Annotated in this window: 58 protein-coding genes and 5 tRNA genes (2 of these 63 only partly in view); 40 read left to right on the top strand and 23 right to left on the bottom strand. The window is 73.5% G+C overall.

Annotated elements, in window-relative coordinates:
• Nucleotides 1-578: the 5' portion of a response regulator gene (locus IO39_RS22865; RefSeq protein WP_169789095.1), read on the bottom strand. The gene continues 97 nt to the left of window position 1, outside the view; 578 of the gene's 675 nt are visible here — the first part of the coding sequence; it begins with the start codon at nt 576-578; its stop codon lies beyond the left edge, outside the window.
• A gap of 249 nt (nt 579-827) precedes the next feature.
• Between IO39_RS22865 and vanY-N the strand changes: the two genes are divergently transcribed.
• Nucleotides 828-1409, top strand: coding sequence for a D,D-peptidase/D,D-carboxypeptidase VanY-N (gene vanY-N, locus IO39_RS22860; protein ID WP_043626722.1), 582 nt, complete (start codon nt 828-830; stop codon nt 1407-1409).
• Between the two features lie 54 nt (nt 1410-1463).
• Here vanY-N and IO39_RS22855 read toward each other — a convergent pair whose 3' ends face one another.
• Nucleotides 1464-2423 carry a GbsR/MarR family transcriptional regulator gene (locus IO39_RS22855; RefSeq protein ID WP_043626720.1) on the bottom strand — a complete coding sequence of 320 codons (960 nt, stop codon included), beginning with the start codon at nt 2421-2423 and terminating at the stop codon, nt 1464-1466.
• A 275-nt stretch (nt 2424-2698) separates the two neighbouring features.
• Nucleotides 2699-2932: a pentapeptide repeat-containing protein gene (locus IO39_RS22850; RefSeq protein ID WP_281200120.1), complete on the bottom strand. Its 234-nt coding sequence runs from the start codon at nt 2930-2932 to the stop codon at nt 2699-2701.
• Between the two features lie 680 nt (nt 2933-3612).
• Between IO39_RS22850 and IO39_RS58985 the strand changes: the two genes are divergently transcribed.
• The 4 genes from IO39_RS58985 to IO39_RS22830 all read left to right on the top strand — a co-directional run bounded on the left by IO39_RS58985 (nt 3613) and on the right by IO39_RS22830 (nt 7473).
• The gene (locus IO39_RS58985) at nt 3613-3747 is read left to right on the top strand and encodes a hypothetical protein (protein ID WP_281200119.1); all 135 of its coding nucleotides are present in this window, start codon (nt 3613-3615) and stop codon (nt 3745-3747) included.
• Entirely contained in the window at nt 3744-4886 is a 1143-nt protein-coding gene (locus IO39_RS22840) for a methyltransferase domain-containing protein (RefSeq protein ID WP_052423236.1), read from the top strand. Before IO39_RS58985 ends, IO39_RS22840 begins: the two co-directional genes overlap by 4 nt.
• 345 nt (nt 4887-5231) lie before the next feature.
• Nucleotides 5232-6884, top strand: a complete 1653-nt coding sequence (locus tag IO39_RS22835; RefSeq protein WP_052423235.1) for a serine hydrolase domain-containing protein — start codon at nt 5232-5234, stop codon at nt 6882-6884.
• Between the two features lie 244 nt (nt 6885-7128).
• Nucleotides 7129-7473, top strand: a complete 345-nt coding sequence (locus IO39_RS22830) for a Tn3 family transposase (RefSeq protein ID WP_245642149.1) — start codon at nt 7129-7131, stop codon at nt 7471-7473.
• A gap of 41 nt (nt 7474-7514) precedes the next feature.
• Here IO39_RS22830 and IO39_RS22825 read toward each other — a convergent pair whose 3' ends face one another.
• Both IO39_RS22825 and IO39_RS22820 read right to left on the bottom strand, forming a co-directional pair.
• Entirely contained in the window at nt 7515-7952 is a 438-nt protein-coding gene (locus IO39_RS22825; RefSeq protein ID WP_052423234.1) for an SDR family NAD(P)-dependent oxidoreductase, read from the bottom strand.
• Nucleotides 7949-8644 carry an SDR family oxidoreductase gene (locus IO39_RS22820; protein WP_211267117.1) on the bottom strand — a complete coding sequence of 232 codons (696 nt, stop codon included), beginning with the start codon at nt 8642-8644 and terminating at the stop codon, nt 7949-7951. The genes IO39_RS22825 and IO39_RS22820 overlap by 4 nt, the downstream gene beginning before the upstream one ends.
• An 83-nt stretch (nt 8645-8727) precedes the next feature.
• Between IO39_RS22820 and IO39_RS22815 the strand changes: the two genes are divergently transcribed.
• From IO39_RS22815 to IO39_RS22800, 4 genes are all read left to right on the top strand, one after another.
• A complete protein-coding gene (locus IO39_RS22815; protein WP_043626935.1) occupies nt 8728-9252 on the top strand; it encodes a TetR/AcrR family transcriptional regulator in 525 nt (174 codons plus the stop codon).
• A gap of 99 nt (nt 9253-9351) precedes the next feature.
• Nucleotides 9352-9534 carry a hypothetical protein gene (locus tag IO39_RS22810; RefSeq protein ID WP_052423231.1) on the top strand — a complete coding sequence of 61 codons (183 nt, stop codon included), beginning with the start codon at nt 9352-9354 and terminating at the stop codon, nt 9532-9534.
• A gap of 294 nt (nt 9535-9828) precedes the next feature.
• Nucleotides 9829-10149 carry a PadR family transcriptional regulator gene (locus IO39_RS22805; RefSeq protein WP_084773296.1) on the top strand — a complete coding sequence of 107 codons (321 nt, stop codon included), beginning with the start codon at nt 9829-9831 and terminating at the stop codon, nt 10147-10149.
• Entirely contained in the window at nt 10146-11042 is an 897-nt protein-coding gene (locus tag IO39_RS22800) for a hypothetical protein (protein ID WP_043626707.1), read from the top strand. Before IO39_RS22805 ends, IO39_RS22800 begins: the two co-directional genes overlap by 4 nt.
• Nucleotides 11043-11192: 150 nt before the next feature.
• Here the strand turns inward: IO39_RS22800 and ilvD are convergent, their stop codons facing one another.
• Nucleotides 11193-13040 (bottom strand): dihydroxy-acid dehydratase, encoded by a 1848-nt coding sequence (ilvD, locus tag IO39_RS22795; RefSeq protein ID WP_043626705.1) that lies wholly within the window; start codon nt 13038-13040, stop codon nt 11193-11195.
• 83 nt (nt 13041-13123) lie between these two features.
• On the opposite strand from ilvD, the gene IO39_RS22790 reads away from it, so the two are divergent.
• On the top strand, nt 13124-14011 hold the full coding sequence (locus IO39_RS22790) for a helix-turn-helix transcriptional regulator (RefSeq protein ID WP_084773294.1): 888 nt from the start codon (nt 13124-13126) through the stop codon (nt 14009-14011).
• On the opposite strand, the gene IO39_RS22785 is transcribed toward IO39_RS22790, so the two are convergent.
• Both IO39_RS22785 and IO39_RS22780 read right to left on the bottom strand, forming a co-directional pair.
• On the bottom strand, nt 13900-14445 hold the full coding sequence (locus IO39_RS22785; protein ID WP_211267116.1) for a hypothetical protein: 546 nt from the start codon (nt 14443-14445) through the stop codon (nt 13900-13902). The genes IO39_RS22790 and IO39_RS22785 overlap by 112 nt on opposite strands.
• Nucleotides 14446-14610: 165 nt before the next feature.
• Complete coding sequence (locus tag IO39_RS22780) at nt 14611-15690, bottom strand: helix-turn-helix transcriptional regulator (protein WP_043626702.1); 1080 nt, start codon at nt 15688-15690, stop codon at nt 14611-14613.
• Between the two features lie 192 nt (nt 15691-15882).
• Between IO39_RS22780 and IO39_RS22775 the strand changes: the two genes are divergently transcribed.
• On the top strand, nt 15883-17319 hold the full coding sequence (locus tag IO39_RS22775; RefSeq protein ID WP_043626700.1) for an FAD/NAD(P)-binding protein: 1437 nt from the start codon (nt 15883-15885) through the stop codon (nt 17317-17319).
• Nucleotides 17320-17346: 27 nt separating this feature from the next.
• On the opposite strand, the gene IO39_RS22770 is transcribed toward IO39_RS22775, so the two are convergent.
• Entirely contained in the window at nt 17347-18369 is a 1023-nt protein-coding gene (locus tag IO39_RS22770) for a zinc-dependent alcohol dehydrogenase family protein (RefSeq protein WP_043626926.1), read from the bottom strand.
• A gap of 573 nt (nt 18370-18942) precedes the next feature.
• On the opposite strand from IO39_RS22770, the gene IO39_RS22765 reads away from it, so the two are divergent.
• On the top strand, nt 18943-19188 hold the full coding sequence (locus IO39_RS22765) for a hypothetical protein (RefSeq protein WP_043626697.1): 246 nt from the start codon (nt 18943-18945) through the stop codon (nt 19186-19188).
• Nucleotides 19189-19477: 289 nt separating this feature from the next.
• Here the strand turns inward: IO39_RS22765 and IO39_RS22760 are convergent, their stop codons facing one another.
• Nucleotides 19478-20512, bottom strand: coding sequence for a PucR family transcriptional regulator (locus IO39_RS22760; RefSeq protein WP_043626694.1), 1035 nt, complete (start codon nt 20510-20512; stop codon nt 19478-19480).
• Nucleotides 20513-20607: 95 nt separating this feature from the next.
• Here IO39_RS22760 and IO39_RS22755 point away from each other — a divergent pair, with 95 nt between their 5' ends.
• The 3 genes from IO39_RS22755 (at nt 20608) to IO39_RS22745 (ending at nt 25168) form a co-directional block, all read left to right on the top strand.
• The gene (locus IO39_RS22755; RefSeq protein ID WP_157548772.1) at nt 20608-21504 is read left to right on the top strand and encodes an alpha/beta hydrolase; all 897 of its coding nucleotides are present in this window, start codon (nt 20608-20610) and stop codon (nt 21502-21504) included.
• A 107-nt stretch (nt 21505-21611) separates the two neighbouring features.
• Nucleotides 21612-23456 carry an ABC transporter ATP-binding protein gene (locus IO39_RS22750; RefSeq protein ID WP_245642147.1) on the top strand — a complete coding sequence of 615 codons (1845 nt, stop codon included), beginning with the start codon at nt 21612-21614 and terminating at the stop codon, nt 23454-23456.
• On the top strand, nt 23453-25168 hold the full coding sequence (locus tag IO39_RS22745) for an ABC transporter ATP-binding protein (protein ID WP_043626686.1): 1716 nt from the start codon (nt 23453-23455) through the stop codon (nt 25166-25168). Before IO39_RS22750 ends, IO39_RS22745 begins: the two co-directional genes overlap by 4 nt.
• On the opposite strand, the gene IO39_RS54670 is transcribed toward IO39_RS22745, so the two are convergent.
• Together IO39_RS54670 and IO39_RS22740 are read right to left on the bottom strand one after the other, a co-directional pair.
• The gene (locus IO39_RS54670; protein ID WP_157548770.1) at nt 25120-25284 is read right to left on the bottom strand and encodes a hypothetical protein; all 165 of its coding nucleotides are present in this window, start codon (nt 25282-25284) and stop codon (nt 25120-25122) included. The two genes, IO39_RS22745 and IO39_RS54670, sit on opposite strands and share 49 nt — an antisense overlap.
• Before the next feature lie 39 nt (nt 25285-25323).
• The gene (locus tag IO39_RS22740; protein ID WP_043626682.1) at nt 25324-25953 is read right to left on the bottom strand and encodes a LysE family translocator; all 630 of its coding nucleotides are present in this window, start codon (nt 25951-25953) and stop codon (nt 25324-25326) included.
• Nucleotides 25954-26065: 112 nt separating this feature from the next.
• On the opposite strand from IO39_RS22740, the gene IO39_RS22735 reads away from it, so the two are divergent.
• Both IO39_RS22735 and IO39_RS22730 read left to right on the top strand, forming a co-directional pair.
• On the top strand, nt 26066-26668 hold the full coding sequence (locus IO39_RS22735) for a PadR family transcriptional regulator (RefSeq protein WP_043626679.1): 603 nt from the start codon (nt 26066-26068) through the stop codon (nt 26666-26668).
• Between the two features lie 156 nt (nt 26669-26824).
• The gene (locus IO39_RS22730; RefSeq protein WP_043626676.1) at nt 26825-27733 is read left to right on the top strand and encodes an oxidoreductase; all 909 of its coding nucleotides are present in this window, start codon (nt 26825-26827) and stop codon (nt 27731-27733) included.
• Nucleotides 27734-27798: 65 nt separating this feature from the next.
• Here IO39_RS22730 and IO39_RS22725 read toward each other — a convergent pair whose 3' ends face one another.
• The 3 genes from IO39_RS22725 to IO39_RS22715 form a co-directional block, all read right to left on the bottom strand.
• Nucleotides 27799-28035 (bottom strand): hypothetical protein, encoded by a 237-nt coding sequence (locus IO39_RS22725; protein WP_043626675.1) that lies wholly within the window; start codon nt 28033-28035, stop codon nt 27799-27801.
• Nucleotides 28036-28116: 81 nt separating this feature from the next.
• Nucleotides 28117-29238 (bottom strand): acyltransferase family protein, encoded by a 1122-nt coding sequence (locus IO39_RS22720; protein ID WP_052423230.1) that lies wholly within the window; start codon nt 29236-29238, stop codon nt 28117-28119.
• Nucleotides 29228-30217, bottom strand: a complete 990-nt coding sequence (locus IO39_RS22715) for an alpha/beta hydrolase (protein ID WP_052423229.1) — start codon at nt 30215-30217, stop codon at nt 29228-29230. The genes IO39_RS22720 and IO39_RS22715 overlap by 11 nt, the downstream gene beginning before the upstream one ends.
• Nucleotides 30218-30326: 109 nt before the next feature.
• On the opposite strand from IO39_RS22715, the gene IO39_RS22710 reads away from it, so the two are divergent.
• Entirely contained in the window at nt 30327-31517 is a 1191-nt protein-coding gene (locus IO39_RS22710) for a sensor histidine kinase (protein ID WP_043626672.1), read from the top strand.
• Nucleotides 31514-32170 (top strand): response regulator, encoded by a 657-nt coding sequence (locus IO39_RS22705; RefSeq protein WP_043626668.1) that lies wholly within the window; start codon nt 31514-31516, stop codon nt 32168-32170. The genes IO39_RS22710 and IO39_RS22705 overlap by 4 nt, the downstream gene beginning before the upstream one ends.
• A gap of 26 nt (nt 32171-32196) precedes the next feature.
• Here the strand turns inward: IO39_RS22705 and IO39_RS57910 are convergent, their stop codons facing one another.
• Nucleotides 32197-33987, bottom strand: a complete 1791-nt coding sequence (locus IO39_RS57910) for a multicopper oxidase family protein (protein WP_245642146.1) — start codon at nt 33985-33987, stop codon at nt 32197-32199.
• On the bottom strand, nt 33974-34450 hold the full coding sequence (locus tag IO39_RS22695) for a hypothetical protein (protein WP_052423228.1): 477 nt from the start codon (nt 34448-34450) through the stop codon (nt 33974-33976). The genes IO39_RS57910 and IO39_RS22695 overlap by 14 nt, the downstream gene beginning before the upstream one ends.
• A gap of 107 nt (nt 34451-34557) precedes the next feature.
• Here IO39_RS22695 and IO39_RS22690 point away from each other — a divergent pair, with 107 nt between their 5' ends.
• Nucleotides 34558-35454: a LysR family transcriptional regulator gene (locus IO39_RS22690; RefSeq protein ID WP_245642144.1), complete on the top strand. Its 897-nt coding sequence runs from the start codon at nt 34558-34560 to the stop codon at nt 35452-35454.
• Between the two features lie 44 nt (nt 35455-35498).
• Here the strand turns inward: IO39_RS22690 and IO39_RS22685 are convergent, their stop codons facing one another.
• A complete protein-coding gene (locus IO39_RS22685; RefSeq protein WP_043626656.1) occupies nt 35499-36803 on the bottom strand; it encodes an MFS transporter in 1305 nt (434 codons plus the stop codon).
• A 261-nt stretch (nt 36804-37064) separates the two neighbouring features.
• Nucleotides 37065-37829 carry a MerR family transcriptional regulator gene (locus IO39_RS22680; RefSeq protein ID WP_043626653.1) on the bottom strand — a complete coding sequence of 255 codons (765 nt, stop codon included), beginning with the start codon at nt 37827-37829 and terminating at the stop codon, nt 37065-37067.
• 103 nt (nt 37830-37932) lie between these two features.
• Between IO39_RS22680 and IO39_RS22675 the strand changes: the two genes are divergently transcribed.
• Nucleotides 37933-38772 carry an alpha/beta fold hydrolase gene (locus IO39_RS22675; RefSeq protein ID WP_245642142.1) on the top strand — a complete coding sequence of 280 codons (840 nt, stop codon included), beginning with the start codon at nt 37933-37935 and terminating at the stop codon, nt 38770-38772.
• Nucleotides 38773-38776: 4 nt separating this feature from the next.
• The gene (locus IO39_RS22670) at nt 38777-39559 is read left to right on the top strand and encodes a MerR family transcriptional regulator (RefSeq protein ID WP_043626909.1); all 783 of its coding nucleotides are present in this window, start codon (nt 38777-38779) and stop codon (nt 39557-39559) included.
• A gap of 102 nt (nt 39560-39661) precedes the next feature.
• On the opposite strand, the gene IO39_RS22665 is transcribed toward IO39_RS22670, so the two are convergent.
• Complete coding sequence (locus IO39_RS22665; protein WP_043626650.1) at nt 39662-40252, bottom strand: TetR/AcrR family transcriptional regulator; 591 nt, start codon at nt 40250-40252, stop codon at nt 39662-39664.
• A gap of 143 nt (nt 40253-40395) precedes the next feature.
• On the opposite strand from IO39_RS22665, the gene IO39_RS22660 reads away from it, so the two are divergent.
• The 6 genes from IO39_RS22660 to IO39_RS22635 all read left to right on the top strand — a co-directional run bounded on the left by IO39_RS22660 (nt 40396) and on the right by IO39_RS22635 (nt 42015).
• Nucleotides 40396-41211: an SDR family NAD(P)-dependent oxidoreductase gene (locus IO39_RS22660; RefSeq protein WP_043626647.1), complete on the top strand. Its 816-nt coding sequence runs from the start codon at nt 40396-40398 to the stop codon at nt 41209-41211.
• A gap of 419 nt (nt 41212-41630) precedes the next feature.
• Nucleotides 41631-41701: transfer RNA gene (locus IO39_RS22655), tRNA-Ala, on the top strand.
• Nucleotides 41702-41705: 4 nt separating this feature from the next.
• Nucleotides 41706-41777, top strand: a tRNA-Gly gene (locus IO39_RS22650).
• Between the two features lie 5 nt (nt 41778-41782).
• Nucleotides 41783-41855: transfer RNA gene (locus tag IO39_RS22645), tRNA-Leu, on the top strand.
• 3 nt (nt 41856-41858) lie between these two features.
• Nucleotides 41859-41931: transfer RNA gene (locus IO39_RS22640), tRNA-Glu, on the top strand.
• 9 nt (nt 41932-41940) lie between these two features.
• Nucleotides 41941-42015, top strand: a tRNA-Arg gene (locus IO39_RS22635).
• Between the two features lie 103 nt (nt 42016-42118).
• Here IO39_RS22635 and IO39_RS22630 read toward each other — a convergent pair.
• Nucleotides 42119-42964: an MBL fold metallo-hydrolase gene (locus tag IO39_RS22630; protein ID WP_043626646.1), complete on the bottom strand. Its 846-nt coding sequence runs from the start codon at nt 42962-42964 to the stop codon at nt 42119-42121.
• A gap of 498 nt (nt 42965-43462) precedes the next feature.
• Here IO39_RS22630 and IO39_RS22625 point away from each other — a divergent pair, with 498 nt between their 5' ends.
• Nucleotides 43463-44281 (top strand): nitroreductase/quinone reductase family protein, encoded by an 819-nt coding sequence (locus tag IO39_RS22625; RefSeq protein WP_043626644.1) that lies wholly within the window; start codon nt 43463-43465, stop codon nt 44279-44281.
• Nucleotides 44282-44454: 173 nt separating this feature from the next.
• On the opposite strand, the gene IO39_RS22620 is transcribed toward IO39_RS22625, so the two are convergent.
• Nucleotides 44455-44904 carry a MarR family winged helix-turn-helix transcriptional regulator gene (locus IO39_RS22620; protein ID WP_043626641.1) on the bottom strand — a complete coding sequence of 150 codons (450 nt, stop codon included), beginning with the start codon at nt 44902-44904 and terminating at the stop codon, nt 44455-44457.
• A gap of 74 nt (nt 44905-44978) precedes the next feature.
• Between IO39_RS22620 and IO39_RS22615 the strand changes: the two genes are divergently transcribed.
• Entirely contained in the window at nt 44979-45512 is a 534-nt protein-coding gene (locus IO39_RS22615) for a GNAT family N-acetyltransferase (protein ID WP_052423226.1), read from the top strand.
• 316 nt (nt 45513-45828) lie between these two features.
• On the opposite strand, the gene IO39_RS22610 is transcribed toward IO39_RS22615, so the two are convergent.
• Entirely contained in the window at nt 45829-46611 is a 783-nt protein-coding gene (locus IO39_RS22610) for a DUF899 family protein (RefSeq protein WP_043626638.1), read from the bottom strand.
• A gap of 474 nt (nt 46612-47085) precedes the next feature.
• Here IO39_RS22610 and IO39_RS22605 point away from each other — a divergent pair, with 474 nt between their 5' ends.
• The 10 genes from IO39_RS22605 to IO39_RS22560 form a co-directional block, all read left to right on the top strand.
• Nucleotides 47086-47472, top strand: a complete 387-nt coding sequence (locus IO39_RS22605) for an SbtR family transcriptional regulator (protein WP_157548766.1) — start codon at nt 47086-47088, stop codon at nt 47470-47472.
• Between the two features lie 199 nt (nt 47473-47671).
• On the top strand, nt 47672-48781 hold the full coding sequence (locus IO39_RS22600) for a MerR family transcriptional regulator (protein WP_043626901.1): 1110 nt from the start codon (nt 47672-47674) through the stop codon (nt 48779-48781).
• Nucleotides 48778-50214 carry an MFS transporter gene (locus IO39_RS22595; RefSeq protein ID WP_052423224.1) on the top strand — a complete coding sequence of 479 codons (1437 nt, stop codon included), beginning with the start codon at nt 48778-48780 and terminating at the stop codon, nt 50212-50214. The genes IO39_RS22600 and IO39_RS22595 overlap by 4 nt, the downstream gene beginning before the upstream one ends.
• Before the next feature lie 75 nt (nt 50215-50289).
• Nucleotides 50290-50928, top strand: a complete 639-nt coding sequence (locus IO39_RS22590) for a TetR/AcrR family transcriptional regulator (RefSeq protein WP_043626634.1) — start codon at nt 50290-50292, stop codon at nt 50926-50928.
• A gap of 3 nt (nt 50929-50931) precedes the next feature.
• Nucleotides 50932-51231, top strand: a complete 300-nt coding sequence (locus IO39_RS22585; protein ID WP_043626630.1) for a DUF6204 family protein — start codon at nt 50932-50934, stop codon at nt 51229-51231.
• 67 nt (nt 51232-51298) lie between these two features.
• Nucleotides 51299-51877 carry an RNA polymerase sigma factor gene (locus tag IO39_RS22580; RefSeq protein WP_157548764.1) on the top strand — a complete coding sequence of 193 codons (579 nt, stop codon included), beginning with the start codon at nt 51299-51301 and terminating at the stop codon, nt 51875-51877.
• Nucleotides 51877-52770, top strand: coding sequence for a hypothetical protein (locus IO39_RS22575; RefSeq protein WP_043626625.1), 894 nt, complete (start codon nt 51877-51879; stop codon nt 52768-52770). The genes IO39_RS22580 and IO39_RS22575 overlap by 1 nt, the downstream gene beginning before the upstream one ends.
• Nucleotides 52771-52889: 119 nt before the next feature.
• A complete protein-coding gene (locus tag IO39_RS22570; RefSeq protein WP_043626623.1) occupies nt 52890-54266 on the top strand; it encodes a hypothetical protein in 1377 nt (458 codons plus the stop codon).
• Nucleotides 54263-54829, top strand: coding sequence for a helix-turn-helix domain-containing protein (locus IO39_RS22565; protein WP_043626621.1), 567 nt, complete (start codon nt 54263-54265; stop codon nt 54827-54829). The genes IO39_RS22570 and IO39_RS22565 overlap by 4 nt, the downstream gene beginning before the upstream one ends.
• Before the next feature lie 18 nt (nt 54830-54847).
• On the top strand, nt 54848-54851 hold the start of the coding sequence (locus IO39_RS22560; protein ID WP_043626619.1) for a GNAT family N-acetyltransferase. Its footprint extends 527 nt past the window's final position; 4 of the gene's 531 nt are visible here — the first part of the coding sequence; the start codon lies at nt 54848-54850; its stop codon lies off the right edge, out of view.

The following is a 54851-nucleotide window of genomic DNA, read 5'->3' as shown; positions in this document are numbered from 1 at the left end:
CACGCGTCCACCAGCCGCGAGTCGCCGAAGTAGCCCTGCTCCCAGACCGACTCCAGCAACTGCTGGCGGCTGTGCACGCGGCCCGGCGTGCCGGAGAGCTCCAGCAGCAGGCGCAGCTCGGTCGGGGCGAGGCTGACCGGCGCGCCGCGCTTGGTGACCACCAGCGCCGCCCGGTCGATGGTCAGGTCGCCGTGCCGCTCCAGCTCCGCCTGGTCCCGGCCGATCCGCCGGAGCACCGCGCGGATGCGCGCCTCCAGCACCCTGGGCTGCACCGGCTTGACCACGTAGTCGTCGGCGCCCGCCTCCAGCCCGGCCACCACGTCCATGTCGTCGCCGCGCGCGGTCAGCATGATGATCGGCACCTCGCCGGCGGCCCGGATGCGGCGGCAGACCTCGAACCCGTCGATGCCGGGCAGCATCAGGTCGAGCACCACCACGTCGGGCAGGTCGGCACGCAGCCGGTCCAGCCCCAGCTCGCCGGACTCCACGGCGCGAACCCGGTGCCCGTGCCGGGTCAGGGCCAGCTCAAGCCCCTCCCGCACGGCCGGGTCGTCCTCGATCAACAACACTCGCGACACGCCGCCGAGTTTCACCACACGCTCCGTACCTCGCCCGCCCGGGCGACTCCGTCCACTGTCGACCGGCCGTGTCCCCGCCTCGTCCGCGCCATGTCATGGTTGTGTCACAGTCGCGCCGACGCCGGCCCGGGCCGGGGAACGGTGACGGGCGGGGGATGGAGTCACCGTCGCGCCGACGGCGGCCAGCCGTCGAGAAACGATGACATGCGGCAGACGAGGCGCGCACATGCGGCGCCAATCGTAGTCGCCATGAGCGAACCACGCACGATCCCCCTGCGGCCCCGCGACCGGCTGTTCGCCGCGCTCACGCTGGTGCTCGCGGTGCTCCTGCTGCCTGTCGCGTTCGTCCGCCGGCCCGGCCGCGGCCGGGAGCTGGCCTGCGGCTGGGCGTTGCGGATGCGATTCCCGGCCGAGGACCTCACGGGACTCACCAACGGGGCCATGGCGGCGTTCACCGCGGCGCGCACCGACGCGCTGTGGCGGCACGGCCAGCTCATCGGCCTCACCTCCGGATACCGCGACCCCGCCGTGCAGCAGCGGTTGTTCGACGAGGAGGTGCGCCGCTCCGGCTCGCCGGCCTCGGCGCGGATGCTCGTGCTGCCGCCGGCGGAGTCCTGCCACGTGAAGGGCATCGCCCTGGACATACGGCCGCACGAGGGCGCGCGCTGGCTGGAGGAGCACGGCGCCCGCTACGACCTCTACCGCATCTACGACAACGAGTGGTGGCACTTCGAGTACCGCCCGGAGCGCAACGGCACGCCGCCGCCCCGGCTGCCCCACCCCGGCCTGGGCCACGCCGTCGGGAACGGGGACCAGCCGTGGCCGCCGTGAGCGGGGCCCGGCGGCCCGGGGCGCTGTCCGGGGCCGCGCGCTCCGGCCCGCACGTCAACGCCGAGCGCCCCGGGGCGGGGCGGCGCTCAGCGCGTCGCGTTGTGCAGGGCTCAGCCGGTCGGGTCTCGGCTCGACGGTGTACGCCTCGCGCCCGGCCCGCCGTACGGTGAGCGGATCGGAGAGGACCGGCCGGCGGCCGAACGTGTCCAGGGCGCCGGCCGCCCGCCGGACCGGCCAGCCCAGCGCCGTGGCCAGGTCGTCCACGGTGAGCGGCCGGGCGGCGTGCACGAGCGCGGCCAGCACCGTCAGCGCATCGCGCACGGCGGCGTCGGTGAGGCCGCTGCCGTTCATCTGGTCGCTGAGCCAGGTGAAGAACTCCGCCATCTGACCCAGCCGGGCGGCGGCGGGCGTGCCCGCGCCGAAGATCTCGACCCCGTGCCGCGCGGCCGCCGCGACCTCGGCGTGCGCCCCGGTGTCGGCCTTGAACGCCCGGAGCCAGACGTCGTCGTCGATGAGGTACCGCTCGCGGCGGCCGGCCTCCTGGGTGCGCCTGACCAGCTCCATCGACTCCAGGTAGCCGATGGCCTTCGACACCGACGCCGGGCTGACCTGGAGGCCGCGTACGAGCTCGGCGGAGGTCAGGCCGCCGGCGTCGGAGGTGAGCAGGCAGGCGAAGACGCGGGCGGGCATCCGGGGCAGGCCGGTGCCGGTCAGCAGCGTCGCGAACCGCTCCACGAAGGCGCGCACGGTCTCGCCCGCCCGCCCGTCGCCCGCCCGCCCATCGGTTCCCGGCTCCGGGGGCCGGGCCGGGCCGCGGCGGCCGGCGCGCCGCCCGGCGGCGTGCTGGGCGTGGTCGGCCAGGTAGCGGCCGGAGGCGCTGTTGCGCGCCACCTCGCGGCTGATCGTGGACGTGGGCCTGCCCAGCCGCCTGGCGATCTCGGCGTATCCGAGCCCTTCGTCCAGCCAGGCCGCGATCCGCCGCCGATCCTCGTGCGTCAGCCTGCCTCCGGGCATCGGGGTAGCCCTCCTGTCGGTACGGGTGCGCGCGTGCGTTCACCAACAGTACATTGCAACGGCGAACCGGCGCTGGTTGCATTTCCTCGCAACACTGTTGCAACGATTGTCGAGTAATCGCAGCCACAGCGTCCTTGCGTCAGGCAACAATGTTGACGGCTCTGAAACGCAACGTAGCCTTTTCCCACCCTGAAAGCAGAAGCGGCAGGAGGGGGAGACCCTCATGACAAGAGCGCTGGACGTGACCCGGACACGTGCCCGCGTCCAAGAGCTGCTCAGAACTTGGTAGCGGAGTCCACCGTGGCGTTCCTCTCGAACCATTCGCGGTCGGGGAGTCCTCTGGCTTCGCGCAAGTCGGCCCCGCGCAAGTCGGCCCCGCGCAGGTCGGCCCCGCGCAGGTCGGCCCCGCGCAGGTCGGCCCCGCGCAGGTCGGCCCCGCGCAGGTCGGCCTCGGTAAGGACGGCCCCACGCAGGTCAGCTCCCCCGAGTTGGGCGAGCGGAATGCGCACTTCGGCCAGATCCCAGCCAGCCCCATTCATATGCTTCGTCGTCGGGCGGATTACGGGTGAGTACGGTGAGTGCCGTCGCCACATCCGTCGCAGGCGGGGACGTCGGTGATCGTCTGATGGTCGCGAGGGGAATCCCGCGAAAGACGTTCCAACGCGTAGATCGCCCCCACCCGCACCTCCCGCTTCTTGGAACCGAGCTGCTCAACCGCCTTCGCGTACCGGTCCGTGATCTGACCCTGTTGAGCGGTCTCCAAGGTTCTGGCCGTGTAGATGAGGCCGCCGGCAGTGAACACCAGCCCGAAGGCGACGCCCCATGCGGTGAGGCGTTGCGCGGCTGCTCCGCGGCTGGCGCGATCGCCCGCATGGCCCTCGACACGACGCGGGCCGCGACGTCGAGAAGACGATCCTCGCAGCCGCCTGCCACGCCGAGGAGATCCACGTACGGCCGCACCGGGCCCGGCACGACGTCCACGCGCGCAATGAGACGCCTAACAGCGGCTCCAGGCCCAAGGCACAGGTGAACTTCCCGCGTGGGCACATTCGATCGCACGGCGGGTAAGGCCGCCGCCTCTAGGGACTTCGGTGAGAGTCGTCTTCCCGCGCGGTGCGAATGCTGCTGGCGCCCTTCCCTTGGCCGGTGCGTAGCCGTATGGTCACGCTGAGGAATTCAGGGAGGTTGCGTGGGGGACGAGAAGGACGGCGGCAAACACGAGGGTAAGCCCCACGAGTACCACAAGGTGAAGGCCGAAGTGGGCCCCGACCAAGGCGACGGGGTCGCCAAGGGCGGAGGAAAGCGCGAGGGCGACGGCAAGTGACCATCGACCACGCCGCCTGCCTCGACCAGCTCATCAAGGACGTGGAGGAGCGATGCGGCCCTCTCCTGGAGCCGGTCGAGCGGGCGCTGCGGGCCGTGCCACGCCATCTGTTCATCCCGGCCGTGGCACGCACCTCCACCGACACCGGCTTCAACCTCATCGACCGCGACGAGAACCCCGGCGCCTGGTGGGACACCGTCTACCAGGCGACGGAGCCGATCATCACCCAGGTCGACGACGGTGCCACCGACCTGCGGGACGGCTCCTGGAACCGGTTCAGCTCCTCCAACAGCGCCCCCGTCACGGTCGCCGACCTGCTCGAACTCCTCCTGCCCAAGCAGGGCGACCGCGTGCTGGAGATCGGCACGGGAACAGGCTGGACGGCCGCCCTCCTCTCGCACATGGCCGGTGCGAAGAACGTCACCACCGTCGAGGTGGACGCCGCGGTGTCCGAGCAGGCCGCCAAGAACCTGGCCGCCGCCGGCGTGCAACCTCACCTGGTCGTCGGTGACGGCACGGCCGGCTATCCGGAGCGGGCCCCGTTCGACAGGGTGCACGTGACGTGCAGCATCTACCAGGTTCCGTACGCGTGGGTGGAGCAGACCCGGCCGGGCGGGGTGATCGTCGCCCCTCTGGAGACGGGGTTCGGGCACGGCTGGGCGGTCAGGCTGGTCGTCATGCCGGACGGGACCGCGTCCGGCCGGTTCGGCGCCGGCGCCTCCTACATGCACCTGCGTTCCCAACGGCTCACCTACCAGCCGGAGCCGGACGTGGAGCCCGCCCGCGGCACCACCCACGTCAACCCGCGCACCATCGCCGAAGCACCTGCCGGAGCGTTGCTGGCCATGCGCGGCATGACCGGGCTGCACCTGCGCGTCGGTGAAGAAGACGGCATCCACCGGGTGTGGGTGCTCAACCCCGACAAGGCGGGCGAGCGGGCCATGACCTTGTGGGAGGACGGCCTCGACGAATACCCCGTCTTCCAGATCGGCGACCGGCCCGTCTGGGACGAGGTGGTGGACGCCTACTTCCGATGGGTGTCGTGGGGCGAGCCCGGCCAGCGGCGCTTCGGCATGACCGTCACCCGCGACGAAGGACAGCGGTTCTGGCTGGACAGCCCGGACTCGCCCCTGGTGTGAGGCGGCCGGCCTCATCCAGGCCGGGAGCTTCTCCAGCTTCGCCCCCCGGCCGCCCGCCTGCCCGCGCCGTGTGATCCAGCTACCGGTGCGACGATCCTCGCGGGTCAGCACGCCTTCCGGGCGTCGGGGCCGCCCTCCTGCCGGTACGGTCCGCACGTGCGTTCACCGGCAATACATTGCAACGGCCTATCGGCGTCGGTTGCATTTCTCCGCAATGCTGTTGCAACGATTGCGGAGAAACAGCAGTCAAAACGCGGTTATTCGAGACTCTTACGTTGACGATCCATAAAACGCAACGTAGCCTTTTCCCGCCCTGAAAGAATCCGGCAGGACGGGGAGACCCTCATGACAAGAGCGCTGGACGTGACCCGGACACGAGCCCACGTCGAAGAGCTGCTCGCGGAGTACCGCATTCCGAGCGCCGCGATCGGCGTGCTCGTCGACGGGGAGATCACCGACTTCGCGGCCGGCGTCAGCGACCTCGCCACCCGGGCGCCCGCGACGACCGGCACCATCTACCAGTGCGGCTCGGTCTCCAAGACCTGGACCGCCCTCGCCTTCATGCGCCTCGTCGACGAGGGGAAGGTCGCCCTCGACGAGCCGGTGCGGACCTACCTGCCCGGCTTCCGGGTCGCCGACCCCGAGGTCAGCGCCAGGGTCACCCCCCGCCACCTCCTCAACCACACCAACGGCATCGAGGAGAGCTACGGCGACCCGGGCGAGGGCGACGACGTCTACGAGCGCATGGTGGCCGGCATCGCCGGCGCGCGCCAGGTCCACCCGCTGGGCCGCACCCACGGCTACAGCGCGGCCCTCGGCTACGCCATCCTCGCCCGCGTCATGGAGGTGGTGGAGGGCGGGCGATGGGACGACATCATGCGCGATCGCCTGTTCGGCCCGCTGGGGCTGACCTCGACGAGCAGCCGGCACGAGCACGTCGACCGGAGCCGGGCCGCGACCGGATACCTGATCCGCTCCCTCGACGAGGGGCCGATCCCCTCACCGCTGACCCACCTGCCGCGCGCCTTCGGCCCCGGCGGCAACGTCAGCACGACCGCCCGAGAGCTGCTCACGATGGCGTACGTCTTCCTCAACGAGGGAACGGCGCCGAACGGGACCAGGATCGTCTCGCCCGGCACCATCCGCGAGATGACCGGGTCGAGGGTGCCCGTTCCCGAGCCGTACATGTTCGGACCGGAATGGGCGCTCGGCCTCATCGTGGGCGACTGGCACGGCGAGACCGTCTACGCCCACGACGGCAGCGCCGTCAGTCAGAGCGCCCGCCTGCGCATCCTGCCGGAGTCGGGCATCGCCATCTCGATGCTGGCCAACGCCGGGCCGCGCGACAGCTTCTACCGCAAGGTGTTCGACGAGATCCTGACCGGCCTCGGCGCGGTCACCATCCCCGGCCTGCCGGCGCCCGACCCGGCTCTGACCCTCGACCTGTCCAGGTACGAAGGCGTCTACGCACGCCCCGGCGTCCGCTACGAGGTGACGGCCGAGCACGGCAGGCTCCGCCTCGGATTCACCCTCAACCCCATGGAGGCCCAGCTTCTCGACAAGCCCGAACGGCTCGGCTACGAGCTGCTCCCCATCAGCGAGACGCACTTCCTGATGCCGTCGGACGACCCGCTGGAAGACCCCCAGACCGTCGCGATCCACGGCTTCGAGAACGGCGCCGCCCAGTATCTCCACCTCAACTGCCGAACGCACCCGAGAATCGACGAGGAGAGTGCCACCGTGCACGTCATGACCGTTTCCACCGTTTCCGACCACGACGGTTTCTGGGAGTCCCTGAAGCAGGCGTACGGCGGGCTGCCGCAGGGCGCCCGCTGGACGCTGGCGGTGTCGAGCGCCGACGGCGGCAAGGCCGTGAACGTCATCGTGCACGACTCGCTCGACGCCGTCCGAGCCCTCTTCGAGAGCCACACGTCCCCCTTCGCCACCACGGAGTACTTCGAAGCCGACGCCGCCAACGCCGTCGGCCTCCCGCTGTGACACGGATCGCCTCGGCCGCGTCCCGGCGGGCCCGGAGGTGCGCAGGACGCTCCTCGCTTCCGCCGGGCTCGGCGCCTGTGGCACAGTCCTGAGCGCGCCCCTGGACGAGCCGCACCGACCGGACAGGGCGATCTTGAAGGTGCCCGGGTGGCGGTTTGGCGACTTGGGGCGGGTGGGTGAGATCGCCGCTACGGTGAGCGAGGTGGATCGGGGGTTGAGGCCGGCTTCGGGGAGAAGGGCGGCGGTGGGTGACCTCGATCGAGCGGACGGTGGTCAAGGCCAGCGCGGCGTGATCGCCGACAACGACCCCATCGAGCAGGAGAAGGCGATGAAGTTCAACTCGCTGCTCAGCAACTGCGTGATCTGTCACAACACGCTCGACGTCGCCGACGTCGTCCGGCAACTGCAGGCCGAAGGCTGGAAGATCGAGCCCGAAGACCTGGCCGAGGTCTCTCCCTACCTGACCGAGCACATCATGCGCTTCGGCGAGTACTCCACCCACGAACTCGGCATCACCCCGGAAGCCTCCGAACCCCACCTGGACATCGACTTCACCAGGCTGCATGACGGGCCGGCCGCGGCGGCCTGACCCGGGGTTGACGGGGAAGGGGGTCGCCGGATTCCTCCCGCTCAGCTGAGGCGTTCCGCGATCAAGGAGTCGCTGAGGTCGCGGAGCCGGCGCCTGGCCGCCCTGTCGTGGGCCTGGTTGACCACGCGCCCCGTGATCGGCAACAGCCGGCGTGCCAGGTGGTAGCCGGCCAGGTAGTTGACCGCGAAGCGCAGCTCGATGCCGTCCGCGGACAGCTCGCGGCCGGTGCCGGGGGCGCCGCCGCCGACGCCCGCGTTGTTGACGAGCACGTCGATCGACTCATGGTTGCCAAGTACCTCGTCGGCCAGGCGGTCGACCTGACGCAACTCGGCCAGGTCGGCCACCACCCTGTCCGGGAAGTCGCGCAACTTGTCCGGGTCACGGCCGTGCGCGATGACCCGATCTCCGGCCTGCATGAGCCGGTTGGCCAGCTCCAGCCCGAGACCGGAGGTCGCACCGGTGACCAGGATCGTCCTCATGCCTTCAGCTTGCCCCCGCCGTCGACGGTGAGGACCGTGCCCGTGGTGAAGGCGTTGCCGACGACGAAGGCGATCGCGGAGGCGATGTCGGCCGGCTCGGCCACACGGTTGAGTGGCGAGGCGGCGGCGAAGCCCTTCATGGCCTCGGCCCGGGCCGCCTCGTCCAGCCAGCTCCACCACTCGGTGTCCACCACGCCCGGCGACACCGCGTTCACTCTGATCGGCGCCAGCTCCACGGCCAGGCCGGGGACGACGGCCTCGATCGCACCGTTGATCGCTGCCAGCCCGCTGGAGCCGGGGAAGGCCGCGCCTGCCGAGGCGGCGGCGACGAAGGTGATCGAGCCGCGCTCCGACAGTGCCGTCGCCGCTGCCTTCGCGGTCAGGAAGTGCGGGATCAGCTTGTCTTCAACGGCCTGGCGCAGCGCGTCCGCGGTGATCGCGGAGAGCGGCCCGGCGGCCTGGCCGCGCCCGCTGACATTGATCACCACGTTGTCAACCGGGCCGATCCGGTCGAAGAAGTCGCGTGTGGCCTGCTCATCCCTGGCGTCCACGACGTAACCCGCGCCAACGGTCTCCTTGGCTGCTCGCTCAACCCGCTCGGGAGTGCGCCCGGTGACGATCACTTCGTGGCCCTGCTCGCTCAGCAGCTTCGCGGTGGCCAGGCCGACGCCGGCGGTTCCGCCAATGATCACAGTACGCATTGTCAAGACCTTCTTTCGAGTCACCTTGCCTCGAAACTATAAATCGAGGCATTGTGTCTTGTAAAGTGGCGGCCATGGTGGGCAGACCGAGGAGCGAAACGTCCAGGCGTGCGATCCTGCGCGCGGCCCTGGATCTGTGCGAGCGCGACGGTTATCAGAACGTCACGTTGAAGGGCATCGCGCAGGCTGCGGGCACCGGCAGGCAGACCGTCTACCGCTGGTGGCGGACCAAGGCCGAGGTGATGATCGAAGCGCTGACCGTGTTCGTCGAGGCGCCCACGGGCAGCGAGGACCTGCGCACGTTCCTCCTTGAGACCTTCCGGCTGAGCGGTGGCGCGGCGGGCGGCGTGGTCGTGGGCCTGATGGCCGACGCGCAGAGCGACGAGGCGTTCGCCGTACGCATGCGCGGGTTCATCGACTCCCGCCGACGGGCGCTGCGTGCCGTGCTCGCCAGGACGCTTTCCGCGGACGTGGACCTGGAGCTGGCGGTCGACATGGTGTTCGGCGCGATGTGGTACCGATTGATGAACCGCCACGCGCCTGTCGACGAGTCGCTCGCCGACGATGTCACCGCGATGCTTGCCCGGCTGTCGTCGTGATGTGAACGAACGCCGCGCGACGTGGTTGGCCAAGCTCACCCAGGTGGGCAGGAACCGGCGACCGACTGGGCCACGGCTCGCCGGACGGAAGGCGCACGGGTGGGGCCTGCACGATTCCGCCATTCGGCGCTGACCCACCTGGGCGAGGCGGGCGCGAGCCTGCTGATGCTGATGGCCAAATCCCGGCATGAGAAGCCGGAGAACCTGCAGCGCTACTGCAAGCCCTCACCGGACGCCATCGCCGAGATCACCAGCCTGCTCGCCCCTCGGACCAGCGGCTGACCTGCCTCGACTAGCTCAACCAAGATCGCGATGGTGGGTTTTGGGCTTACCTTGGCTACACCCCAGGAACTCCGGCCCGGCGGCGAGGTGCTGCACGGGGACTCGCCGGGCCCGGCCGCGCGTGCTCGGCCACGCCGATGCCGGCGGGCGGCGATGCGCTGCGGGCACAGGCGGCCGAACGCCTCCGCCGAGCGAACGCCTCCGCCGAGCGAACGTCTAGCCCCGCCTGCTGAGTCCTCGGGCCGGATGCGTGCGCACCTTTCCATACTTCGACGGTCGATATATAGTCGGCTCATGATCGGCATGACGGAGGCGACCTACTTCATCCTCGTCGCCTTGATGGAAGAGCCGCTCCACGGATACGGGATCATCAAACGGGCCCGGACCCAGTCGCTCGGCGAGGTCGACCTCGCCGTCGGCACCCTGTACAGCGCGCTCGACCGGCTCTCGGAGGCAGGCTGGGTGCGGCTGGACCGCGAGGAGACCGTCAACGGGCGGCCCCGGCGCTACTACCGGATCACCGACGACGGCGCGCGCGCCGTCCGTGCCCAGGCGGCCCGGCTGCAGCGCGCCGCCGCACTCGTCCTGCGGCCGAGCGGGGTGACGAGCGCATGACCCACGTTCTCGAGCTGCGGTACCGCCGCCTCCTGCGCGCCTACCCCAAGGTGTACCGCGCCGAGCACGGCGAGGAGCTGATCGGCACGCTGATGGAGGCGGCCCGGCCCGGGGCGCGCCGGCCGTCGCTCCGCGAGACGCTGCATCTCCTCGCCGGCGGGTTCACCGTCCGCGTCCGGGCCACCCGCGCGTCCGGCGTGCCCCCGTGGGCCGACGGCCTGCATCTCGGCGCGCTGATCGTGGCAGGTGTCACCTTCGCACAGATTCCTGTCCTGCCGTACCTCAACTACAAGGTGTGGACAGCGCTCGGGATCGTCCTGATGGTGGCGCTCGTGCGGGGATGGATGCGGGTCGCGGCTCCCCTTGCGGCGTTCGCCGCGGTGTGGACGAGCTGGCCCATCGTCTGGGGAGGGTTCTACGTCCCGGCGCTCGACCTCGGCCCGCTGTACGGTGACCTCGCGCCGGTTGCGCCTTACTGGGTGGTCGCCGCCGCGTCGGCGGTGCTCGCCGTTCGACGGGCGGGGGCGGGCCGCGCGTCCGGGAAGGCCCGAGGGTGGGGCGCGACGATGCCCGCCCGGTCGCCACGGTGGCTGCTCGTCCCGCTGGCCGGCTGGGCGCTACAGCTCACGCAGGTGCCGGCGTACGAACCCGTCTGGGTCGTCTCGCGGGCCGGCGTCGAGGTGATGGCGCTGCTGCTGGTGCTGGCCGCAACGCTGGCTGCCAGGGACGGCCGCTGGGCGCTGGCGGCTGCCGTCTACCTGCTTCCCGGCCTGGTCTACCTGGCCGAGAATCTGCTTGTGACCGGCCCGCGCGGCTTCGTGTACTGGAGCGTGCTCACCGCTCTCGTCGTGACCTCCTTGGCCGCCGCTCGTCGGGTGCACGCCAAGGCGTGACCGCCGCCTTGTCCGCCGTTCCCGCGCCGTCACCGGTCCCGTCCGCGTGGTCGCCGGGGAAAGGACCGTGATCTGAGCCTGGAGATCACGGCTCCGGCGCGCGCCGCGGGCCGGAACGGGTGGGACCGCCCGGCCCCGGCGGGGCGAGGCTCACAGATCCGGGACCTCCCGTACGGCGCCCTTGTCGGCGGACTGGGCCGTGGCCGCGTAGGCGCGCAACGCGGTGGAGAGGGGACGGTCGCGGTGGCGGGGCCGGTAGCCGGCCTCCCGTTCCAGGCCGGCGCGCCGGGCCGCGAGCTCCGGCTCCGCGACCTCCAGCCGGAGCAGCCGGGCGGAGATGTCGACGGTGACGGCGTCGCCCTCCCGGACCAGGGCCAGCGGGCCGCCGGCGGCCGCCTCGGGGGAGACGTGGCCGACCGACAGGCCGGAGCTGCCGCCGGAGAAGCGGCCGTCGGTGACCACCGCGCACGAGGTGTCCAGGCCCCGCCCCTTGAGGTACGCCGTCGGGTACAGCATCTCCTGCATGCCGGGGCCGCCGCGGGGCCCCTCGTACCGGATGACCAGGACGGAACCCGGCGTGACGCGTCCGGACAGGATCGCCTCGGCCGCCTCCTCCTGCGACTCGGTCACCACCGCCCGCCCGGTGAAGCGCCGCATGCCCTCCGGGACGCCGGCGGACTTCACCACGGCCCCGTCCGGGGCGAGGTTGCCGCGCAGCACGGCCAGGCCCGCGTCCGGCGAGTACGCGTGCGCGGCGTCGCGGATGCAGCCGCCCTCGGCGTCGAGGTCGAGTGACTCCCAGCGGGCCGACTGGGAGAACGCCGCCGACGAGCGCGCCCCGCCGGGCGCGGCGTGGAACAGCTCGACCGCCTCACGGGAGGGGGAGGGGCCGCGGACGTCCCAGGCGCCCAGCCACTCCCCGAGGGAGCCGGCGTGCACGGCGTGCACGTCCTCGTGCAGCAGCCCGGCCCGGTGCAGCTCGCCGAGCAGGGCGGGCACGCCGCCGGCCCGGTGCACGTCCTCCATCAGGTACGCGCCGTTGGGCGCGACCTTGCACAGGCACGGCACCTGGCGGGAACGGGCCTCGATGTCGGCCAGCGTGTAGCCGAGCCCGGCCTCCCGGGCGGCGGCCAGCAGGTGCAGCACCGTGTTGGTGGAGCCGCCCATGGCCAGGTCCAGCGCCATCGCGTTGTCGAACGCGGCCCGGGAGGCGACGGACCTTGGCAGCACGCGGTCGTCGTCCTTGCCGTAGTGACGGGCGGCCAGCTCCATCACGGTACGCCCGGCCCGCTCGTACAGGCCGCGCCGGGCGGTGTGGGTGGCCAGGGTGGAGCCGTTGCCGGGCAGGGCCAGGCCGAGCGCCTCCAGCAGGCAGTTCATGGAGTTGGCGGTGAACATGCCGGAGCAGGAGCCGCAGGTGGGGCAGGCCGCCTCCTCGATCCGGCCCAGGTCGTCGTCGTCCACGGCCGGGTCGGCGGCGCCGGACATGGCGGAGATCAGCGTCAGGCCGGTACGGACCGTGCCGTCGGCCAGCACCGCCCGCCCGCCCTCCATGGGGCCGCCGGAGACGAACACGGTGGGGATGTTCAGCCGCAGCGCGGCCATCAGCATCCCCGGCGTGATCTTGTCGCAGTTGGAGACGCACACCAGGGCGTCGGCCCGGTGCGCCTGCACCATGTACTCGATGGAGTCGGCGATCAGCTCCCGCGACGGCAGCGAGTACAACATCCCCTCGTGGCCCATGGCGATGCCGTCGTCGATGGCGATCGTGTTGAACTCGCGCGCGATCCCGCCCGCCGCCGTCACCGCGTCGCAGACGATGCGTCCCACCGGCTGCAGATGCGTGTGACCGGGGACGAACTCGGCGAAACTGTTGGCCACCGCGACGACCGGCTTGACGCCGATGTCGGCCGCGGGCACGCCGGAGGCGCGCATCAGGGCACGGGCGCCGGCCATGTTCCGCCCGTGGGTGACCGTACGTGATCTCAGCTCTGGCATGCCGCCATGGTGGCGGCGCGCGGGCGTGCGGCGAAGACGCCCGTTGTGCTAGTACTCCCACTACCAGCAGTACGCTGGCCGGCATGAGCACGGCGGCCGAGCGGCGGGCGGAACTGGGCAGTTTCCTGCGCGCCAGGCGCGCGCACCTCGACCCCACGGCGGTGGGCCTGCCCCCGGCCGGGCCGCGCAGGCGGGGCGGGCTGCGCCGCGAGGAGGTCGCCACGCTCTCCGGAGTGAGCGCCACCTGGTACACGTGGCTGGAGCAGGGCCGCGACATCCAGCCCTCCCGCCAGGTCCTCGACGCCCTGGCCCGCACCCTGCGCGTGAGCGCGACCGAGCACGCCTACATGCTCTCCCTGGCGGGCTACACGCCGCTGCCCCCGGCCGCGGAGCCGGCCGGCCAGGCGGCGCCCGGCCACGTGCGGCGGCTGCTCGACGCGCTCGCCGGCTTCCCCGCCTACGCCATCGCCCCCGACTGGGCGATCACCGGCTGGAACGCCGCCTACGCCGCGCTCTACCCCAACGTCGCCACCGTCGCCCCGCCCGAGCGCAACCTGCTGTGGCTGGTCTTCACCGACCCCTACGTGCGCGACCTGCTGCCCGACTGGGAGACCACCAGCCGCCGCTTCCTGGCCGAGTTCCGCGCCGAGGCCGGGCCCCGCCTCGGCGACCTGGCCCGCTCCCCGATCGTCCAGCGCCTCCTGCGGACCAGCGGGCCGTTCCGCGCCGCCTGGCAGGACCACCGCATCGAGGGCTTCGCCTCCCGCCTGCGCGTCTTCCGCCACCCGGAGCAGGGCGTCCTGCGCTACGAGCACCACCGCCTGGCGCCCGCCGACCACCCTGGCCTGCACGTGGTGATCTACACCCCGGCCGGCGAGGACGATGAGCCTCCGCCCTTTCCGGGGCCACCGGCCACACCGGCGCCGGAGGCCGGGCCGTCCGGCCTGAGGTCGCCGACCGCGTCGGCGTAGTAGACCGAGCCGGCCAGGTGCTCGGCGATCGCGCGGATGCTCCAGCCCTCGCCCGGCGAGCGGTCGAGCTCGCCGGGCGAGAGCGCGTCCAGGCGCACGGCCCAGATCTGCGCCAGCCGGGTGAGCCTGCTGCGGGCCTCGTCCAGGTCCTGCTCGGTGAAGGGGGCCAGGTCCGCGGCGGTCGTGATCGCCGAAGCGTGCCAATGATCCGGGTACGGCACCCGCCCGGCCAGCCGCGCCTCCACCTCGGCGAGATGGTCGACCAGGTGGTCGGCGACCCGGCGGATCGCCTTGTGCGGCGTGTAGACGCGGCCGTCGATCGGCCTGGGCACGCCGTCCCAGAGCGTCCAGGTGGCGGCCAGGCCGAGCACGTGGCCGACCATCTCCGTCACCTGCGTGGCGGGATCTGTCACTCGCGTGGCGGAATCGTTCATGGCCCGACCGTAGGGCGGGGAGACTTGCCGGGCGGTCGAAGGATGCCCGCCGGGGCCGGGCCGGCGACCTCCCACCGGCCCTGGCGGACGGGGGCGTGGTCGGACAGCCGCGGGTCGGGCCGCATCGGGCGTACGGCGGCCAGGGCTCGTGACAACCGCCGGCTCTTATGGCCGGTTCGGCTCGGCGAACAGGTGGGCGACGAGCTCGCCCCGGCTGGAGATCCCCGCCTTGCCGAAGACGGCCTTGAGGTGGCCGCGGACGGTGTGGGGCGAGATGAACAGGGCCGTGGCGATCTCGGCGGTGGACAGGCCCCGCGCCACGAACCGGGCGACCTCGAACTCCCGGGGCGTCAGCCCGTACGCCTGGGCGACGATCACCGCGAGGTCGGCGGGAGGCGCGGGCTCGATGACGAGCGCCGTGGGGCCCGGCCGGCCGCCGGGGCCGCTCAGGCATGAGGCGTGGCAGGTCAGCCACCGCAGGTCGCGGGTCCGGATGCGGATCCTGGCGCTGCCGCGATCGTGGCCCCGGGCGACGGCCCGCGCCTGCAGGGTCGTGCCGACCAGCCAGATGGGCAGCCGCAGCCCGAGCGCCGTGGGCGTGGAGGGCCCGTCCGGCAGCAGTGCGAGATAGCGCCGGGCCTCCTCGTTGATCGACGTGGCCGTGCCGTGCTCGTCGAACAGCAGCAGGCCGGGCGCGCCCGCGCCGGGCCCGGCGGGCGAACCGGACGGGCGGGCGAACCGGCGCAGCCGGTCGGCCAGCGGCGCGGACAGGTCGGCGAGCAGCGCGATCTCGCGCGTGCCGAACGCCGGCCCCGCCCCCATGCGGAACAGGCTCACCGTGGCCCACGGCCGGTCGCCGATCCGCAGCACGGCCCGCAGCTCGTCGTCCACGCCCTGACCGCCGAGCAGGCGGCGGTAGCGGGCGCTGCGGGCGGGCAGGTCGCCGGTGGCCGCGCGCAGGCCGGCCACGGGGACGGCGGCGCGGGCCAGGTCACGGAACGGCAGGACGTTCTCCTCCAGCAGCTCGCTCTCCCAGTAGGCGGCGCATCCTTCGCCGGAGCCGAGGTTCTCCACCAGCATGGGCGCGGTGACCAGGCCCGTCTCGGGATCGGTGGCCGTCCACACCGCCGCGTCGAACGGGACGTGCCGCCGCAGCCCGGCCGAGGCGCGGCTGAAGAGCTCCAGCGGGTCGGCGGACCGTTCGGCGGCCGAGAGGATCTCGGCGGGGCGGTACGGGTGCGTCACGAGGGCTTCCTTCCGGCGCCGGGTCACGGACGAGAGTCGGACGCGGCCAGCCTGCCCGTTCTCCCTTCTTCCGCCAACCCCCCATTTGAGGGGGTCATTCCGCGCGGATCCCCCGCAGCCGGGGAATGGAGCGCGGCCCCGGCCGTCACGAGGATCGGCAGGGCCTGTTCGCGAACAAGGGGAGGAAACGTCATGCGGATCGCGATCATCGGAGGCGGCGCCGCCGCGGCCGGCCTGCTGGACTCACTGGCGGCCGGCGAGGCGGGGCCGGGGGAGGTCACGGTCTTCGAGCCGTCCGCGCATCTGTGGCGGGGCCGGCCGTACGCGCCGGACCTGGACAGCGTGCTGGTCAACGCCCCGCCCGCCATCATGTCGATCCGCCACGGGGACCCGGGGCACTACGCCGCCTGGCTGGGGCCCGAGCGGGCCGCCGCCCACCTGGACGGCCTGCTGGGACAGCCGCTGGTGCCGCGCGCGCTCTACGGGGACTACCTGGCCGACACCGCCGAGGCGGCCCTGGCCGCGCTGCGCGGGCGCGGGTGGCGGACGCGGGTCGTCGCCGCCCGGGTCGTCGCGGTGACCCGCTCCGGCGGGGACCCCGGGCCGGCGCTGCGCACCGAGGACGGGCGCGAGCATCCGGCCGACCAGGTGGTGCTGTGCGTGGGCGGGGGGACGCCGCAGGACCACTACGGCCTGGACGGCGCGCCGGGGTTCGTGGGCGATCCGTACCCGCTGGCGCGCACGCGCGGCCACATCCCGGCCGGGGCCCACGTCGCGGTGATCGGCAGCGGGCTGACCGCCGTGGACGTGGTGGTGTCGCTCGCCGCGGGCGGCCATGCCGGGCGGATCACGCTGGTGTCGCGGAGCGGCCTGCTGCCGCACGTCTGGCAGCGTCCCCTCGGCCACCGGCCCGTGCACGTGACGGCCGCGCGGGTGGCGGCGCTGTCCCGCGCGGACGGCGGCGTCACCCTCGCCGGCCTCGCCGGGCTGCTCCGCGCCGAGCTGGCCGAGGCGGGCGAGGACTTCGCGGACTTCACGGCCGAGCTGCTCGCGGCGGGCTCGGAGGAGCCCGTACGGCGGTTGCGCCGGCAACTGGACGCCGTCGGCGACCCGCGGATCGGGCGGCGGGTGCTCCAGGAGACCGCCCACACCGTCGGGCCGCACGCCTGGCGGCTGCTGCCCGAGCCCGACCGCGACCGGCTGCGCGGCCACTTCCGGCTGGCCACCAGCGTGGCCTCGCCCATGGTGCCGGTGAACGCCGCCGCCCTGCTGCGGCTGTTCGAGTCCGGGCAGCTCGCCATGGCGGCGGGCGTACGCAAGATCGAGGCCGTGGCGGGCGGGTTCCTGGTCCGGGGCGACGGTGGCGACCTGGCCGCCGACGTGGTCGTCAACGCGGTGAACCCGCCGCCCCAGGCGGTGCCCCGCGCGGCCGAGCCGCTGGTCACGTCCCTGCTGGCCGGCGGGATGGCCACGCTGCACCCGTCGGGCGGGCTGGTCCCGGCCGGCCCGCGCCTGCACGTGGTGGGCGACCTGGCCGGCGGCGGCCCGTTCATCACCTCGGGCATCCCCGGAGTCGCCGCCGCGGGCGCCCGCGCCGCCCGCGAGCTGTGGGCCGCGCACACCGGCTGACCGGCCGCGCGGGGCGGGCGGAGTCGCTCAGAGGGTCAGCAGGGTCTTGGTGGCGCGGCGCTCGTGCATGGCCCGGTAGCCCTCGGCGGCCTCCTGCAACGGCAGGGTGAGGTTGAACACCTTGCCGGGGTCGATCTCGCCGTCGAAGATGAGGTCGATCAGCTCGGGCAGGAACCGGCGCACCGGGGCCGGGCCGCCGAGCAGGCTGACCTGGGCGAGGAAGAGCTCCTCGCCGCTGAGCGCGACGTCGTGGTTGACGCCCACGAAGCCGACGTGGCCGCCGGGACGGGCGCAGCCGATGGCCTGCCGCATCGACTCCTGGGTGCCGACCGCCTCGACCACCGAGTGCGCGCCGAGCCCGCCGGTGAGGTCCTTGACCCGCGCCACGCCGTCGTCGCCGCGCTCGGCGACGATGTCGGTGGCGCCGAACTCCCGGGCCAGCCGCTGGCGTGCCTCGTGCCGGCTCATGGCGATGATCCGCTCCGCGCCGAGCCGCCCGGCGGCCAGCACGGCCAGCAGGCCGACCGCGCCGTCGCCGACCACCGCGACCGTCTTCCCGGGCCCGGCCTGCGCGGCCCACGCGCCGAACCAGCCGGTGCCCAGCACGTCGGAGGCGGCCAGCAGGCTCGGGATCAGCTCCGGCCCCGGCATGCCGGGGGTGGCCACGAGGGTGCCGTCGGCGTGCGGGATGCGGGCCCGTTGCGCCTGGGTGCCGACCTCGTTCATGAACACCCGGTTGACGCAGGAGGAGGGGAAGCCCGAGCGGCAGATCTCGCAGGTGCCGTCGGAGGCGACGAACGAGCCGACGACGAACTGGCCGGGCCTGACGTTCCTGACCTCGCCGCCGACCTCCTCGACGACGCCGACGTACTCGTGGCCCATCGGCATCGGCCGCTCGACGGGGTCCACCCCGCGGTAGGGCCACAGGTCGGAGCCGCAGATGCACGTCGCCGCCAGCCGGATCACGGCATCCGTCGGCGCGGTGATCCGCGGCTCGGCGAGCTCCTCCACCCGGACGTCGCCGGGGGCGTGCAGCACTACACCGCGCATGTCGTTCACTCCTCGATCGTCAGGTGATCTCGGCAGCCCGTTCGCCCGGCCGGTGCCGCGCAACGGGACGCGCCGCTCACCTTCCCGGAAAAACGCAGGTCAGACGGGGGTGAGGGCGACGTAGGCGAAAGACGCGGCGCGGGCCGGATGGCGGGGATGCCCCCTCCGGAGGGGCGAGCGCCCGCGTTGCCGCGCCGGAGACCGGCAAGACCAGGAGGGAAGGAGGTCTCCGTGCGAGAGCAGCCCTGGCGGGGACGGGCTTCACACGGCTCCTGCTGATAGATTCTGCATATGCTGAATAGGAACATAGCGGCGTCGAATCCAGGTTCGATGCTCTAGAAACGCAATCAGGACAAGCAGTTCAGCACATGCTGCTTCGCCGCAAACGAAGCCGGCCGACTGTGGCGGTTACGTTATGGTTGGGCCAGCTCTCACTGGGGCATACGCGGGAACGACGAAGGGGGGCAATATGCCTTCGAATCCGATCTACAAATGCGATACCTGTGCCGCCACCGGGACGAATTCCGGCAGCTGTAAGAGGCCGGGCTGTGACGGCACAATGAAAGAGCAATAGTGGTTTTCAAGCTGATGCGCTACTGCCAGCAGGACGGATGCGGGCTGCACACCTCCGACCCGGAAGCAGAAAAGTGCATCAGATGCGGCACGCCGCTTCCCCTCATGCCGACAGAGGAGGAGTACAAAGCTGCAATGCGAGAGGCCGCGCACAACCAGAACTTCAATCTCGACAAGTTCATTCGGGAATGGCGCGAGCTGCGCTCTGCGGTGCAGGGGGATGATACGGCCGGTCACCTGTCGTGAGCAGGGGCGGTCCCTCCGCCTTCCTTGAGGGGCCACCTGACCTGTCCACCCTCCACGCAGCGGGCCCGGCCGGTCGGGGCGAGGTGCCAGGTGGAGGGAGTGGAGAGGCCGGCGGAACGGCCGTGGGCCACCCGGAGGGCGAGCGTGAGCGAGTTCCGCCGGCGTCTCCACGGCCTGCCGGTGATCATCAGGTCCGCCGGCCCGGCTCGGCGTCATGGTGGACGGGCTGTCCCTGGCGGTCATCATCGCGCTGTCCGGCTGGAGCCGGGGCGGTGGGGCCCGGGGCCGCTCAGTCGGCGAGCAGCCGCCACGTGGTGAGGGCGAGCCTGGCCCGGGTCAGCCCGGCGGGCTCGGTGAGGTCGAGGCCCAGAGCCCTTCCGAGCTGGTCGAGCCGGCGGGCGACGCTGCTGTGGTGCAGGTGGAGCAGGTCGGCGGCGCGCCGCAGCGAGCCGGTCTCGCAGTAGGCGTCCAGGGTCTCCAGGTCCTCGGGGTCGGCGGCGACGCGGGTGATCGCGACCACGTCGGCGTTGTCCCGCGCGGCCTCCGGGGGCACCTGCGCGAGCAGCGCCATGGCGCCCAGGTCGTCGTAGTGGACGACCTGGCGGCGCGGGGTGGTGAAGCGCAGCGCGATGCGGGCCTGCTGCCAGGACCGGCCGGGGCAGGGGGCCGCGCCGATGCCCGCGTGGACGCCCTCCGGGAAGCGGGACCGGTCGACGCCGCCGGCCAGCAGCACGCCCAGGCCGGCGATCGGCGCCGCCTTCACCGGGCGGGCCGGGCAGATCAGGCCGCCGATCCGGTCGAGCGGCAGCTCCGAGCGCACGGCGACGACGCGCACCGGCAGGCCGGCCGGGAAACCCAGCAGGCGCAGCGCCCGCGCCCTGGCCGCCTCGTCGATGTCGGAGCTGATCGCCAGCTCGACGAGGGCGGGGTCGGCCATGGTGGTGCGGGCCGGGCCGTACCGTTCGACGACGCCCGCGGCGGCGATGGCCAGCCGGTCCAGCAGCAGCTCGTCGAGGGCGCCCGGCGGGCCGGGGCGCTCCAACCACACCGTGCCGATCTCCTCGTCGTCGAGGACGATCGGCAGCGTGGTGGACGCGGGCGCCGGCGGCGTGGCCGCCTCCCTGCCGTCGGGGGAGATGCGGATGACCCGTCCCGTGCCGTGCAGGCGGATGCCGGTCACGCACTCCGCCAGGTTCGCCGAGGCCCGGACGAGCGCCGGCAGGTCCACCCGCCGGCGCATCAGCGTGTCGTAGAACATGACGACCCGGATCGCGCCTCCCGCCTCCGAGTCCAGGTGGGACAGGCGTACCGCCAGGGCTTCCATGGTTCAAGGGTATGCGCCGATCGGTGCATGATCGGGGGGAGATGCCCGACAGTTGGCGGATGATCCGGAGGGCGGCGGCCACGAGGATGTCCGGCATGGATCCCGAACTTGAAGCGTTCATCCCGTTGTTTCCCCGCACCGAGCTGTCCGACCCGGCCGGTGCCCGCGAACACTACGCCAAGCTGGCGGTCGCGGTGCCCGCGCCGGACGTCTCGGGCATGGAGATCGAGGACCTCATGGTCCCCGCCGAGCGCGACGTGCCGGTCCGGATCTACCGGCCGCACCAGGCCCAGGGCGCGATCGTCTGGCTGCGCGGCGGCGGTTTCGTGATGGGCAACCTGGACACCGAGCACCCGTGGGCCGCCCGGCTCGCCGCTGACACCGGGGCCGTGGTCATCTCGGTGGACTACCGCCTGGCGCCCGAGCACCCGTTCCCGGCCGCGCTGGACGACGCGTACGCCGTGCTGACCTGGGTGGCGGCGAACGCGGCCGGGCTCGGGCTCGACCCGGAGCGGATCGCGGTCGGAGGGCACAGCGCCGGCGGCGGGATCGCGGCGGCGACGGCGTTGCGGGCGCGTGACGAGCAGGGGCCGGCGATCTGCTTCCAGCTGCTCAACCAGCCCGCGCTCGACGACCGGCAGGAGACGTGGTCGGCGCGCGCCTTCACCGACACGCCCTGGATGAACCGCGCCAAGGTCTCCCTGGCGTGGGGGCACTACCTGGACGGCAGGCCCGCCACGCCGTACGCCGCCCCGGCCCGCGCCACCGACCTGTCCGGCCTGCCGCCGGCCTACATCGCCACCGCCGAGTTGTGCCCCAACCGAGACGAGGACATCGCGTACGCGCTGCGCCTGCTGCAGGCCGGCGTGTCCGTGGAGCTGCACCAGTGGGCCGGCACCTTCCACGGGTCGCAGGCGATCCTGTCCGCCGAGGTGTCGCAGCGGCAGCTCGCCGAGCTCAGCGTGGTCCTGCGCCGCGCCCTGATCGGATGAGCCCGGCCGCTTCATCCGGCGCCGGAACCGCCACCGCGACCGAGGCCGCGGCGTCAACGGGCGTGGCGTCAGCGGACGTGGCGTCAACGGGCTTGGGGTCACCGGGCGTGGCGGGCCTGTTGCGCCCGCACGCGGGGAGTTTCGCCGCCGTCGTCGCCCTCCAGGTGATCGGCGGCATCGCGGGCCTGGCGCCGCTGCTGGCGGTCGCCGAGCTGGGCCGCACCCTGCTGGCGCCCGGCCCGGCCGACCACGCCCACGCCTGGGCCGTCGTGCTCGCCGGCGCGGCCGGCCTGCTGGTGCGGCTGCTGTTCACGGCCGCGTCGTCCGGCATCGGGCACCTCCTCGACGCCCGGGTGCAGCTGTCGTTGCGCCGGCTGCTGGCCGAGCGGCTGGGGCGGGTGCCGCTCGGCTGGTTCTCCCGGCGCGGGACCGGGGAGCTGGCCAAGGTCGTGGGACAGGACGTCAGCGCCGTGCACCCGCTCATCGCCCACTTCCCCGGCGAGCTGACCTCCGCGTTCGTGGTGCCGCTGGTCTCGCTGATCTACCTGTTCACCGTGGACTGGCGGCTCACGCTGATCACGATGATCCCGGTGGCGCTGGCGGTGGCGCTGGTCCCGCTGATGATGACCCCCCGGCGGCAGCGCGAGGAGAAGGAGCTCGACGCGGGCATGGGACGGATCTCCAGCGCCGCCGTCGAGTTCGTGCAGGGCATCGCGGTGGTCAAGGCGTTCGGCGGGGGCGAGCGCGCCCACCGCGCCTTCCGCACCGCCGCCGAGGACTTCGCCGGCACGATGAGCCGCTGGGTGCGCGGCCTGTCGAGCATCGCCGCCGGGATGCAACTGGCCCTGTCGCCGCCGTTCGTGCTGCTGGTCGTGCTGGCCGGCGGCGCGGCGCTGATCACGGACGGCTCCATGGCCGCGCCGGACCTGCTGCCCTTCCTGCTCCTGGGCCTGGGACTGACCGCCCCGGTGGCGGCGCTCGGGCACGGCTTCGACGACCTCCAGGCCGCCCGGCGCGCCCTCGGCCGGATCAGGGACGTGCTCGCGGTGCGCCCGCTGCCGGAGCCGGCCCGCCCGGCCGAGCCCCGGGGGCACCGGGTGGAGCTGCGCGGCGTCCACTTCGGCTACGAGGCAGACGGCGGGGCAGGCCACAAGGCAGACGGCGAGGCAGGCGGCGAGGCAGGCCACGGGGCCGATCACGAGGCCGGCCAGGCCCCCGGCCGCGAGGTGCTGCGCGGCATCGACCTGGTGCTGGAGCCCGGCACGATCACCGCCGTCGTCGGACCCTCGGGCAGCGGCAAGTCCACGCTGGTGCGGCTCCTGCCCAGGTTCTTCGACCCGACCCGCGGCTCGGTCCTGCTGGGTGGCGTGGACCTGCGCGAGCTGCGCAGCGCGGACCTGCACAGGAAGGTCTCCTTCGTCTTCCAGGACGTCCGCCTGCTGCGCGCGTCGGTCGCCGACAACATCGCGCTGGCGGTGCCGCACGCCGCCCCCGGCGACATCCGGCGCGTCGCCGCGCTGGTGAACCTGCACGACCGCATCCTCGAACTGCCGCACGGGTACGACACCGTGATCGGCGAGGACGTCAAGCTGTCCGGGGGAGAGGCGCAGCGGATCGCGATCGCCCGCGCGCTGCTCGCCGACACGCCCGTGCTGGTGCTCGACGAGGCCACGGCCTTCGCCGATCCGCGTACCGAGCAGGCGGTGCGCCGGGCCCTGGCGGCGCGGGCGGAGGACCGTACGGTGCTGGTCATCGCCCACCGGCTGGAGACCGTCGCCGACGCCGACACCGTCGTGATGCTGGAGGGCGGGGCCGTCGTCGAGCACGGCAGCCCCGCCGAACTGCTGGCGCGGAACGGGAGATTCGCCGCGTTCTGGCGCTCACACCACTCCGCGACCACCGAAGAGGCCGGCGCCGGCGACGGCGTGCGGCGAGGGGACGAGCTGCGATGATCCGAATGCTGCTGCGCCTGCTGGGCCCCGCCTACGCCCCGCCGCTGCGCCGCACCGTGGCCCTGATGACGGCGGCGGCCGTGGCCGAGGGGTTGTCCTACGCCCTGCTGGTCCCCGTGCTGCGGGCGCTGCTCGGCGGCACGCCCGCCGACGCCCGGCCCTGGCTGATCGCGTTCGGGGCCGCCGTCGCGGGCTACGCGGCGCTGCGTTACGGCAGCGACCTGGCCGGGTTCCGCGTCGGGACCGCGCTGCTGCGCGGCGTCTACCACCGGTTCGGCGACCATCTGGCCCGGCTTCCGCTCGGCTGGTTCACCGCCCGCCGCGTGGGAGAGGTGTCGGTGCTGGCCAGCGAGGGGGTCCTCCAGGCGATGGGCGCGGTGGCGCACCTGCTGGGGCCGCTCATCTCCGCCGGCGTGACCCCGCTGACGATCGTCGTCGTGCTGCTCGCGTTCGACCCGCTCATGGGGCTGGCCGCGCTGGCCGCCGTGCCGGTCGTGGCGCTGGTGCAGGTCTGGACGGGCCGCTCGACGGCCGCCGGGGACGCCGAGCGCGCCGAACGCGGCGACGAGGCCACGGCGCGAGTCGTCGAGTACCTCCAGGCCCAGCCGGTGCTGCGGGCCGGCGGGCGGACCGCGGAGCGCTTCGGCGCGCTCGACGACGCGCTGTCCGGGCTGCACCGGGCCGCCCGCCGCTCCGCGCTGTCGTCGCTGCCGGGCGTGCTGGGCCTGACGTTCACGGTGCAGGCGGTGTTCACCGCGCTGCTCGCCCTGGGCGCCTACCTGGCGCTCGGCGGGGACGCCGGCGCGGCGGAGGTGCTGGCGATCCTGGTGCTCGCCGCGCGCTGCGCCGACCCGCTGCTGTCGCTGGCGCATCTCGGCGGCTCGGCACGCGCCACCCGCCACATGCTGGCCAGGCTCGACGCGGTGCTGCGCACCGAGCCGCTGCCCGAGCCCGCCGAGCCCGTCCATCCGGCGGGCCACGGGCTGGAGTTCGACTCGGTCACCTTCCGGCAGGGCGGCCGCACGGTGATCGACGGGCTGTCGCTGTCGGTGCCGGAGGGGCGGCGGCTGGCCGTCGTGGGGCCGTCGGGCGCGGGCAAGAGCACCCTGCTGCAACTGATCGCGCGCTTCCACGACGTGGACGGGGGCGCGGTGCGCGTGGGCGGCGCGGACGTGCGCGCGATCGGCGCCGAGGCGCTGATGGCCCGGATCGCCATCGTCTTCCAGGACGTCTACCTCTTCGACGGCACGATCGAGGAGAACGTCCGCCTCGGCCGTCCCGGCGCGACCGAGGCCGAGGTCCGGGCGGCGGCCACCGCGGCCCGCCTGGACGAGGTCGTCGCCCGGCTGCCCGGCGGATGGGCGGCCAACGTCGGCGAGGGCGGCGCGCTGTTGTCGGGCGGCGAGCGCCAGCGGGTCTCGATCGCGCGGGCGCTGCTGAAGGACGCGCCCATCGTGCTGCTGGACGAGGTGACCTCCGCCCTGGACCCGATCAACGAGGCGGCCGTGCACGAGGGCATCGACCGCCTGATGGCGGGCCGGACGGTGGTGATGGTGGCGCACCGGCTGAAGACCGTGCGCCGCGCCGACCACATCGTCTTCCTGGACGGCGGCCGCGTCGTGGAAGCGGGCTCCCACGACGACCTGCTGCGCCGCCACGGCCGCTACGCCGAGTTCTGGAATCTGTCCCTGACCCCGTCCGGGCCCGAGTGAGACACCCGGGTGACGTCGTCGAGCAGCAGGTCGAGCAGGTCGGCCCGGCGCTCGGAGTCGTCGCCCACGGCCGGCAGCACGATGCTGCGGCCCAGGCGGGGGAGCCGGGCCTGCATGGCACGCGGCCCCGGCCATCCCCCGCCGGGGCCACGGGGTCAGCGTTCTGCGGCGAGGGTGATGCCGAGGCCGATGAAGAGGGTGCCGGTCGCGGCGTCGATGCGGCGGCGGACCGCCTGGCGGGCGCGCAGCCAGCCGCCGATCCGTCCCGCCAGCACGCCCACCGTCGCGTCGGCCAGGAACTCCAGGATGATCAGCACGGCGCCGAGGATGGCGAACTGCAACCAGACGGGCCCCGCGGCGGGATCGATGAAGTGGGGCAGGAAGGCCACCATGAACGTGAACGTCTGCGGGTTGGCCATGGCGGACACGACCCCGTTCAGGTAGGCGCGCCGTCCCGTCATCCCGCCGCCGCCCGGCTCACCGGCCTGCGCCTTCTTGCGGTTGCGCACCATCTGGACACCGAGATAGATCAGGTACGCGGCCCCCGCCAGCCGCAACACGGTGAACACGACGGGGAACGTGGTCAGCAGCACGGCGAGCCCGGCGGCGGCAGCGGCGACGTAGATCGCGTCGCCGGTGATCACGCCGAGCGTGGCCAGCAGCCCGGCGCGGGCGCCGCCGCGCAGGCCGCACCCCAGCACGAACAGCATGTCCGGCCCCGGGGTGACCAGGGCGACAACAGTGGTGGCCGTGAACACGGCGAGCAGATGTGGATCAATAGGCACCGGGCGATTGTGCCATCTCCGGCATCCCCCGCGTCCGGGGGTGCGCGGCGCACTATGGCGGCGGGCATGACGGTCTGCGCTAGGGTGCACAGTGCATGACGAAAGGGGAACCATGGCACGGCGTCCTGACCTGGTCGGCCTCACCGTGCTGGCCATGTTGTCGGTGCGCGCCGGCCACCCGTACGAGCTGCACCGCTTCATCGTCGACACGCACAAGGACTACGTGACGGGGCTGCCCAGGAGCCTCTACCACGCGGTCGAGCGGCTCGCGGGCGAGGAGCTGATCACGCCCGTCGAGACCAGCAGAGAGGGCCGCAGGCCGGAGCGCACGGTCTACGAGATCACCGACGAGGGCCGCCGCGAGCTGGCGACCCGGCTCCGCGCGCTGCTGGAGGATCCGGGGCAGGAGCGCCGCACGTTCACGGCGGCCGTCTCGCTGATCGGGGTCCTGCCGGTGCCGGCCGCGCTGCAGGCCCTGCGCACCAGGGCGGCGGCGCTCGAAGGGGCGCTGGCCGGGATGAGCGGGCACCTGAAGGCCATGAAGGACAGCGGCCTGCCCGACGCCCTGATGATCGAGGTCGACTACGAGCGGGCGCTGAGCGAGACCGAGCTGACCTGGGTGCGCGGGCTCATCGCGCGGCTGGAGTCGGGCGAGCTCGGCTGGCAGGGCACCCTCCGGCGCGAGCTGCTGGAGCAGGTGCTCGGCGAGCCGTGATATTCTGATCTTCACCGCTGAAGCCTTCTCGGCCGGGCCGCCGCCCGCCGGGGAGGCTTTTTTCATGCCCGGAAACGACCGGGCTCGACGCCGGCGGCGCCCTCTCCGCGCGCCGCCGTCCGTCACACACTCTCCACCTGACACGAGGAATTCAGCATGACCACATTCACCTGTACGGCGGCGTCGGCGGGCACCTGGCGGCTCGGCGACCTGACGGTCAACAGGATCGGGTTCGGCGCGATGCGCCTGACGGGCCGGGTCGCCTTCGGCTCCGGCGTCACGGGCGACCGCGAGCGCGCCGTCGGCGTGCTGCGCCGGGCGGTCGAGCTCGGGGTGAACCACATCGACACGGCCGCGTTCTACTTCTCGCCGCTGCTGTCGGCCAACGAGCTGATCAACCGGGCGCTGTCCCCGTACCCGGACGATCTGGTCATCGCCACGAAGGTGTGGGCGGGACGCGACCCGTCCGGCGAGTGGTGGTGGGCCGAGCCCGGGCAGCTGCGCGGCCAGGTCGAGGAGAACCTGCGCCAGCTCGGCCGCGAGCACCTCGACGTGGTGAACCTGCGCATCCCGAGGAGCGCGCGGGACGGCTCGATCGCCGAGCATTTCGGCGCGCTGGCCGAGCTGCGCGCGGCCGGGCTCGTCCGGCACCTCGGCGTCTCCAACGCCACCCCGGCGCAGCTGGCCGAGGCGCGGGCCGTCGCGCCGGTGGTCTGCGTGCAGAACGCCTTCGGCATCGGCGCGCCGGCGTCGGAGCGGGAGCTGCTGCGGATCTGCGGCGAGCAGGGCATCGCGTACGTGCCGTTCTTCGCGATCGCCGGCGCCGGCCGCGAGGCCGGGGCGGGCGCGGCCGAGGACGAGGCGGTCCTCGCCGTGGCCCGCGCCCACGGGGCCACCCCGGCCCAGGTCCGGCTGGCCTGGACGCTGGCACAGGGCCCGCACGTGCTGGCCATCCCGGGCACCGGCGACCCCGCCCACCTCGCCGAGAACGTGGCCGCCGGCGGGTTGCGGCTGTCGCCGGAGGAGCTGACCCTCCTCCAGGACGCGGGCATCCCCGCCCCCTGACCGCACGCCGCCCCCTGGCCACGCCCCTGAGCGCGCCGCCGGCCCCGGCCCCTCGGGGCCGGCGGTCACCAGGCGAATCCGCCGACGTAGCCGCCGCCCCGCCAGACCACCCTGTGGGGGTAGGCGCCGCCGGCCGCCGGGGTGAGGCCGACGCGGAGCAGCTCGTGCTCCGCGCCTCCGCACGGCCGGTTGCCGGCCACCCAGTCGCTCTCGTTGTCCTTGCCGGCCAGGAGATGCCGGCCCGACCGGTCCAGCGCCATCGAGACGATCTCGCCGCAGCTCAGGCTGAGCACCGTGGCCACCCGCCGTTCGCCGTCGTACAGGAGCAGCTGGCACAGCCGCTCCAGAGCCGTCGCCGCCCTGGTCCGGATCGCGGCCCGTCTCTAGATGGGCCGGCGCGCCTCCTGCCGTCGATATCCGTGGGCATGGAAGGCGGCTCGGCACATGAGCAGGACCAGCGCGAACGCCGGCAACCAGGCCAACCGGGCCGACAGCCAGGCCGGACCGTCCGGGACGGTGTGCAGACCCGGCAGGGTCCGGCCGGTGAGCAGACCGAGCGCGGTGACCGCGATCATGGCGGTCTGGTGCCACAGGAAGATCGTCATCGCGGAAAGGTTCGCCAGCGCCACGAACGCCCAGGCGGCGGGCCGCGACAGTACCCGGCGGAGCGGGCCGAGCAGCAGCAGCGCCGCCCCGCACTGGGCGAGACCGAAGGTGACGGCCGCGATCGTGGGTGGGGACTGGTTCGAGATCCGGGCACCCGGGACCCCCACCATGGAGGCCGGGTACCCGCCCCACAGCACGAGCGCGGCCGTGGCGGCGGTGCCGCCGAGCAGCAGCGCCCACCCGGTCGCGCGCGTGCGCAGGTGGCCGCGGGCCCAGGCCGCGCCCAGGCAGTACGGCACCAGCCAGCCCGCCGCCAGGTTGACCCAGCCGATCCAGGCGGGCCCGCCCAGGCCGAACCGGACCAGGTCGACGAAGGCGACCGTGGCCAGCGGCCACCCCGGGTGCAGCCGGGTGACCAGCGGGGTCAGCGCCGTCAAGGCGGCGAAGAGCAGCAGGAACCACAGCGGCGACCACACCAGCTTGGCCAGCGCGTTCACGGTCGCCGGATCCGCTCCGAGGGCGAGCATCACCGCCGCCGCCAGGCCCCAGAACGCCGCCACGGCGGCGACCGGCCGGAACAGCCGGGCCATCCGCGTGCCCAGCCATCGCCCGTAGGTGAGGTTCCCGCCCCGGGCGCAGGCGTGACTCCTGGCGGCCACCTGCCCGCCCACCAGGAAGAAGAGCGCCATGGTCTGCAGGATCCAGGAGGCGGGGGCGAGGTAGGGCATGTGCCGCAGCGGGCTGCTAACGCGTACGGTCCCGCTCTCGGCGACCAGCGCGGTCACCAGCCAGTGACCGAGCACCACGCCGCCGATGGCCATGGCTCGCAGCGCGTCGAGAGCACGGTCGCGGCCGGCCGGGGTTTCCGCCTCGACGTGCCGGGCGAGCTCAGAGAACACCGCGAGCCTCGGCAGCGGGCTGTCCGGAGACGATGCGGGCGATGTTCGCCAGCGACGGGGAGCCGGCTCGGAAATAGTCGCTGTGCCCGCCGTCGCCGGCCGGGAAGACGCGGGCGCCGAAGCCCGCGGAGATCGGGTCGGCGCCGAATCCGACGGTGACGAACGGCAGGCGGAGCCGCGTGTGCGGCACTTGGGCGACCCAGTCACGGCTTCCCCGGCCGGCCCAGACGGTCGCTGGGGTGCGCAACGCGCCGGCATCCTCGGCGGTGACGCCGGGGCTGCCGATCAGCACGATGCCGGCGACGTCCAGCCCCGGCGCGGCCCGGCCGCAGACCACGCTGCCGTAGGAGTGGCAGATCAGGGTGATCCGGGCCGCGGCCTTGAGCGCGGCCAGCTCCCGTACGAAGGCGCGCAACGCCGGCGCGGCCTCGTCGGCGCGGCCGGCGGTGAGCGCCGCCAGGCTGACCGTGCGGGGGGTGCGGTAGCCGAGCCAGGCGATGACCGCGGACCGGCCGCCGAGCGCCTGGCTCAGTCGCAGCGCGCCTGCGCGCAGGAGCCCGTACTTGTCCAGGTGGGTGTCGCCGCCGGGAACCAGCACGGCGATGCGCCCGGCCGCCGCCAGGTCGCCGAAGACCTCGACGGCACGGCCGCCGTCACGGCCGTCGAAGGACAGCAACCGGCGCGCGGGATCGGCCATGGCGCGCAGCATCGCGGCCCGCCGCCGGTGGCCGTGGCCGGCGGCCATCCGCTCGGCGGCCACGACATCGCCACGGACGGCGGCGTAGCGTTCGGCCAAGGCCGCAGGGGTCGCCACCCGTGGCGGGGACCCGGTGGCGGGGACGGGAGCGGGGACGGCCGCTGGACGCGCCGTCCCCGTCACCGGCACCGCCACCGCAGCGGCGATGGAGGCGGCCAGCAGGCAGCGGCGCAGACGGGACACATTGACGTGGATCACCCGATCGACGGTGTCGCAGGCCATGCCTGCGACACATCGGACCGCCGTCGGCATTCACGGTGGTACCGGTAGCCCCTGGTCGTACACCCGTGGTCCGATGCCGGGTTTCGGACGCGCCGTTACGATTTCGGTCATGCACGTGACACCGCCCCTGCCACCGCTGAAACGGATCCCACCCGGCGCGTGGACGGTCATCGCCTGGTGGGCGGGCCTGGTGTTCACCTTCCTCATCCGCATCAGGCTCCCCGGCGAGTCCGGCCCCGCCAAGCTGGCCGGGCCGTTCTTCTTCCAATGGGACGGACTGGCATACCTGGCGGTGGCCACCGTGCTGGCACACGGCGCCGGTGTCCTGCAGCGCCGGCGACCGCTGCCGGCGCTGGGGCTGCTGCTCGCCGCCGCAGTCCTCGCGTGTGTGCCGCTGGGTGTGGGCGAGATTCCCTTGGCGCAGTTCCTGGCGGTCGATGCCGCTCTGTACTTCATCGCGGCCGAACACGCGCGCCGGACCGGGATCATCGCCCTGCTGGGCGCGCTCACCGTGCTCGCCGGCTATCTGACCACCCGGCTGCTGCTCGGCTGGCCCACCGGCACCTCGGCGGAGCTGGCGGTGGCCATGACGGCGGTCATCGCCTGGCTGGTCGGCCACTCGATACGCCAGGCTCGCGAGCACGCCGACACGCTGGTCGCCACGGCCACCGCCCAGGCCGTCGCCGACGAGCGCCTGCGCATCTCGCGGGAGCTGCACGACACGGTCGCCCACAGCATCGGCGTCATCGCCCTGCAGGCCGGCGCCGCCCGCCGGATCATCGACACCCAGCCGGGCCGGGCGGGCCAGGCTCTCGGAGACATCGAGACGGTCGGGCAGGAGACGCTGTCCGGTTTGCGTCGCATGCTCGGCGTCATGCGTCACGGCGAGCAGAGTCAGCCCTTCGATTCGCCGCCCGGCCTGTCGGACCTCGACAAGCTCGTGGCGACGACGGCGGATGCCGGTGTCCACGTCGAGGTGCGCCGGCTGGGCGAACGACGCCCGCTGCCGGCGGAGATCGACGTCTCGGCCTACCGCATCATCCAGGAAGCGATCACCAACGTGGTGCGCCACGCCGGCACGAGCCGGTGCCGGGTGTCGATCGACTACCGGGACGACGAGCTGGCCGTCGAGGTCCTCGACGAGGGACGCGGCCCCCGCCACACGCCAGAGGGCGGTTATGGCCTGGTCGGGATGCGGGAGAGAGTCAACCTCCTGAGGGGCGGCTTCTCCGCCGGACCGTGCGCCGAGGGCGGCTTCCGGGTCACGGCCCGCCTGCCCCTGACCGCCGAAGCGCGATGACCGTCCGCGTCGTCCTGGCCGACGACCAGCCGCTGATCCGCGCCGCCCTGCAGATGGTCATAACCGACGCCGCCGACCTCGAACTCGTCGGAGAGGCCGCGACCGGGCTGCAGGCCGTCCGGCTGGCCGAGGAACTGGACCCCGATGTCGTGGTGATGGACATTCGCATGCCCGTCATGGACGGCATCGAGGCCACCCGGCTGATCGCCCAGGGCCCCAGCCGGGCCCACGTCATCGTCTTGACCACGTTCGACGAGGACGACTACGTCTACGGCGCGCTCCGCGCGGGCGCGTCCGGATTCCTCGTCAAGGACATGGCCCTGGACGACATCCTCACCGCTGTCCGGGTCGTGGCCGCCGGCGACGCCCTGATCGCGCCGGGCGTCACCCGGCGGCTGATCGAGGCGTTCGCCGATCGCCCCGCGCCCGATCCCGCACCGCGGGAGCTGGCGGGCGTCACGGAGCGCGAACGCGAGGTCCTCACCCTGATCGCGCGCGGCCTGACCAATACGGAAATAGCCGCCGACCTGGTCATCAGCGTCGCCACCGTCAAGGCGTATGTGGGCCGGCTGCTGAGCAAGCTCGATGCGCGCGACCGGGTTCAGCTCGTCATCCTCGCCTACGAGGCGGGCCTGGTGTCACCGTCGAGGTGATCGAATGGCAAGCAGTCGAAGCGGCGTCAGACGATTTCGAGGTTGGCCATCATGCCCATGTCCTCGTGCTCGGCGTTGTGGCAGTGGAAGAGGTAACGGCCGCGGTAGCCGTCGAAGCGGGTGATGATCTCCGCCGACTCGCCCGGCCGCAGGGAGACGGTGTCCTTCAGGCCCGCGTCGTGCGGCAGCGGCGGGCGGCCGCCGCGCGAGAGCACCCGGAAGCCGGCCAGGTGCAGGTGGACGGGATGGTGCACGTCCGCGACCAGCCGCCACACCTCGACGTCGCCCAGCCGGGCGGTGACATCGGTGCGGGCCGGGTCGAACGGCAGCCCGCCGATCAGCCAGCCGTGGCCGCCGCGCATCCGCCCGGCGCGGAAGGAGAAGTCGCGCACCCGCACGGCGTCCGACCGGCGCCAGTCCGGCAGGTCGGTGGAGAGGGTACGCGGCACGCGGCTGTCGTCGGCGGCCCGGCGCGCGACGCGGAAGGCCATCACGTCCCGCGTACGGCCGGAGCCCAGCCGGTTGACCAGCCTGACGAGGCCGCCCACGGGCACGCCGGAGAAGTCGACGATCACGTCGTACCGTTCGGCGGGGGCGATCGGCAGCAGCCGGTGGGTGACCGGCGCGGCGAGCAGCCCCTGGTCGGCGCCGATCTGCACCAGGTCGAGCCGGCGCCCGTCGTCGGTGATCGCCTCCAGCTCGTAGTGACGGGCGTTGGAGGCGTTGAGCACGCGCAGCCGGTAACGGGCCGCGTCGGCCTCGTGCACGGGCCAGGGGGCGCCGTTGACCAGGATCACGTCTCCGAGGACCCCGGCGATGTACGGCTCCCGCACGCCCGGCCGGTCGCGCAGGGCGGGGTCGAGCGCGGGATAGTCGAGCGTGCCGTCGGCGGCGAAGGCGCGGTCGGTGATCAGGAGCGGCAGCTCGCGCGGGCCGGCGGGCAGGCCGAGGTCATCCTCGGCGTCGTCGCGGACGATGTGCAGCCCGGCCAGGCCGCGCCAGATCGCGGGGGCGGTGAAGTCCATGCGGTGGTCGTGGTACCACAGCAGCGCCGGCCGCTGGTCCAGCGGGAAGGTGTAGTCGCGGGTCAGCCTGGTCACCACGGCGCGCGGGTCGTGCATGACGTGCCCGGAAGGCGTGCCGTGCCCGGAAGGCGTGCTCTGTCCCGGGGGAGTGCCGTGCCCGGGGTGCGTGCCGTTCGCGTGCGGGCCCTGGTGCGGGTTTCGCGCCGGGTGGGCGCCGGGGCCCGCGGGCGTGACCGCCTGGGGCCAGCCCTCGGGCAGCACCAGGTCGGTCGGGTAGCCGTCGGAGTCGGCCGGGGTCCGTCCGCCGTGGAGGTGCACGACGGTCGGCACGGGCAACGCGTTGCGGTGCGTCACGGTGACCGGCCGGCCGCGCCGGGACTCGATCGTCGGGCCGGGGAAGGCGCCCTCGTACGTCCACAGCGGCGTCCTGATCCCGGGCAGGATCTCGGCGCTCGCCTCGCGCTGGGTGATCTCGTACCGGTCGGCGCCGCCCGAGGTGGCGACCGGCCGCAGCACGGCGGGGATCGGCAGCGGCACCTGGAAAGGCGGCGGCAGCGGCACGGCGCTGCGCAGCTCCGCGCCGGTGAAGGACGGGCGGCGGGCCAGCGCCGCCGAGGCCGACAGCCCGGTGGTGGCCATCAGGCCGAGCGCCCCGCCGATGCCCAGCAGCCGCCGCCTGCTCATTCCCGGCCGCTCGCGCCCCTCGTCCTGCCGGAGCCCCTCGTCACGCCCGCGCGCCTCGTCACGCTCAGGCCGCTGGTCAGGCTCGGGCACTGCGTCAGGCTCGGGCATCGCGGGCCTCCCGCCGCAGGAGGGGCCGGCGCCAGACGGCGACGAACTGGACGACGAGCGCGGCGATGGTCATCACGCCCAGCGGGACGTGCAGCCACAACGCCCCGTCCAGGCCGGCGAAGTACTGCACCGTCTCGGCCGCCACCACCCCCGCCGTGGCCACGAACGGCCCGGCCCGGCGCAGCCGGACCCAGACCGCGACGGCCACGATCGCCTGCGCGTACCCGATGGAGCTGGCCACGTCGGCGCCGAGCCCGTGCCAGCGCAGGCCGTCGAAGTCGCCGCTCAGATAGACCCCGGCGAACACCGGCTGGGCGACGATCGCCGCCAGGTGCGCGCTGACGACGGCCTGGAAGACCCGCCCGATCGGCCCGGTACGGCGCGCGGCGGCGGACGGGGAACGGCCCTGCTCCTCCGGCCGCGCCGGCTTCCCGCCGCCGGCGCCCTGAACGGGGGTGAGCATGAGAATCCTCCTCACAGTGAGGTCGATGGACGAACGCTCCCGACGGTATGCCTCGTGAGCTATCTTGTCTAAGATCAATATCGCTATGACGTTATGCTCCGGGAGGCATGATGGAGCTGAACTCGCTCAGGCAGTTCCTGGTGGTGGCCCGGCTGGAGCACCTCAGCCGGGCGGCCGACGAGCTGCGCGTCGCCCAGCCGTCGCTGAGCCGTACCATCGCCCGGCTGGAGAGCGAGCTGGGCGCGCCGCTGTTCGACCGCAGCGGGCGGCTCCGGCTGAACGACGCGGGCCGGCTCTTCCGCGACCACGTCGACCGTGCCCTCGGCGAGCTCGAAGCCGGGCGGCGCGCCGTCGCCGCGACCGCGAGCGGGGGAGCCGGCACCGTGCGGCTGGCGTCGGAGACCTTCCTCACGCTCACCGGGCCGCTGGCGGCGTACAAGCGCGCCCATCCGGCCGTCGAGATCCAGCTCCACTGGTCGCCCGCCGAGGACATGGCCCGCCGCCTGCGGGCCCAGGACGTCGATCTCTGCGTCACCTCGCAGCCGATCCACGCGGCGGGGCTGGAGTCGGCGCGGTTGTTCGAGGAGGCGGTGGGGGTGGCCATGCGGCTCGATCACCCGCTCGCGGGGCGCGCGTCCGTGAGCGTGGACGACCTCGCCGATCAGCCCTTCATCACCGCCCGCAAGGGGCACTGGATCCGCCGGCTGCTCGACCGGCTCTTCGCCGCGCGCGACCAGGCGCCGAGGATCGTCTGCGAGAGCGACGAGCCGAGCGCGATCGCGGAGCTGATCGGCGCGGGGCTCGGCATCGGCCTGGTGCCCGCCTTCGCCCTCCGGGGCGCCCCGCCGGGCGCCGCGCCGGGCGGCGTCGCCTGGCTGCCCGTGGACAGCCCCGACTGCCGCCGTACGGTCACCCTGCACTGGAGCGCCGACGGCCACCTGCCGACGGCCGCCCGCCTGATGCGCGCCACGATCACCGGCTGGGACTGGAGCCCGGGCGCCTGACGCCCGCTCGCCATGGGAGAGGCGGGCGGGCGTGGCGTCGTCGTTCAGACGCCGCCGGGCGTGGACGTGCGGCCCGTCGTGCCCTCGGCCTCCGCCTCGGGCAGAGGCCCGGCATCGGGGTCGCGCCCGGCGTGAGCGCGGGCGGCGGCGATGGTGGCCCGGCCGGAGGGCACGCGGGTGGCGATCGCGATCACCGCGATGGCGGCCAGCCCGGCGGCGATGAGTATGACCTGCACGCTGACCACGTCGGCCAGTGGGCCGAACACCGCCATCCCGATCGGGGTCGCCATCGCCATCACGATGCCGACGTAGCTGAACACGCGCCCGTGCATGGCCGGCTCGACGGTCTCCTGGATCAGCGTCATGAACGGCGTCGAGAACGGCGGCACCAGCAGCCCGAACACGAACATGAAACCGAAGAACACCCACAGGTTGCCGCTCAGGCCGAGCGCCACGGTGACCAGCCCGAAGCCGTAGACGGCGACCAGGATCAGGCCGATCGGGCTGCGCCTGGCCAGCACCGTGGACATCAGCACGCCGCCGAGCATCATGCCGAGGCTGAAGGCGATCTCCAGAGTCGCCAGCATCCACTCCTCGCTGCCGAAGGTACGCGCGACCAGCAGCGGCGTGACGAACGAGGGCGCCACGGTGAGCAGGAAGATGACCGCGTACACGATGAGCAGCCAGCGCACGATCGCGTGGGTGCGGATGTAGCGCATGCCCTCGGCCAGGTCCTGCCGGTAGGAGGTGGTGGACTCGGCCACCCGCTCCAGCGTCGGCACGGCGACCAGGGCCAGCAGGCCGATCCCGATCACGGCGGTGACCACGTCGAGGAAGAAGACGGGGACGAGCCCGTACGCGTTGAAGATGACGGCGGCGGCGGCGGGGGCGAGCAGGGCCATCGCCGACTGGATGGTCTGGAAGATCCCGTTGACGCGCATGAGCTGCTCGCCGGGCACGATCTGCGGGATCATCGCCTGCACGGCGGGCGTCTGCACGCCCGCGCCCAGCGAGCGCACCGCCACGGCCAGCAGGACGATCCACAGGTCCTCTACGCCGTTGGCCATCAGCACCGCGAGCAGCAGCGTCGCCCCGGCGATGATGGCGTCGGCGGCCATGACCAGCACCCGGCGGTTCATCCGGTCGGCGAGCACGCCCCCGAAGATCGACATCAGGCCCTGCGGCAGGAACGCGGCCACCGCGTAGAGGGCGATCGCCAGCCCGGACCGGGTCTCCAGCGTCACCCACCACATCACGGCGTACTGGACGATCATCGAGCCGAACAGCGACACGGTCTGCCCGGTCAGGAAGAAGGCGACGTTGCGCCGCCATCGGGTGGTCGCGGTCATCCGGTGCCGCCTCCGCTCGCGGTGCGGGTCGCGTCGTGGACCCGGTCGCCCGGCGCGGACTCGTCGCGGGCGCGGGCACGAGTGCCGGCCTGCTGGCTCACGAGCGCTCAACTCCGATCATATGAGCGATACAGGGGGATCTGGGGGCCAAGGCACTCTACCGACCAAGAGCTAGGGCACCAAGCCAATAAACGCCACCCGTGCGAACACGGACGAACACGGACGAACACGGACGAACACGGACGACGGTGCGTGCCGCGGTCAGCGCAGGCGGGCGGCGATGAGCCGGATCGCCCGGCGTACGACCTCGGCCTGCGCGGGGCTCAGCCCGTCGAGGAAGGAGTCGAGCTGCCGCAGGTCCAGCTCGCGCGCGTCGGGCCCGAACTCGCGGAGCAGGTGCTCCACGCTGTAGTCCGCCAGCAGCTCGGCCAGCGGCCCGACGCGGGGGTCGGCGGGGTCGGCCTCGGCCAGCTCGTCCATCCTGCGGTAGAACTCGCGCCCGGTGGCCAGGGCCGCGGGATCGGCGGCCAGCGCGTCGAGCAGGCCGAAGGCGCTCTGCCGGTCGGGCCCGGTGGACAGGCCGTCCATCAGCAGGAGCAGGTCGCGGTCCCAGGCCGCCGCCTTGGACGCGGGCGCCTGCACCTGGCGCAGGACGGCCAGCAGGTCGGGGGAGGCGGTGTCGTCGGGGCCGAGCATCCCGTCCTCGGCCCGCCGCAGGATCTCGGCCAGGCGGGCCCGCCGCTGCCGGATCTCCCGCTCCTGAGCGGCCAGGTCGGCGTCGATCTCGGCGAGGATCTCGGGCAGCTCCCTGGACCGGTCGGCGGCGATGACGTCGCGGGCCTCGTCCAGGCTCAGGCCGAGCGCGACCAGGCGGCGCACGCGGGCCAGGGCGACGGCGTCGCGCATGCCGTATTCGCGGTAGCCGTTGGCCAGGCGCGGCGGCTCCGGCAGCACGCCCTGGTGGTGGTAGTGGCGCACGGTCCGGGTGGACACCCCGAGCAGCGCGGCCAGCTCTCCGATCCGCATGCCACCCAGTAAAGACCTTGACGCGGCGTCAACGTCAAATCGGCGGGCGCCGCCGCCGTCCGGCTTGACCCTGACGCAACGGCAACCTTCCAGCATGGCGCCCATGAACACGACACCGACCCGCGAGCCGGCGGGCGACCTGCGGCACTTCACGATCTCCCACGACGGCGTCACGATCCCGGTGTGCCGGGGTGGACAGGGGCGGCCGCTCGTCCTGTGCCCCGGGCTGCACACGACCCAGGCCGGCCTGCACGAGCTGGCCGCCCTGCTGCGCCGCGACCACGACGTGGTGACCTTCGACCTCAGGGGCCACGGCCTCGCCTCGCCCGCCGGCCGGTACTCCTTCGAGGCGTTCCGCGGCGATCTGACCGCCGTGCTGGCCGACCCCGGACGCCTCGGCCTGGACGCGGCGCCCCTCCTCGTGGGCTACTCGCTGGGCGCGGACCTGGCCGTGCACCACGCCGCCGAGCATCCCGGCACGGTCGCCGGGCTCGTCCTCATCGACGGGGCCAACCCGGTGCCGGAGCCGTTCGTCACCGAGGACCTCCTGCCGGGGTTCCGCGCGATGTGGGAGGAGCAGGCCAGGCGGCAGGAGGCCGAGCGGGGCACCGCGCGGCAGGTGCTGCTCACCGCGCAGGACGTTCTCGAGCTGAACGTCGAGATCGACGCGGTCCGGGCGCGGATCCTCGCCCGGTACCGGGAGATCGACCTGCCCATCACCATGATCATGTCCACTTCGATGGCCGGCGAAGGCGGCGACGGGCCCGCGGCCCGGTTCAACGACAACTGGCGGGCGGGCGTGGCGCGGCTGGTCCGCGAGCAGCCGCGGATCGCCGCACACTGGATCGAGGCCGACCACGGGCTGGTCTTCACCCATGCCCCCGACGTCGCCCGGATCATCCGGGGTGCGGCGGGCGGCCACGGCGGACGTCTGGCAGGCTGATGCGATGCTGACCATTGGCGAGCTGGCGTCATACGCCGGGGTGACGGTGCGGGCGGTGCGGCACTACCACGCCAAGGGGCTGCTGCCCGAGCCGGCGCGTGACCACTCCGGCTATCGCCGCTACGACGCCGCCGCCGTGGTCGAACTGATCAGGATCCGCACCCTCGCCGAGGCCGGAGTGCCGCTGGCGCGGGTGCGGGAGCTGCTGCGCGCCGACGAGAAGGAGTTCGCCGCGGCGATCGCCGACATCGACAGGCGGCTGCGGGCGGAGATCCGGCGGCGGCAGCGGCACCGCGAGCGGATCGCCCGTCTCGCCGCCGGGGACGGCCTGGCGCTGCCTGCGGAGGTGGTCGACTATCTCGACCGGCTGCGGGCGCTCGGCATCGACGAGCGGATCGTCCGGGCCGAACGCGACGGCTGGATCCCGCTGGCCGCGCACTCGCCGGAGCGGGTGCCCGAGTGGATGGCGCGCAAGCGGGAGCAGCTCGCCGACCCGCGGCTCGTCGGCTTCTACCGCACGCTGGGCCGGGCCCTCGACCGGACGGACGATCCCGGGCTGGAGGGGCTGGCCGACGAGCTGGCCGCGTACATCAGCGGGCTGGCCGAGGAGAGGGGCGAGGACTACGTCGACGACACCGACATCGAGCCGGCGCTGGCCGAGCTGATGGACCGGCTGGCGTTCGGCACGGTGCCGGCGGCCCGGCGGCTGATCGAGCTGCTGGAGCGGCGCGGCTGGACCGGGTGGACCAAGCTCGAACGCGTGGAGCCCGCACCCCGCTACGAATGACGGTGGGCCGGGGAACCGCGCCGGGCCGGGCGCCGGCCGGAGGCGGCCGGCGCCGGATCGGCGCCGGACTGGGGCGGGGTCAGGGCCGGGCCGGGGCCGGGGTCAGGGGCGGTGTGCCCTGAGCCAGAGGTCCACGAGGGCGTCGGCGTAGTCGGCGGTGAGCGGGCCCGAGCGGTGCAGCCAGCGCTGGTAGAGGGGCGCGTACAGCAGCTCCAGGGCCAGGTCGAGGTCGGCGTCGGCGGCGATCTGGCCGGCCCGCTGCGCGCTGCGCAGCCGGGCCTTCTTGGCCTCGTCGACCGGGTCGGCCAGCCGCTCGCGGTACTGCGCCGCCAGGTCGGGATCGTTGATGATCTCCGTGTTGAGCGCCCTGATCGGCGCCTCGAACGCCGGATCGGCGAACTCCGCCGCCGTCGCCCGCATCACGACCTTGAGATCGGTCTCGATGTCGCCGGTGTCGGGCAGGGCCATGCCCGCGTCGGGCGTCTCGCTGAGGGCCAGGAACGCGTCGAACACCACCGCGCCCTTGGACCGCCACCAGCGGTAGATCGTCTGCTTGCCCACGCCCGCCCGCGCGGCGATGGCCTCGATGGTCAGCTTGCCGTATCCCACCTCGGAGACCAGCTCCCTGGCCGCGGCAAGGATGGCCTGGCGGGAGCGCTCGCTGCGGCGGGCCGGGTCGGGTCGCTTCGGCATGCGGGTCAGTGTAGCAGACAGACGAGACGAGACGTTCCGTCTTGACAGGTGGTGGCGGCGGGGTCCAGAGTGAGGGCACTTGCAGCGAGACGCTTCGTCTCGTCTCGTCGCTGCCCGTCAACCGAGAAACAGGGAGAGAACCCTTGACCCGAGTATGGTTCATCACCGGTGCGTCCCGGGGCCTGGGGCGGGCCTTCACCGAGGCGGCGCTGGCCGCGGGGGACCGGGTCGTGGCGGCGGCCCGCAACGTGGAGCCGCTGGCGGAGCTGGAGCGCGAGCACCCCGGCGCGCTCGTGCGGCTCGCGCTCGACGTGTCCGACCGCGCCGCCGTGCGGGAGGGCGTGGACCGCGCCGCGGCCGCGTTCGGCAGGCTCGACGTCGTGGTCAACAACGCCGGGACGCTGCTGTACGGCATGGTCGAGGAGGCCACGGAAGAGCAGCTCAGAGCCCATTTCGACGTCAACTTCTTCGGCGCCGTCTGGGTCTCCCAGGCCGTGATCCCGCACCTGCGCGCCCAGGGCTCCGGCCACCTCCTCCAGGTCACGTCGATGGGCGCGGGCGGCGGCTTCGCCTCGACCGGCATGTACGCCGCGGGCAAGGCGGCGCTCGACTCCGTCAGCGAGGCCCTGGCCATGGAGGTCGAGCCGTTCGGCATCAAGGTCACCATCCTGCAGATGGGCGGCTACGACACCGGCCTGTTCACCACCGGCACCACGGCGACCGAGCCCGACCCCCGCTACGCGCCCCTGCGCGCCAAGCTGGCCGAGATGTGGGGCGAGGACGCCGGCCCCGATCCGAGCACCGCCGCGCCCGTCATCATGGAGCTGGTCGGCCTGGCCGACCCGCCCCGGCGGCTGATCGTCGGCAGCGTCTCCTACGACCTGGTGCGGCAGATGGAGGCGGCCCGCGCCGAGCAGTACGCCGCCTGGGAAAGCCTCAGCCGAATGGCGCCGGGCTGAACCGCCGCAAGGCGCCGGACCGAACCGCGGCGCGCAACCGGCCGAACGACGCCTGGCGCAACCGCCGAATGGCGCCTGGCGCAACCGCCGAATGGTGCTGGGGCGCGAATGCGAATAAATGAGTGGCCCGGCCGCCGCGCCGCCCATTATCGTCGAGGACAACGAGAAAGCGCGGGGCGGGACCCGCCCCGCGCAAACCGAGGAAAGGCCAGACATGCGCATCGCAGCCGCCGCCCACGAGCCCGAACGGCGTCACCGCCGCCGTCTCGCGGTGCTCGGCCGCGCCCTGCTCGGGCGGGCTTCCGGATAATCCCCGCAACGGATTCCCGGAGGCCGCCAGGTGCACACCAGGCGGCCTTTCCCTTTCCCGCCCGAAATTCCGGGCCCCGCTTTTCGACAACTCCACAGCGGAACACCATGGGCTGATGGTGAAAAGGCATCACACCTGCCTTGCAAGCAGGAGTTCGGGTTTCGAGATCCCGTCGGTCCACGCCGCCGCAGAGGCCGAATCGGCAAGGCAGCCGGCTTCCACCCGGCAGGACGGGGTTCGAATCCCCGCTGCGGCTCTCAGGCGTCCGTGGCCCAATGGCAGAGGCACCGGCCTAAGGAGCCGGACGGTGCGGGTTCGAATCCCGCCGGACGTACGCGCCCCGTTGGTCCAGCGGTCAGGACGCCCGGCTTTCACCCGGGAAATCGCCGGTTCGAGTCCGGTACGGGGTACTTCATCGCGGCCTCATAGCTCAATGGAGAGAGCGCCGGCCTACGAAGCCGGGTCTGTTGCAGGTTCGAATCCTGCTGGGGCCACTTTTCGCCGCGGAAATGCCGTGCCCGACCGGGGACCACGGCTGCCCGCGCACGTTCGGCACAGGCCGTCGTGTGCCGGTCGCGGCCCTTCGGGCGGGCGCGATCACACCGAGACGAACGGCTCCGTCAGATGCGGCGTCGCCAGGTACAGCCTGGTGGCGGTCTCGCGGCCGAACATGCGCTTCCTCGAGTGCCTGGCCGCCTCGGGGTCGAGCTCGTGCGCGTAGGCGAGGTCGGGGTGGAGCAGCTGGAGCGCGTGCACCAGGAGGTCGCCGGTGACGAGCGCCAGCTCCCGCCCGTCGGCGACCAGCACGCTCTGGTGCCCGGGCGTGTGACCGGGCGTGGCGACCGCGCGCCCGGCACGCAGCGGTGTGTCCCCGTCGAGGAGCCGGAGCCGGCCGGCCGCCTGGAGCGGATCGGTCAGGGTCGCGCGGAGCCGCGGGTTGAGCGCGTCGAGGGCGTCGAACTCGGCCCGCTGGAGCAGGTATTCGGCGTTCGGGAAGTAGGGACGGCGCTCGCCGGGCGAGGCGTCGCCGCCCGCCGACGGGACGGCCGCCTCGGTCACGACCGCCCATCCGACGTGGTCGGTGTGCAGATGCGTGAGCACCACGGTGTCGACCTCGGCCGGGTCGATGCCCGCGGCGGCGAGCGAAGCGGGGAGCACGCCGGGCACGGGCGCCCACGAGGCGGCCGGGCTGTCCGCGGGGCCGATCCCGGCGTCCACCACGGTGACGCCCCTGTCGCCGCGGATCGCGTACGCGCGGAACTGCAGCCGCCAGCGGCCCTCCGCGTCGACCGCGCCCGGGTCGTAGCGGTCGGCCTCGGCCCACTGGGCGGCCGTGGCCTCGGGGAACGCCTCGGCACGCGGGGAGAAGAACGGCCCCTCGCCGTCGGCGAGGGCGATGATCTCGGTCGAGCCGAGCCGGAGGCGGGGGACGCTGAGGGGCATGACCGCGATCCTGCCATGCCATGTCCGCAGGTGATGACACGTCCCCCACCGGCTCCTGAACGCGTCGCGCTCGCGACCCCGGCCGGCCTCCAGCTCTTGCACGCGCTCTTCCAGTTGCCGGATCCGCTGCGCGCCTTCGTCGCTCGTCCCCTCGCATGGTCAGGTGCCCCCGGCATTCGGGCTGACCAGCTCCTCACCGCGCAGGGCGCGCGCGGATGGCGGCGTTCGGGAGGCCGATCAAGCCGACTTGACAGGGTCGGCGGGATGTGTGCGTAATGATCGCCGCGTCGCGTGTCGCCGGCCGGGGAGACGGCGGGGGCATGGAGGCGCCGGATCAAAGGGGATGACGCCATGGCCACTCACACCATCGGTCGTGCCTGAGCACACCGGGCCCGCGCGTCCTCCCATGCCCGCGCTGGTGTCGTAGACACCCGCGCGCCGGCATGCCCGCGCGGGTCGTCCCATGTCATCGACACCCGCAAGGAGATTGATCACCGCATGCCCATGGACTTCAACCAGCAGGTCATCGACGAGTTCCGCGCCAGCAAAGGGCAGGTCGGCGGCCCCTTCGAGGGGGGCAGGCTGCTCCTGCTGACCACCGTCGGCGCCCGGACGGGAACCCCGCGCACGACGCCGATGGGCTACCTGCCCGACGGCGACCGCCTCCTCGTCATCGCCTCGGCCGGCGGCTCTCCCCGGCATCCGGCCTGGTTCCACAACCTGCGCGCCAACCCGCAGGTGACGGTCGAGGACGGCATCATGACGTACCAGGCCAAGGCCGTCGTCCTCGAAGGCGAGGAGCGCGACCGCCTGTTCGCCCGCGCGGTCGAGGTGGACCCGGGCTGGGCCGCGTACGAGAAGAGGTCGGGCCGCACCCTGCCGGTCGTGGCGCTGGAGCCGATCGACGCCGGGCCGCCCTCCGGCCGCCTCGGCGACGCGCTGATCACCATCCACGACGCCTTCCGCAAGGAGCTGGCCCTGATCCGCCGCGAGGTCGCCGCCTCGGGGCCGCGCCTGGCCGCCCAGCTCCGGGTCAACTGCCTGACCATGTGCCAGGGGCTGCACACACACCACTCGCGCGAGGACGGCTTCATGTTCCCCTCGCTGGAGAACCGCCACCCCGAGCTGGCCCCCGTGATGGCACGGCTGCGCGCCGAGCACGAGGTGATCGCGCGGCTGCTCGGCGAGCTCCAGGACCTCCTGGCCGCCGACGACGTCGCCCCGCCGGACCTGCTCGCTGAGGTGAACCGGCTCACCGGGGAGCTGGAGGCCCATCTGGACTATGAGGAAGAGCAGCTCGTCCCGCTGTTGAACTGATCTTCCCTGGGTGTCTCTGTGGCAGAAGGGACAGGTGGGACGTATGCTGATAGTGCGTCCGGGCCCGGCGCCACAGAGATCCCACCGCCCGCAGTTGCGTGCGCTGACCACTCTCCTCACCTTGCCCACCACCGGAGTCGGCCGGCCGCCGCACGTGCGGACAGCCGATCAGGTCAGTGAGGTCGTGCGCCGCGCAGGCGGTCCGCGTGGTCCTGCTGGTTCTTCAGGGCGAGTGACAGGAACCTCTCGATCACCGACAGCTCCGCCAGGCTGAACCTGCCCAGCTCCACGCGGGCGTCGTCGAGGACGGGCCCCCAGATCTCGGCGCTCACCTGCTCGGCCCGCTCGGTCAGATGAACCAGGACGCGGCGCCGGTCGGCGGAGTCGCGGCTGCGCCGGGCGAGGCCGGCCTGCTCCAAGCGGTCGATGACGGTGGTCATGGCGCCTCCGGTGAGCCCCGCGGCCGTCGCCAGCTCGCTGGCCGTCAGGGGCCCGCGCGCGCTCAACCGGCTCAGGCACCGCAGATCGGTGCGGTTGATCCCGAGGCGGCGGGCGGCGCGCTCGTCCATGACGTCGGTCGCGTCCTGCAGATCCTGCACAGCCTTGGTGACGGCTTCGATCAAGGTTTGCTTTGACAATCTAACCCTTAGAAATCTAAAGTTTTCTTCGCCCGCATCCTACCCTCAGGAAGGCGAGTATGTCGGACGATCAACACCTCACCTTGCGCCCGGCGACGACGCGAGACGTTCCCGCCCTGCTCTCCCTGATGGACTCCATCCTCGCCTGGCTCGTCGCGCGGGGCCGGACCGAGCAGTGGGGCACGGTGCCCTTCTCCCGGATCCCCGGCTTCGAGAACAACCTCACGGAGTGGACGTCGCGGGGCGTCATCACGGTGGCCGAGCGGGGCGGCGCCCCCGTGGGCGTCCTGGCCCTGGCGCCGGCGGTCCCGCCGCACATCCCGTCCGGCCTGCTCCCGCCAGGGGCCTTATTCGTGCACACGGTCATGTCCGCCCGCGGACCTGCCGGTCGCGGGGCGGGGGAGGCGCTGCTGCGGGAGGCGTCCCGCCGGGCGGAGGCGCAGGGCGCCCCCGGCGTGGGCCTCGACCACTGGGCCGGCAGTCCTGAGCTGGACCGCATCTATGACAGGCACGGATACGTCAAGGTGGGGGAGTACAAGTCGGAAAAGGACGGCCGAGCGGTGCTCAACACCGTACGGATCCGCCACCTCTGACCGCGAATCGCGGCCCACGGATCGCGGATCGGGAGCGAGGAGCACGCGCCGGGGAGCGCGCGGCTTGTTCGGCGCACCCGTGACCCCCGGACCGCCCCCAGCCGCCCCCAGCCGCCGCCGGGCCGTCGTCGGGGCCGCCGGCGTTCCGGGGTCTCGGGTCCGAGGGTTCCGGTCCGGACGGCTCTCGTCCGGAAGGCCCGGGCCCAGAGGGGTCAGGCCCGGGGTTCTCGGCTCAGTCGTGCCGGCTCAGTCGTGCTGGTTCGGCCGTGTTGGTTCGGCCGTGTTGGTTCGGCCGTGCTGGTTCAGTGGTGCCGGTTCAGTGGCAGTCGCCGTGGCGGCCCAGGGTCTCCACGGGGGTCGCGCCCGGGCGGGTCCACTGCGGCACGGGGCGGCTGGTCGGGCCCCAGGTGGCGTTCCCGTCCGCGTCCGTGCGCCAGTACCAGCACGCGTGGCTCCCCTCCGGCCAGCCCTCGGGCTTGTCCTCCCAGGTCTCGCCGCGCCCGTAGGGCGTCATGTCGAGCAGGGCGAAGGTCCCGTTGGCCGGCTCGTTGCCGCGGCCCCCGGTGGAGTACGTGAGGAACGTTCGGTCACCCTCCCGCAGGTAACAGGCGATGGCCGCCATGCCGCCGCCGATCGGCTCGGCCACGTCGCGCACGGAGTACCAGGGGTGGGTGTAGCCCATGAACTCGACGAAGGGAGCCACCTCGTCCCACGGGCCCGTGGTCACGATCGCGAACGAGACGCCGCGGGCGTTGAGATAGAGGGCGTCCTTCAGGTTCCAGGCCATGGTGGTGCAGCCCTCGCACTGCCCCTGGTGCGGTGCGCCGTCGTGCCACATGTGCTTGTAGACCAGGAGCTCGTTGCGTCCCTGGAAAAGCTCCAGGAACGGGACCGGGCCCTGGGGTCCGATGACCTTCACCGTCCCGTCGAACTCCACCATCGGCAGCCGGCGGCGGGCCGCGGCGATGGCGTCGCCCTCGCGCGTGTGGGCCTTCTCGCGGACCAGGAGCTCGTCGCGGGCGGCCTGCCAGGTGGCCAGGTCGACGATGGGCGGGCGGCCGGGCAACGCGCTGGTCGAGTCACTCGGTCGGGTCGTCATGATGTCCTCCGTGGTGTCTGGTCGTACCGGGCAGCGTCGTACGACGCCCTGCGGCGGTCACCAGGACAGACCCGGCACCCCGGCCGGAACCGGTCGCCGGCAGGGGCGCCATCGGCCCGCCCGGCGCCGACGATGTCGGGCCGGCAAGCTCACGCACGCGCTCCTAGAGGAGTCTCGCCTGTCGATCTCCCGTTCTCCAGAGTCTCTCCGTTGCGACTTACGCTCGATCCAGCCGGGCGGCCAGGAAGCCGGCGATCAGGGCCGCGCCGGTCCGCCACAGCCAGGTGCACAGGTCCATCAGCCCGGGGTGCGGCGCGCGGGTGAAGGCGACGTCGGCACGGTAGCCGCGCTCGTTGAGCCAGGTGTAGGCGTAGGCGAAGTCCTCACTGATCTGCGCGAACGTTGTGATCGGGGGCGGCGAACGCGGTGGCCACGGTGCCGTCGCGCAGGTGGCAGGCGCCGGCGTAGTTCTCCATGAAGGAGACCGGGCGTGCCGCCGAGCCGGCCGACGCCGCCGATCCCGGGGCCGCTCTGGTGACCTGGCTGCGGGCCGCCACCACTCATGCCGTGTCGAACCGGGGCCTGGCCCTGTCGCTGATGCGCGGCGCCAGGGACGGCATGGAGACGCTGGGCGCCACCTGCCATACGATGATCACCGACGCCGGGGCGGGCCTGCTGGACCGCGCCCGCCGCGCGGACGCCGTACGATTCGGCGTCTCCATCACCGGCCTGCTCAAGCTCGTCAACGCCATCGCCCTGGCCGCTGAGCAGGAGCCCGACGGCGCGGCCCAGGCCGACCGGCTGCTCACCCTGGCCCTGACCGGCGTGCATCCCCCGGGACGGCGGGGCGGAGCCGCGTGAGCCTGCGGTCCGGCCCCGGCCTGCGCTGCGGTCGCGCCGGCCGGGTCCGGGCGGGGCTGCGGTCGCGTCGGCCAGGCCCGGGTGGGGCTGTGGTCGCGTCGGCCAGGCCCGGGCGGGCGGGCGAAGGGGTTGACCTTTCCCCTGGGTGAAGCATCAGCATCGGCGGCACCGGCCACGGTGGCCGGGACGAGGAGGAGTGGTGCGGCTGCTGACGATCGGGGCGTTCGCCCGGGCGGCGGGATTGTCCCCGAAGGCCCTGCGGCTCTATGACGAGCTCGGGCTGCTGCGACCGGCCGCGGTGGACGGCGAGTCGGGCTACCGGTTCTACGATCCGGCGCAGCTGGAGCGGGCCAGGCTGATCGTGTGGCTGCGGCGGCTGGACATGCCGCTGGCGCGGATCCGGCGGGTGTGCGACCTGCCGGCGGCCGACGCGGCCGGGGAGATCGCCGCCTACTGGCAGCAGGTGCTGGCGGAGACCGCCGCCCGCGGCGAGCTGGCCACCTTCCTCGTCGACTACCTGTCGGGGAGAGGGAGCACCGTGCAAGAGACGGCGACCGCGCTCGGGGTCCGTTACGCCGCCCGGTCCGAGTCGGGCCTGGTCAGGACGAGCAACCAGGACACCGCCTACGCCGGCCCCCGGCTGCTGGCGGTGGCCGACGGGGCCACCCCCGGCGGGGACCTCGCGAGCGCGGCGGCGGTGGACGCGCTCAAGCCGCTGGAGACGCTGGCCGTGCCCGCCGAGGACCTGCTCGGCGCGCTGGCCGACGCGGTCGCCGAGGCCGACCGGGCCGTCGGCGAGATCGCCGCCGCCACTCCGTCGGGTGACGCGGTCACGACGCTGACCGCGCTGCTGTGGTCGGGGTCCCGGCTGGCGCTGGTGCACATCGGCGACACGCGGGCCTACCTCGTACGGGACGGCGAGCTGTTCCAGATCACCCACGACCACACCTACGTGCAGGGGCTGGTGGACGAGGGCCGGCTCACGGCGGAGGAGGCGGCCTCGCATCCGCAACGCGCGCTGCTCGCCCAGGCGCTCACCGGCACGGGCGGCGCCCGGCCCCAGCTGTCGCTGCACGAGGCCGCCGCCGGTGACCGGTACCTGCTGTGCTCCGACGGCCTGTCGGCCGTGGTGCCGGCCGGGACGCTGCGCGAGGTGCTGACCGGGCCCGGCACCCCGCAGGAGCTGCTCGACGAGCTGGTCGCGCGGGCGTACGCGGCGGGCGCCCCCGACAACATCGCCTGCGTGGTCGCCGACGTGGTCGGCCTGGAGGCGCGGGCCGCCGGCCGGACCGGCGGGAGCGGGCGGTGACCGCGCCGGCGGTGCGCTCGCTCGGCGCGTACACGATCGACCGCCGCCCGCTGGCCGTCCCGGCCTACCGGCGTCTGTGGACGGCGTCGGCGGTGTCGGCGGTGGGTGGTTCGTTCAGCGTGGTCGCCGTGCCGGCGCAGTTGTTCACGGTGACCGGCTCGTCGGCGGCCGTGGGGGCGGCGGGGGCGGTGTCGCTCGTCGCGCTGGTCGGGTCCGCGCTGTGGTCCGGCGCGCTCGCCGACCTCATGGACCGGCGCAGGCTGCTGCTGGCGGCCCACTGCGGGCTCGCGCTCACGTACGTGGCGCTCTGGGGGCAGGCCGTGCTGGGCGGCGGGTCCGTGCCGGCTCTGTTGGCGCTGGTCGCGTGCCAGGGGCTGACCCTCGGGGCGATCATGACCACGATGGGCGCGGTGGTGCCGCGGGTGGTCCCGGCCGAGCTGCTGGCGGCGGCCGGCAGCCTCAGCTCCCTGACCCGGTACGCCGGTTCGGTCCTCGGGCCGATGCTGGCCGGGGTGCTGATCCCGGTCGCCGGGCTCGGCACGCTGTTCCTGCTCGACGCCGTCGCGCTGCTCGCCGTCGTGTGGGCCGTCGCCAAGCTGCCAGCCCTGCCCCCCGAGCCCCACCCGCCCGCACCACTCACCGACCGGTCCGCGCCGCGCCCGCCCGCACCGCCCACCGACCGGTCCGCGCCGTGCCCGCCCGCACCGCCCACCGACCGGTCCGCGCCGTGCCCGCCCGCACCGCCCGCCGTTCAGGGCGCGGCGACGGCGTCGCTCACCGGTCAGGAGTCTCGGCCCGAGCCGCGCCCGGCCCGGCGGCGGCCCACGCTCGGGCAGCTGCGGGACGGCTTCCGGTACCTGGCGGGCAGCAGGCTGCTGGTGGCGGTGCTCGCGGTGGACCTGGCGGCGATGGTCTTCGGCATGCCGACGGCCCTGTACCCGGAGCTGGCCCGGCACGTCTTCGGCGGCCCCGAGGGCGGCGGCCCCGAGCTGGGCCTGCTGTACGCCGCCTACCCCGCCGGAGTGATCGCGGCCGGCCTGTTCTCGGGCACGTTCACCCGCGCCCGCCGTCACGGCGCGCTCATGGCGGCGGCCGCCGCGGCGTGGGGCGCCGCCCTCGTGCTCCTCGGGCTGGCCGCGCACCTGTGGCTCGCCCTGGCGGCGCTCGTCCTCGGCGGCGCGGTCAACTTCGTGCTGAGCACCTTCCGCAACGCCATCACGCAGGCGCACACCCACGACGCCATGCGCGGCCGGATCCAGGGCTCGGTCACCGTCGTCCTCTTCGGCGGCCCGCACCTGGCGAACCTGCTGCACGGGGCCACCGCCTCGCTCCTCGACGCCCGCCTGGTGATCTGCGCCGGCGGCCTGCTCACCACGGCGACCGTGGCCGTGATCGCCTGGATGACGCCGGAGCTGCGGGACTACCGCCCCTGACCGCCCGGCCGCGAGAGAACCGCAACAAACTACAAAAGTGCAATCGACTCCAAATTTGCAGTAGGCTCCAGAGCCATGACGGAAGGACTGCGGGAGCGCAAGAAGCGCCAGACCCGCCGGCGCATCTCCGACGTGGCCATCGGCCTGTTCGTGGCGCGCGGCTTCGACAACGTCACGATCGCCGAGGTCGCGGCCGCCGCCGAGGTGTCGGTCAACACCGTCTACAACTACTTCCAGGCCAAGGAGGACCTGGTGCTGCCGCCCGAGGAGGCATCGCCGCAGCGGCTGGCCGACATCGTGCGCGGGCGCGCCCCGGGCGAGTCGGCGGCCGGGGCGGTGCTGGCGCGGCTGCGCGAGGAGATCCGCGGGCGGGCGCGCCAGGTGGGGCTGACGTCGGGGTTCGGGCGGGTGCTGGAGATGATGCGGGCCGCGCCCACGCTGGCCGCCCGGCTGGAGGACCTGGGCCACCAGATGACCGCCGCGCTGGCCGAGGTGCTGGCCGAGGAGAGCGGCGCGGGCCCGGACGACCCGCTGCCGCGCGTGATGGCCTGGCACCTCGGCTGCCTGCACGCGCTGGTGCTGTCGGAGATCGGCCGGCGCACGGCGGCGGGGGAGCGGCCCGACGCGATCGCCGAGGCCGTGCTGGAGCTGGTGGACGTCGCCGAGAGCGTGCTCGGCGAGCGGGTCCTGACCTATGCCGTACGAGGGGAGTGAGCGGTGTTCAGGGTGACGATCAGGGGCAAGTTCAAGGGGCTCGACGACGCCGGGCGGGCGGTCGTGCTGGCGGCCGGGGGAGCGGGCTACACCGAGGCCGGCACGTTCACGCACGACCAGAGCGTGTCGGTGTTCACCTTCCGTGTGCAGGTGCCGGCCGGGCCGGACGACGGGGAGGACGAGGCGGGGCTGGGGGCGATGGCGGCGCTGGAGGCGTACGGGGTGCCGTACGAGATCCTGCACCTCGCGGTCACCGATCTGCGGGACATCAAAATCCGCAACCCACGAAAAATCCGAAAATAGGGGTGAAATCCTTCGGCGGGTCCGGACACGTATGAGGTGTCGGGGCCCCCGGATGGAAGAAGGCAGTGTGGACCACCACGATCGCAAGCAGCGCTTCGAGGCGATCTATACCGCCAACTATGCCGACATATTGGCTTACATCCGGCGGCGGACCGCGTCGCACGACGACACCGCCGACGCCCTGGCCGAGACCTTCGCCACCGCCTGGCGCAGGCTCGACGACGTCCCGCAGGGGCACGCGGCCCGCCTATGGTTGTTCGGCGTGGCCCGCCGCGTGCTGGCCAACGGCCGCCGGGCCGAGACCCGCCGCGGCGAGCTGGTCGAACGGCTCGGCCGGCAGCTCGCCGGATGGGCCGAGCAGGCGGGCCCCCACGGCGGCCCCCAGGGTGGCCACGGCGGCGACCACGACGGCGTGCGCGAGGCGTTCGCCCGCCTGACCCCCGACGACCGGGAGGTCCTGGCGCTGGCCGGCTGGGAGGGGCTGGGCTCCGACGAGATCGCCATGGTCCTGGGCTGCTCCCGCAACGCCGCCCGGCTGCGGCTGCACCGGGCCCGCAAACGCCTGGCCAGGCAGTTGCAGGCGGCCGGGCTCGACGTGGCCCGCATCGGGCTCCGCGCCGTCGCGCTGACCAAGGGGGCCATGTGATGCACGAGATCGACCGTCTGGTGGCAGGCATCGCCCCCGACCCCGGCCCCGGCATGACCCCGCTGGCCAGGGAGCTGATGGAGGAGATCACCACCCTCCCGGCCGCCGCGCAGGCCGAAGATCGGGCCGAGGAGCACGCCTCATCGCCCCGCCGCCGCGTCGCCGGTGCGCGCCGGCGCTGGTGGCCGGCCCTTCCGGGGCCGCGGCGGTGGGCGGCCGTGCCGATCCTCGCCACCCTGGCCGCCCTGCTGTCCTTCGGCGTCGCCCAGGCGCCCGCCTCCGCCGCGCTCGACATCGAACGGGTCGGCGACCACTACGTCATCACGGTCAAGGACCTGCTGGCGGCGCCCGAGGTGTACCAGCGGGAGCTGCGGGCCAGGGGCCTGGACATCACGCTCGACCTGGTGCCGACCTCCGCGAGCATGACGGGCCGGATAGTCGTGATCAACGACATGGAACGGTTGCGGTCCGGCGAACCGGTGCCCGGCGACGGCCCGATCACCACGATCGACGCCCCGGGGCCGTGCGAGCGGTTCGCCGGCTGCCCTGTCGGCCTCAAGGTGCCGGTCGACTTCGACAAGGAGGCCGAGATCACTCTCGGCAGGCGGGCCCTGCCCGGCGAGAGGTACACGATGCCGCCCGGCATCGCCCTGCCCGGCGAGCCTCTGCACTGCGTGGACTACGTCAACAAGAGCGTCGCGGAGATCTCGGCCGTGCTGCGCGAGCGGGGCGTCACACCGTCGTACATCTCCTACGGCAGACCCGCGAGCCCCTCGGCCCCCGGCGACTGGTACGTGCACGACGGCGTCATGAGCGCCGACGGCCAGGCCCTTCTGCTGGTCGGCGCCGAGCCCGGCGCCCAGCGCAGCCCGGAGTCACGGCCCCGCTGCTGATCCCGGCCGGTCCCTGAGAGCTTCCACCGGGAGCGCGCGGCTGAGCGCGCGCCCATCACCGCCATGCGTCGTCCTCGGCATGCGCGGACCCCCTGTCATACCCCACGATCGGATTTCGCGTGCTCACAGACACCCGCGTGGCGCTGCCGTCGCAGCGCCCGCCCGCCGTCCTCGCGGGCCACCGCCTCTTCACCGCGCTGCTCGTCCTGGCGGCCGCGCTGCGGGTGGTGACGATGCTCGGCTACCGCCCCGCCACGCTCTACTGGTACGACTCCTTCACCTATCTCGACACGGCCGTGCACCTGGCCCCGTCGGCGACCTTCCACCCGATCGGCTACCCGCTGCTGCTGCGGGCGCTGCTGCCCTTCCACAGCGTGGAGCTGGTCGTGGCCGTCCAGCACGCGCTGGGCCTGGCCACCGCCGTGATGCTCTACGCCGTGCTGCGCCGCAGGTCGGCGCCGGGCTGGGCGGCCGCCGCGGCGACGGTGCCGCTGCTGTTCGACGCCTCGTTCCTGCGGCTGGAGACGGGCGTGCTGTCCGACATGCAGTTCATCTTCCTGGTCGTGGCCGGGCTGACCGTGCTGATGTGGTCGCCGAGGCTGAGCACGCGGGCCGCCGCGGGGGCGGGCCTGCTGTTCGCCGCGGCCGCGCTGACCAGGACGATCGCGCTGCCGCTGCTCGTGCTCGTCGTGCTGGTGCTGGCGGTGCGGCGGGTCGGGTGGCGGCGCCTGGCCGCGCTGGTGCTGGCGGCGGCGCTGCCCCTGCTCGGCTACGCCTCCTGGTACGCCCAGCACCACGGCCGCTTCGCCCTCAGCGGCGCCGACGGGGTCGCCCTGTGGGCCAGGACGATGACCTTCGCCGACTGCGCCCGCATCCAGCCGCCGCCCGGCCTGGCCCGCCTGTGCCCCAACGGCACGAAGGTGGACGCCGCCTCGGAGTACGTCTGGGCCCCCGGCGCCTCGCTCAACCTGCTGCCCGGCGGCCGCTTCGCGCACAACGACCTGGCCCGCTCGTTCGCGGTCGAGGCGATCCTCGCCCAGCCGCTGGACTACGTGGGCAACGTGCTGCGCGACACCGCCATCGCCTTCTCCTGGACGCCGATCCCGCACCCCGACCGCACCACGCCCGCGTTCGGCTTCAGGAGCGGGCACTGGGAGCTGCCCGACCAGCCGCTGATCGAGAAGGTGAAACGGGAGTACGACCCGGACATCCGCGGCCTGTCGTCGGTGTCGCCGTACGCCGACTTCCTCATCGCCTACCAGTACGTCGCCTACCTGCGCGGCCCGTTGCTGGGCGCGATCCTCCTGCTGGGCGCGGTGGCCGCGGTGCGGCGCCCGCGCGTGGCGCTGCTGCCGTGGGCCGTGGCGATGGGCCTGCTCGTCGGCCCGGTCGCGGTCCTGGACTTCGACCACCGGTACGTGCTGCCCGTCATCCCGGTCGCCTGCCTGGCCGCCGCCCTGGCCTTTCCCAGAAGTGGGATAAGATCCCGCATGTGAGAGAGATCGGGGACGTGGACGCCCGGCTCGCCGACCGGCTGGCCGAGCTGCGCGTCGAGCGGGGCTGGGCGCTGGAGGAGCTGGCGAGCCGGTCGGGCATCAGCCGTTCGACGCTGTCGCGGCTGGAGCGTGGCGAGATCAGCCCGACGGCGGCCCTGCTCGGCAGGCTCTGCGCCGTCTACGGGCGCACGATGTCCCGCCTGCTGGCCGAGGTGGAGTCCGAGCCGCCGCAGGTCGTGGCGGCCGGCGCGCAGCCGGTGTGGCGGGACGAGGAGTCGGGCTTCGTCCGCCGCTCGGTCTCGCCGCCCCACCCCGGCCTGCGCGGCGAGGTCGTCGAGGGGCGGCTGCGGCCGGGGGCCGACATCGCCTACGACGGGCCGCCCGTGCCGGGGCTGGAGCAGCACATCTGGGGGCTGGAGGGCGCGGTGGAGATCACCGCGAACGGCCGCACCCACACCGTGCGGGCCGGCGACTGCCTGCGCTTCCGCCTGTGGGGAGCCTCCCGCTGCCACTGCCCCGGCCCCGCCCCCGCCCGGTACGCGATCTTCATCGTCCTCCCCTGAACCACGAGAAGGAACCCCATGC

Source organism: Nonomuraea candida, assembly GCF_000725485.1.
In the GTDB taxonomy this organism is placed as follows: Bacteria; Actinomycetota; Actinomycetes; order Streptosporangiales; family Streptosporangiaceae; genus Nonomuraea; species Nonomuraea candida.
This window is presented reverse-complemented; position numbering and strand designations above follow the sequence as displayed.

What these genes read in the sequence shown, in the direction of transcription:
- vanY-N (WP_043626722.1), top strand. Translation starts at nt 828, where the DNA reads ATGAGCGAACCACGCACGATCCCCCTGCGGCCCCGCGACCGGCTGTTC.
- IO39_RS22855 (WP_043626720.1), bottom strand. Translation starts at nt 2,423, where the DNA reads ATGCCCGGAGGCAGGCTGACGCACGAGGATCGGCGGCGGATCGCGGCC.
- IO39_RS22835 (WP_052423235.1), top strand. Translation starts at nt 5,232, where the DNA reads ATGACAAGAGCGCTGGACGTGACCCGGACACGAGCCCACGTCGAAGAG.
- IO39_RS22825 (WP_052423234.1), bottom strand. Translation starts at nt 7,952, where the DNA reads ATGAGGACGATCCTGGTCACCGGTGCGACCTCCGGTCTCGGGCTGGAG.
- IO39_RS22815 (WP_043626935.1), top strand. Translation starts at nt 8,728, where the DNA reads ATGGTGGGCAGACCGAGGAGCGAAACGTCCAGGCGTGCGATCCTGCGC.
- IO39_RS22805 (WP_084773296.1), top strand. Translation starts at nt 9,829, where the DNA reads ATGATCGGCATGACGGAGGCGACCTACTTCATCCTCGTCGCCTTGATG.
- IO39_RS22800 (WP_043626707.1), top strand. Translation starts at nt 10,146, where the DNA reads ATGACCCACGTTCTCGAGCTGCGGTACCGCCGCCTCCTGCGCGCCTAC.
- ilvD (WP_043626705.1), bottom strand. Translation starts at nt 13,040, where the DNA reads ATGCCAGAGCTGAGATCACGTACGGTCACCCACGGGCGGAACATGGCC.
- IO39_RS22790 (WP_084773294.1), top strand. Translation starts at nt 13,124, where the DNA reads ATGAGCACGGCGGCCGAGCGGCGGGCGGAACTGGGCAGTTTCCTGCGC.
- IO39_RS22785 (WP_211267116.1), bottom strand. Translation starts at nt 14,445, where the DNA reads ATGAACGATTCCGCCACGCGAGTGACAGATCCCGCCACGCAGGTGACG.
- IO39_RS22775 (WP_043626700.1), top strand. Translation starts at nt 15,883, where the DNA reads ATGCGGATCGCGATCATCGGAGGCGGCGCCGCCGCGGCCGGCCTGCTG.
- IO39_RS22770 (WP_043626926.1), bottom strand. Translation starts at nt 18,369, where the DNA reads ATGCGCGGTGTAGTGCTGCACGCCCCCGGCGACGTCCGGGTGGAGGAG.
- IO39_RS22760 (WP_043626694.1), bottom strand. Translation starts at nt 20,512, where the DNA reads ATGGAAGCCCTGGCGGTACGCCTGTCCCACCTGGACTCGGAGGCGGGA.
- IO39_RS22755 (WP_157548772.1), top strand. Translation starts at nt 20,608, where the DNA reads ATGGATCCCGAACTTGAAGCGTTCATCCCGTTGTTTCCCCGCACCGAG.
- IO39_RS22745 (WP_043626686.1), top strand. Translation starts at nt 23,453, where the DNA reads ATGATCCGAATGCTGCTGCGCCTGCTGGGCCCCGCCTACGCCCCGCCG.
- IO39_RS54670 (WP_157548770.1), bottom strand. Translation starts at nt 25,284, where the DNA reads ATGCAGGCCCGGCTCCCCCGCCTGGGCCGCAGCATCGTGCTGCCGGCC.
- IO39_RS22735 (WP_043626679.1), top strand. Translation starts at nt 26,066, where the DNA reads ATGGCACGGCGTCCTGACCTGGTCGGCCTCACCGTGCTGGCCATGTTG.
- IO39_RS22730 (WP_043626676.1), top strand. Translation starts at nt 26,825, where the DNA reads ATGACCACATTCACCTGTACGGCGGCGTCGGCGGGCACCTGGCGGCTC.
- IO39_RS22715 (WP_052423229.1), bottom strand. Translation starts at nt 30,217, where the DNA reads ATGGCCTGCGACACCGTCGATCGGGTGATCCACGTCAATGTGTCCCGT.
- IO39_RS22710 (WP_043626672.1), top strand. Translation starts at nt 30,327, where the DNA reads ATGCACGTGACACCGCCCCTGCCACCGCTGAAACGGATCCCACCCGGC.
- IO39_RS22705 (WP_043626668.1), top strand. Translation starts at nt 31,514, where the DNA reads ATGACCGTCCGCGTCGTCCTGGCCGACGACCAGCCGCTGATCCGCGCC.
- IO39_RS57910 (WP_245642146.1), bottom strand. Translation starts at nt 33,987, where the DNA reads ATGCCCGAGCCTGACGCAGTGCCCGAGCCTGACCAGCGGCCTGAGCGT.
- IO39_RS22695 (WP_052423228.1), bottom strand. Translation starts at nt 34,450, where the DNA reads ATGCTCACCCCCGTTCAGGGCGCCGGCGGCGGGAAGCCGGCGCGGCCG.
- IO39_RS22690 (WP_245642144.1), top strand. Translation starts at nt 34,558, where the DNA reads ATGATGGAGCTGAACTCGCTCAGGCAGTTCCTGGTGGTGGCCCGGCTG.
- IO39_RS22685 (WP_043626656.1), bottom strand. Translation starts at nt 36,803, where the DNA reads ATGACCGCGACCACCCGATGGCGGCGCAACGTCGCCTTCTTCCTGACC.
- IO39_RS22680 (WP_043626653.1), bottom strand. Translation starts at nt 37,829, where the DNA reads ATGCGGATCGGAGAGCTGGCCGCGCTGCTCGGGGTGTCCACCCGGACC.
- IO39_RS22675 (WP_245642142.1), top strand. Translation starts at nt 37,933, where the DNA reads ATGAACACGACACCGACCCGCGAGCCGGCGGGCGACCTGCGGCACTTC.
- IO39_RS22670 (WP_043626909.1), top strand. Translation starts at nt 38,777, where the DNA reads ATGCTGACCATTGGCGAGCTGGCGTCATACGCCGGGGTGACGGTGCGG.
- IO39_RS22665 (WP_043626650.1), bottom strand. Translation starts at nt 40,252, where the DNA reads ATGCCGAAGCGACCCGACCCGGCCCGCCGCAGCGAGCGCTCCCGCCAG.
- IO39_RS22630 (WP_043626646.1), bottom strand. Translation starts at nt 42,964, where the DNA reads ATGCCCCTCAGCGTCCCCCGCCTCCGGCTCGGCTCGACCGAGATCATC.
- IO39_RS22625 (WP_043626644.1), top strand. Translation starts at nt 43,463, where the DNA reads ATGCCCATGGACTTCAACCAGCAGGTCATCGACGAGTTCCGCGCCAGC.
- IO39_RS22615 (WP_052423226.1), top strand. Translation starts at nt 44,979, where the DNA reads ATGTCGGACGATCAACACCTCACCTTGCGCCCGGCGACGACGCGAGAC.
- IO39_RS22610 (WP_043626638.1), bottom strand. Translation starts at nt 46,611, where the DNA reads ATGACGACCCGACCGAGTGACTCGACCAGCGCGTTGCCCGGCCGCCCG.
- IO39_RS22605 (WP_157548766.1), top strand. Translation starts at nt 47,086, where the DNA reads ATGAAGGAGACCGGGCGTGCCGCCGAGCCGGCCGACGCCGCCGATCCC.
- IO39_RS22590 (WP_043626634.1), top strand. Translation starts at nt 50,290, where the DNA reads ATGACGGAAGGACTGCGGGAGCGCAAGAAGCGCCAGACCCGCCGGCGC.
- IO39_RS22575 (WP_043626625.1), top strand. Translation starts at nt 51,877, where the DNA reads ATGCACGAGATCGACCGTCTGGTGGCAGGCATCGCCCCCGACCCCGGC.